This is a genomic window from Bacillus sp. MUM 13, assembly GCF_001866725.1.
Lineage (GTDB): Bacteria > Bacillota > Bacilli > Bacillales > DSM-1321 > Peribacillus.
In genome coordinates, this window is the sequence record NZ_MLYQ01000015.1 from 1 (window position 1) to 57377 (window position 57377).

Annotated in this window: 62 protein-coding genes and 1 riboswitch (1 of these 63 running past the window's edge); of the genes, 17 read left to right on the forward strand and 45 right to left on the reverse strand. The window is 41.4% G+C overall.

Annotation, left to right across the window (positions count from 1 at the left end; all coding sequences use genetic code 11):
- The first annotated feature begins 471 nt into the window (after positions 1-471).
- A complete protein-coding gene (locus BIV59_RS05055; protein ID WP_071350371.1) occupies positions 472-1350 on the forward strand; it encodes a hypothetical protein in 879 nt (292 codons plus the stop codon).
- Between the two features lie 106 nt (positions 1351-1456).
- Here BIV59_RS05055 and BIV59_RS24205 read toward each other — a convergent pair whose 3' ends face one another.
- Together BIV59_RS24205 and BIV59_RS05060 are read right to left on the reverse strand one after the other, a co-directional pair.
- Positions 1457-1582 carry a hypothetical protein gene (locus BIV59_RS24205; protein WP_276205123.1) on the reverse strand — a complete coding sequence of 42 codons (126 nt, stop codon included), beginning with the start codon at positions 1580-1582 and terminating at the stop codon, positions 1457-1459.
- 12 nt (positions 1583-1594) lie between these two features.
- Positions 1595-2818: a helix-turn-helix domain-containing protein gene (locus tag BIV59_RS05060; RefSeq protein ID WP_071350372.1), complete on the reverse strand. Its 1224-nt coding sequence runs from the start codon at positions 2816-2818 to the stop codon at positions 1595-1597.
- Between the two features lie 306 nt (positions 2819-3124).
- Here BIV59_RS05060 and BIV59_RS05065 point away from each other — a divergent pair, with 306 nt between their 5' ends.
- Both BIV59_RS05065 and BIV59_RS22685 read left to right on the forward strand, forming a co-directional pair.
- Positions 3125-3295 (forward strand): aspartyl-phosphate phosphatase Spo0E family protein, encoded by a 171-nt coding sequence (locus BIV59_RS05065; RefSeq protein ID WP_139194308.1) that lies wholly within the window; start codon positions 3125-3127, stop codon positions 3293-3295.
- A 198-nt stretch (positions 3296-3493) separates the two neighbouring features.
- Positions 3494-3787 carry a YesK family protein gene (locus tag BIV59_RS22685; RefSeq protein WP_083392052.1) on the forward strand — a complete coding sequence of 98 codons (294 nt, stop codon included), beginning with the start codon at positions 3494-3496 and terminating at the stop codon, positions 3785-3787.
- Between the two features lie 396 nt (positions 3788-4183).
- Here BIV59_RS22685 and BIV59_RS05070 read toward each other — a convergent pair whose 3' ends face one another.
- A complete protein-coding gene (locus BIV59_RS05070; RefSeq protein ID WP_071350428.1) occupies positions 4184-4711 on the reverse strand; it encodes a GNAT family N-acetyltransferase in 528 nt (175 codons plus the stop codon).
- 207 nt (positions 4712-4918) lie between these two features.
- Between BIV59_RS05070 and BIV59_RS05075 the strand changes: the two genes are divergently transcribed.
- Positions 4919-5617 carry a GDSL-type esterase/lipase family protein gene (locus BIV59_RS05075; RefSeq protein WP_071350374.1) on the forward strand — a complete coding sequence of 233 codons (699 nt, stop codon included), beginning with the start codon at positions 4919-4921 and terminating at the stop codon, positions 5615-5617.
- 117 nt (positions 5618-5734) lie between these two features.
- On the opposite strand, the gene BIV59_RS05080 is transcribed toward BIV59_RS05075, so the two are convergent.
- Positions 5735-7552: an ABC transporter ATP-binding protein gene (locus BIV59_RS05080; RefSeq protein ID WP_240501854.1), complete on the reverse strand. Its 1818-nt coding sequence runs from the start codon at positions 7550-7552 to the stop codon at positions 5735-5737.
- Between the two features lie 187 nt (positions 7553-7739).
- Here BIV59_RS05080 and BIV59_RS05085 point away from each other — a divergent pair, with 187 nt between their 5' ends.
- The 4 genes from BIV59_RS05085 to BIV59_RS05100 all read left to right on the forward strand — a co-directional run bounded on the left by BIV59_RS05085 (position 7740) and on the right by BIV59_RS05100 (position 10399).
- Complete coding sequence (locus BIV59_RS05085; protein WP_071350375.1) at positions 7740-8315, forward strand: RNA polymerase sigma factor; 576 nt, start codon at positions 7740-7742, stop codon at positions 8313-8315.
- Complete coding sequence (locus tag BIV59_RS05090; protein ID WP_170846086.1) at positions 8296-9012, forward strand: anti-sigma factor; 717 nt, start codon at positions 8296-8298, stop codon at positions 9010-9012. The genes BIV59_RS05085 and BIV59_RS05090 overlap by 20 nt, the downstream gene beginning before the upstream one ends.
- A 65-nt stretch (positions 9013-9077) precedes the next feature.
- Positions 9078-9560 (forward strand): DinB family protein, encoded by a 483-nt coding sequence (locus BIV59_RS05095; RefSeq protein ID WP_071350377.1) that lies wholly within the window; start codon positions 9078-9080, stop codon positions 9558-9560.
- A gap of 326 nt (positions 9561-9886) precedes the next feature.
- Complete coding sequence (locus BIV59_RS05100) at positions 9887-10399, forward strand: acyl-CoA thioesterase (protein WP_071350378.1); 513 nt, start codon at positions 9887-9889, stop codon at positions 10397-10399.
- Positions 10400-10477: 78 nt separating this feature from the next.
- Here BIV59_RS05100 and BIV59_RS05105 read toward each other — a convergent pair whose 3' ends face one another.
- Positions 10478-11113: a Bax inhibitor-1/YccA family protein gene (locus tag BIV59_RS05105; protein ID WP_071350379.1), complete on the reverse strand. Its 636-nt coding sequence runs from the start codon at positions 11111-11113 to the stop codon at positions 10478-10480.
- A gap of 164 nt (positions 11114-11277) precedes the next feature.
- Between BIV59_RS05105 and BIV59_RS05110 the strand changes: the two genes are divergently transcribed.
- Entirely contained in the window at positions 11278-11514 is a 237-nt protein-coding gene (locus tag BIV59_RS05110; protein ID WP_071350380.1) for a group-specific protein, read from the forward strand.
- Between the two features lie 454 nt (positions 11515-11968).
- Here BIV59_RS05110 and BIV59_RS05120 read toward each other — a convergent pair whose 3' ends face one another.
- Positions 11969-12550, reverse strand: a complete 582-nt coding sequence (locus tag BIV59_RS05120; RefSeq protein ID WP_071350382.1) for an ECF transporter S component — start codon at positions 12548-12550, stop codon at positions 11969-11971.
- A 171-nt stretch (positions 12551-12721) separates the two neighbouring features.
- A riboswitch (FMN riboswitch) is annotated at positions 12722-12854 on the reverse strand.
- A 401-nt stretch (positions 12855-13255) separates the two neighbouring features.
- Here BIV59_RS05120 and serA point away from each other — a divergent pair.
- Positions 13256-14830, forward strand: a complete 1575-nt coding sequence (gene serA, locus BIV59_RS05125) for a phosphoglycerate dehydrogenase (protein ID WP_071350430.1) — start codon at positions 13256-13258, stop codon at positions 14828-14830.
- A gap of 251 nt (positions 14831-15081) precedes the next feature.
- Here serA and BIV59_RS23525 read toward each other — a convergent pair whose 3' ends face one another.
- The 12 genes from BIV59_RS23525 to BIV59_RS05185 form a co-directional block, all read right to left on the reverse strand.
- The gene (locus tag BIV59_RS23525) at positions 15082-15246 is read right to left on the reverse strand and encodes a hypothetical protein (protein WP_170846087.1); all 165 of its coding nucleotides are present in this window, start codon (positions 15244-15246) and stop codon (positions 15082-15084) included.
- Between the two features lie 98 nt (positions 15247-15344).
- A complete protein-coding gene (locus BIV59_RS05130; protein WP_071350383.1) occupies positions 15345-16535 on the reverse strand; it encodes a hypothetical protein in 1191 nt (396 codons plus the stop codon).
- Positions 16510-17061 (reverse strand): RNA polymerase sigma factor SigX, encoded by a 552-nt coding sequence (gene sigX / locus BIV59_RS05135; protein WP_071350384.1) that lies wholly within the window; start codon positions 17059-17061, stop codon positions 16510-16512. Before sigX ends, BIV59_RS05130 begins: the two co-directional genes overlap by 26 nt.
- Before the next feature lie 162 nt (positions 17062-17223).
- Entirely contained in the window at positions 17224-19014 is a 1791-nt protein-coding gene (locus tag BIV59_RS05140; RefSeq protein WP_139194309.1) for an ATP-binding protein, read from the reverse strand.
- Positions 19011-19727, reverse strand: a complete 717-nt coding sequence (locus tag BIV59_RS05145; protein WP_071350431.1) for a response regulator transcription factor — start codon at positions 19725-19727, stop codon at positions 19011-19013. The genes BIV59_RS05140 and BIV59_RS05145 overlap by 4 nt, the downstream gene beginning before the upstream one ends.
- A 484-nt stretch (positions 19728-20211) precedes the next feature.
- Entirely contained in the window at positions 20212-21390 is a 1179-nt protein-coding gene (gene ccsB / locus BIV59_RS05150; RefSeq protein ID WP_071350386.1) for a c-type cytochrome biogenesis protein CcsB, read from the reverse strand.
- Positions 21391-21401: 11 nt separating this feature from the next.
- Complete coding sequence (resB, locus tag BIV59_RS05155) at positions 21402-23030, reverse strand: cytochrome c biogenesis protein ResB (protein WP_071350387.1); 1629 nt, start codon at positions 23028-23030, stop codon at positions 21402-21404.
- A gap of 18 nt (positions 23031-23048) precedes the next feature.
- Positions 23049-23579 carry a thiol-disulfide oxidoreductase ResA gene (resA, locus tag BIV59_RS05160; RefSeq protein WP_071350388.1) on the reverse strand — a complete coding sequence of 177 codons (531 nt, stop codon included), beginning with the start codon at positions 23577-23579 and terminating at the stop codon, positions 23049-23051.
- Positions 23580-23823: 244 nt separating this feature from the next.
- Entirely contained in the window at positions 23824-24555 is a 732-nt protein-coding gene (gene rluB / locus BIV59_RS05165; RefSeq protein ID WP_071350389.1) for a 23S rRNA pseudouridine(2605) synthase RluB, read from the reverse strand.
- Between the two features lie 889 nt (positions 24556-25444).
- Positions 25445-25981, reverse strand: coding sequence for a spore maturation protein (locus tag BIV59_RS05175; RefSeq protein WP_071350391.1), 537 nt, complete (start codon positions 25979-25981; stop codon positions 25445-25447).
- Complete coding sequence (locus BIV59_RS05180; protein ID WP_071350392.1) at positions 25982-26575, reverse strand: nucleoside recognition domain-containing protein; 594 nt, start codon at positions 26573-26575, stop codon at positions 25982-25984.
- Positions 26568-27722: a D-alanyl-D-alanine carboxypeptidase family protein gene (locus BIV59_RS05185; protein ID WP_071350393.1), complete on the reverse strand. Its 1155-nt coding sequence runs from the start codon at positions 27720-27722 to the stop codon at positions 26568-26570. Before BIV59_RS05185 ends, BIV59_RS05180 begins: the two co-directional genes overlap by 8 nt.
- 56 nt (positions 27723-27778) lie before the next feature.
- Here BIV59_RS05185 and BIV59_RS23530 point away from each other — a divergent pair, with 56 nt between their 5' ends.
- On the forward strand, positions 27779-28054 hold the full coding sequence (locus BIV59_RS23530) for a hypothetical protein (RefSeq protein ID WP_071350394.1): 276 nt from the start codon (positions 27779-27781) through the stop codon (positions 28052-28054).
- 149 nt (positions 28055-28203) lie between these two features.
- Here BIV59_RS23530 and BIV59_RS05195 read toward each other — a convergent pair whose 3' ends face one another.
- The 4 genes from BIV59_RS05195 to BIV59_RS05210 form a co-directional block, all read right to left on the reverse strand.
- Positions 28204-28692 carry a YpuI family protein gene (locus BIV59_RS05195; protein WP_071350395.1) on the reverse strand — a complete coding sequence of 163 codons (489 nt, stop codon included), beginning with the start codon at positions 28690-28692 and terminating at the stop codon, positions 28204-28206.
- Between the two features lie 46 nt (positions 28693-28738).
- Entirely contained in the window at positions 28739-29128 is a 390-nt protein-coding gene (locus BIV59_RS05200) for a hypothetical protein (RefSeq protein ID WP_071350396.1), read from the reverse strand.
- A gap of 90 nt (positions 29129-29218) precedes the next feature.
- Positions 29219-29806 (reverse strand): SMC-Scp complex subunit ScpB, encoded by a 588-nt coding sequence (gene scpB / locus BIV59_RS05205; protein ID WP_071350397.1) that lies wholly within the window; start codon positions 29804-29806, stop codon positions 29219-29221.
- Positions 29796-30557 carry a segregation/condensation protein A gene (locus tag BIV59_RS05210; RefSeq protein WP_071350398.1) on the reverse strand — a complete coding sequence of 254 codons (762 nt, stop codon included), beginning with the start codon at positions 30555-30557 and terminating at the stop codon, positions 29796-29798. The genes scpB and BIV59_RS05210 overlap by 11 nt, the downstream gene beginning before the upstream one ends.
- A gap of 587 nt (positions 30558-31144) precedes the next feature.
- Here BIV59_RS05210 and BIV59_RS05215 point away from each other — a divergent pair.
- Positions 31145-31669: a DUF309 domain-containing protein gene (locus BIV59_RS05215; RefSeq protein WP_240501855.1), complete on the forward strand. Its 525-nt coding sequence runs from the start codon at positions 31145-31147 to the stop codon at positions 31667-31669.
- 89 nt (positions 31670-31758) lie between these two features.
- Here BIV59_RS05215 and BIV59_RS05220 read toward each other — a convergent pair whose 3' ends face one another.
- A complete protein-coding gene (locus BIV59_RS05220) occupies positions 31759-32106 on the reverse strand; it encodes a GNAT family N-acetyltransferase (RefSeq protein ID WP_071350433.1) in 348 nt (115 codons plus the stop codon).
- 679 nt (positions 32107-32785) lie between these two features.
- Here BIV59_RS05220 and BIV59_RS05225 point away from each other — a divergent pair.
- A complete protein-coding gene (locus BIV59_RS05225) occupies positions 32786-33661 on the forward strand; it encodes a DUF1002 domain-containing protein (protein WP_071350399.1) in 876 nt (291 codons plus the stop codon).
- 292 nt (positions 33662-33953) lie between these two features.
- On the opposite strand, the gene BIV59_RS05230 is transcribed toward BIV59_RS05225, so the two are convergent.
- The 19 genes from BIV59_RS05230 to spoIIM form a co-directional block, all read right to left on the reverse strand.
- Complete coding sequence (locus BIV59_RS05230) at positions 33954-34361, reverse strand: GNAT family N-acetyltransferase (RefSeq protein ID WP_170846088.1); 408 nt, start codon at positions 34359-34361, stop codon at positions 33954-33956.
- Between the two features lie 204 nt (positions 34362-34565).
- Positions 34566-35087 (reverse strand): hypothetical protein, encoded by a 522-nt coding sequence (locus BIV59_RS05235; RefSeq protein WP_071350400.1) that lies wholly within the window; start codon positions 35085-35087, stop codon positions 34566-34568.
- A 701-nt stretch (positions 35088-35788) separates the two neighbouring features.
- Positions 35789-37108, reverse strand: a complete 1320-nt coding sequence (gene lysA, locus BIV59_RS05240; protein WP_071350401.1) for a diaminopimelate decarboxylase — start codon at positions 37106-37108, stop codon at positions 35789-35791.
- A gap of 300 nt (positions 37109-37408) precedes the next feature.
- Positions 37409-38824 carry a spore germination protein gene (locus tag BIV59_RS05245; protein ID WP_083392055.1) on the reverse strand — a complete coding sequence of 472 codons (1416 nt, stop codon included), beginning with the start codon at positions 38822-38824 and terminating at the stop codon, positions 37409-37411.
- 7 nt (positions 38825-38831) lie between these two features.
- A complete protein-coding gene (spoVAEA, locus tag BIV59_RS05250; protein ID WP_071350403.1) occupies positions 38832-39449 on the reverse strand; it encodes a stage V sporulation protein SpoVABEA in 618 nt (205 codons plus the stop codon).
- A gap of 62 nt (positions 39450-39511) precedes the next feature.
- A complete protein-coding gene (locus BIV59_RS05255) occupies positions 39512-39934 on the reverse strand; it encodes a stage V sporulation protein AB (protein WP_071350404.1) in 423 nt (140 codons plus the stop codon).
- Positions 39924-40541, reverse strand: a complete 618-nt coding sequence (locus BIV59_RS05260; protein ID WP_071350405.1) for a stage V sporulation protein AA — start codon at positions 40539-40541, stop codon at positions 39924-39926. Before BIV59_RS05260 ends, BIV59_RS05255 begins: the two co-directional genes overlap by 11 nt.
- Before the next feature lie 275 nt (positions 40542-40816).
- On the reverse strand, positions 40817-42109 hold the full coding sequence (locus BIV59_RS05265) for an NCS2 family permease (RefSeq protein ID WP_071350406.1): 1293 nt from the start codon (positions 42107-42109) through the stop codon (positions 40817-40819).
- Positions 42110-42409: 300 nt separating this feature from the next.
- On the reverse strand, positions 42410-43168 hold the full coding sequence (gene sigF / locus BIV59_RS05270; protein WP_071350407.1) for an RNA polymerase sporulation sigma factor SigF: 759 nt from the start codon (positions 43166-43168) through the stop codon (positions 42410-42412).
- Between the two features lie 13 nt (positions 43169-43181).
- Positions 43182-43622 carry an anti-sigma F factor gene (spoIIAB, locus tag BIV59_RS05275; protein ID WP_071350408.1) on the reverse strand — a complete coding sequence of 147 codons (441 nt, stop codon included), beginning with the start codon at positions 43620-43622 and terminating at the stop codon, positions 43182-43184.
- 1 nt (position 43623) lies between these two features.
- Positions 43624-43974, reverse strand: a complete 351-nt coding sequence (spoIIAA, locus tag BIV59_RS05280; RefSeq protein ID WP_071350409.1) for an anti-sigma F factor antagonist — start codon at positions 43972-43974, stop codon at positions 43624-43626.
- A gap of 119 nt (positions 43975-44093) precedes the next feature.
- A complete protein-coding gene (locus tag BIV59_RS05285; RefSeq protein WP_071350410.1) occupies positions 44094-45260 on the reverse strand; it encodes a D-alanyl-D-alanine carboxypeptidase family protein in 1167 nt (388 codons plus the stop codon).
- A 145-nt stretch (positions 45261-45405) separates the two neighbouring features.
- On the reverse strand, positions 45406-46710 hold the full coding sequence (locus tag BIV59_RS05290; protein WP_071350411.1) for a pyrimidine-nucleoside phosphorylase: 1305 nt from the start codon (positions 46708-46710) through the stop codon (positions 45406-45408).
- A gap of 61 nt (positions 46711-46771) precedes the next feature.
- Entirely contained in the window at positions 46772-47587 is an 816-nt protein-coding gene (locus BIV59_RS05295; protein ID WP_071350412.1) for a purine-nucleoside phosphorylase, read from the reverse strand.
- 11 nt (positions 47588-47598) lie between these two features.
- Positions 47599-48786, reverse strand: coding sequence for a phosphopentomutase (deoB, locus tag BIV59_RS05300; protein ID WP_071350413.1), 1188 nt, complete (start codon positions 48784-48786; stop codon positions 47599-47601).
- Between the two features lie 497 nt (positions 48787-49283).
- Positions 49284-50177 carry a site-specific tyrosine recombinase XerD gene (xerD, locus tag BIV59_RS05310; RefSeq protein ID WP_071350415.1) on the reverse strand — a complete coding sequence of 298 codons (894 nt, stop codon included), beginning with the start codon at positions 50175-50177 and terminating at the stop codon, positions 49284-49286.
- A 5-nt stretch (positions 50178-50182) separates the two neighbouring features.
- Positions 50183-50410, reverse strand: a complete 228-nt coding sequence (locus BIV59_RS05315; protein ID WP_071350416.1) for a YqzK family protein — start codon at positions 50408-50410, stop codon at positions 50183-50185.
- Positions 50411-51118: 708 nt separating this feature from the next.
- A complete protein-coding gene (fur, locus tag BIV59_RS05325; protein WP_071350418.1) occupies positions 51119-51589 on the reverse strand; it encodes a ferric iron uptake transcriptional regulator in 471 nt (156 codons plus the stop codon).
- 109 nt (positions 51590-51698) lie between these two features.
- Complete coding sequence (gene spoIIM / locus BIV59_RS05330) at positions 51699-52346, reverse strand: stage II sporulation protein M (RefSeq protein WP_071350419.1); 648 nt, start codon at positions 52344-52346, stop codon at positions 51699-51701.
- Between the two features lie 175 nt (positions 52347-52521).
- Here spoIIM and BIV59_RS05335 point away from each other — a divergent pair, with 175 nt between their 5' ends.
- Positions 52522-53085, forward strand: a complete 564-nt coding sequence (locus tag BIV59_RS05335; protein WP_071350420.1) for a GNAT family N-acetyltransferase — start codon at positions 52522-52524, stop codon at positions 53083-53085.
- Positions 53086-53141: 56 nt separating this feature from the next.
- Here BIV59_RS05335 and BIV59_RS05340 read toward each other — a convergent pair whose 3' ends face one another.
- Both BIV59_RS05340 and BIV59_RS05345 read right to left on the reverse strand, forming a co-directional pair.
- A complete protein-coding gene (locus BIV59_RS05340) occupies positions 53142-54314 on the reverse strand; it encodes an endonuclease Q family protein (protein WP_071350421.1) in 1173 nt (390 codons plus the stop codon).
- Complete coding sequence (locus tag BIV59_RS05345; protein ID WP_071350422.1) at positions 54311-54865, reverse strand: NUDIX hydrolase; 555 nt, start codon at positions 54863-54865, stop codon at positions 54311-54313. Before BIV59_RS05345 ends, BIV59_RS05340 begins: the two co-directional genes overlap by 4 nt.
- A gap of 73 nt (positions 54866-54938) precedes the next feature.
- Here BIV59_RS05345 and mciZ point away from each other — a divergent pair, with 73 nt between their 5' ends.
- Together mciZ and BIV59_RS05350 are read left to right on the forward strand one after the other, a co-directional pair.
- A complete protein-coding gene (mciZ, locus tag BIV59_RS22690; protein WP_083392053.1) occupies positions 54939-55103 on the forward strand; it encodes a Z-ring formation inhibitor MciZ in 165 nt (54 codons plus the stop codon).
- Positions 55104-55171: 68 nt separating this feature from the next.
- Entirely contained in the window at positions 55172-56095 is a 924-nt protein-coding gene (locus BIV59_RS05350; RefSeq protein ID WP_071350423.1) for an aldo/keto reductase, read from the forward strand.
- A 60-nt stretch (positions 56096-56155) separates the two neighbouring features.
- Here the strand turns inward: BIV59_RS05350 and BIV59_RS05355 are convergent, their stop codons facing one another.
- Positions 56156-56419 (reverse strand): YqkE family protein, encoded by a 264-nt coding sequence (locus BIV59_RS05355; protein ID WP_071350424.1) that lies wholly within the window; start codon positions 56417-56419, stop codon positions 56156-56158.
- A gap of 137 nt (positions 56420-56556) precedes the next feature.
- Here BIV59_RS05355 and BIV59_RS05360 point away from each other — a divergent pair, with 137 nt between their 5' ends.
- On the forward strand, positions 56557-57377 hold the 5' portion of the coding sequence (locus tag BIV59_RS05360) for an alpha/beta hydrolase (protein ID WP_071350425.1). The gene runs 88 nt beyond the window's last position; the window shows 821 of its 909 coding nt (coding positions 1-821); the start codon lies at positions 56557-56559; the stop codon falls past the right edge of the window.

The following is a 57377-nucleotide window of genomic DNA, read 5'->3' on the forward strand; positions in this document are numbered from 1 at the left end:
TAAGGTGCGAGACTCCTGTGGGACTAGCGCGAAAGTGAGACCCCGCAAACTTTGCTGTGAGGCTCACCGCCCGCCCCACGGAAAGCGAGCATCCTGGAGCGGAAATCACCCCCTTGTTCAGGTAGCAGCAAAGTTTACGAAAACAGCCAAACCTTATAATGATAGGTACTTCTTTATTAAATTCAGTAAAAATAGTATTTGGTTAAGGAGCTTTGCGCTGGAATCAGCAGGCAAAAAATAATTTTTTTAATAGGATTGTAATATTATCCCGCAATCATTGGTTTTTCCCAAATACATACATAGGATTTAAACGAATATATGACTGAAATACTTTGAGAAAATAGTAAAAATTAATGAATTCGCCTTAATTTTTCCCAATATTCTTTCTATTAAAAAGATAGTAAAATAGATTTAAGAAAGGAGGGCTCATTTATACTAAATGGTCGAACTTAAATAGTAGGAGGGAATGTAATGAGGAAAAAAGTTGGGAAAGTTTTTGCTGGTTCTATTTTAGGAACTGCCATTGCCACATCCTCTGTATATGCATCCACCACATTCAACATACAAAATCATGTTGAATTCACCCTGCTTAACCAACAGTTTGCCAATCAAACAGATGAATTAAATAAAGCCCGGCCATTGTACAATCAGGATTTGCACAAGTTAAGCTCTGTCAATACGCAGAATAACGGCAGTACCCAAAGTGAACCAATGGCAGAACAACATCATTCAAATTCAGTTCCGCACTTTAATGTCCCCACTTCAGGCAATCATCAGAAAAACGGAACCGATGATCCCGCAAACCGCCAAAAAGCTGTGAATCAACTCCCCGTATATGATATACATGCAGCAGGCATTCAGGAGCCTGTGATTTCTGATAAGTCAGCCTCCATCCTTGCTCATCATCCCGCCCAAAGTATTGAAAAAAAGAAGCAGACTGCAGGGAAATACAGAGAAAACACAGGAAGTATGACGGTCAATAACAGAAGCCAAATAGATGGAAAGAAGGGGAATTCCTTATTTGAAGAAGAAGAAGGCAATGGCGTATTGGGTCTCACATATCAAGCCAGCGCGTTGAAGGGATTGTTATTTTATACTGTCGGCATTTCTTTCAGTAAAGAAGCATTAAAACTGGGGGTTGAGTTATTTAATGGAGGCAGGGAAGAAATCGGAAGATATTATGCTGAAGTTCCGGTCAATGGGCTTTGGGGAAAGGTTAAGGGAGGCTTTATGAATAAGATTATAATACCGGCAAGGAACTTATTATATAAAAGCCTTATAAGAGGATTTCCCTTAGCAGCTAAATATTCCGGAATTGGCTTCAAAGAAAAAGCCAAGTATGAAAAATAAGTGCAAGCCAAAAGCATTCAGCAGTTTGTGCGTACAGAAAAAAATCAGCCGGACATGGTTTAAGCTGTCCGGCTGATTCATGGTTTCGGCACAAAAGCAGTTCATTCTATAGAGGCGGCCAAATAGGATGTGCAGATATGGAAGAAGACACTGCTTCATGTGTCAGTCCTGCTGTACCGGAAAACGATAAACTCAATACAGTAATAGCAAGGGCAAACGCTAGCTTTTTCATATTCTTTTCCTCCTATTCACTTTGAATAAAATAATAAATGGCAGGCTCATATTTCCCTGATTCATGATAATACCTGGCAAGCATTTTTGAATAATGATGGAAATCTTGCTTGTTTTCCTTAGCTTGCAGAAAGGGAAGCACTTTTTCTTCGAGATGAACATAAGCAGTATCCTTTTGCTTATGAAGCAAATACAGGTAGAAAGCAGAGAGAAGGCTGTATTCCTGATTGTTTATGCACTTAGCCAAAGCCGATGCTTTCTTGAAATATTTTAAAGCAAGTTCATTCTCCGCGGCTGAGTAAAAAGTTTCAGCCAATGAATACACACTGACCAAATAATTGGGATGCTGCTGATTTTGCAGACTTAGGCTTTTTCTGTATAGATAAATTGCTTCTTCCTGATTCCCCATTTTTTTTCTTAAATCGGCAAAGTTATGATAAATCTGCGGAACCAGTTCTTTATCGCCAAGTATTTCTGTATTTCTCAGCAAATGTTTATAGCATTCCATTGCTTCAGCGTATATATCTGACTGGGTATAGTTGATTCCCAAAACCATGTGTGTATGAAGCATTCTTCTGAGGTTAAAGTGATTCGTGTAAAGCTGAAGGGCCTTCCTCGCATAAAATATGGCCTGGCCTGGCTGATTAAGGTGGCCCTTAACCATAGCAAGATGATAATATACCTCTGCACTAAGAAAGAGTTCTCCATGCTGATTATGAATAAGGCTCATCAAAAGTGAATCAGCTTCTGATAATTTCCTTTTCACTATTAAATATATGGCGCTGTAGCAATTATATAAGTATGTTTCATGTTGGGAAAAATTTTTTTTGTGTTTTTGAAGCCATTTTTTCTGATCTTCACTTTCTTGAATTTGATAGGTAAAAAGGCAATATCTGAACTTATACAGTTCATAAAGATAGAGATAGTCTGTGTGGGGGATCAGTTCTAGGTTATCTTGAAGAGTATCATAATCAGCCTGTGCATTTTCTGTTTGGTAGAAATGGATATTCTCTATCAGCTGATCAAGAAGCTGTTTAATTTTTTGTTCGTTTTTTTCAATATCCTTCACATTCTTGCCCAATTTCTGTAAAAGCAATGCTAAGGTTTCAGCATTAGCCTCTTTTGAATTGTTTTCGATTTTACTTAAATGAGGTATTGAACAAATTCCTTCTGACAACTCGCTTTGTGTAAGGCCTTCTTTCGTCCGGTAATATTTGATAAGAGAACCAATTTGCATGATATCACTCTCTTTCACATTAATACCTTAAATATATTATAAGCGAATGTATGTTTTTTCCCAATTAACCTAAAGAAGGATTTTATAGTTAAATACCTAATTATAAAGAAGGATGTAATTAGGGTTAAGTCAGCAGTGTATTTGGTTTTTGTGGGCTATTTACCCTGATATAGTCTTAATTTCCTATTCGTTTAGTTGTATAGAGGGTGATATTGTATGAAAATCTTGATTTTGGATAATTTTGAAATTATGATAGAATGGTAAAATTACCTAAATTAATGAAAGGGAAGCAGGGGGATGATTTGTATGGAAGCTGTGGATGCACTTATTGAAAAAAAACGCCAGGAAATGATCAGGATTGCAGGTGTTTGGGGATTTACAAGTCAAGAAACCATAAAAGCCAGCCAGGAATTAGACTCCCTGCTAAACTCAGTCCTTTTAACTGATAAATATATAAAAGAAACCGTAAATGTGTAGCGTATTCATGGTCGGAGAAAAATGGCTTCATTTATACGGTAGAATCAGATGAAGAATCCTTTCACTTAAATCCTTTTAATTTGGCAGTGATGGAAGCGAAGGGACGATTAGCTTTACGCAGATTTTCGGCGGGTCTCTTAAGCCCGGAAACTGCTGATTTTATGATTTATTTTTTAAAAAATTACACGTTAAAATGGTGTGGAAAATATTATACATTGGAGGGGGTGGAGAGAAATTCAAAACCTGATCATTATAACCGTTATTTTAATAATTGTCATTGCAGCTTTAGCGTCCTATTTATTAAAGAAATATCCATCTAAGAAAACTTTTACACTGCCGGGTTTGATTTTAACAACGTTATCCTTAATCGCAGCAATAGTATCTTACTTGACTGCAGATGGCTGGACCGTCATGGGGTATAGCATTTTGTTTGCTGCTGTTGCGATAGCCTCGCTTATAGGAACAGCGGCGGCAAAAATATTCACCAAATAAAAATGGATAGAATTCACTTAAGCCGCGTTTGCCTTATCAGCGCTGCTTTTTTATTATTCAGCTAAGTTTAATGCCTCAATACCCGCTAAATAGAAGAGACAGGAAATCAGGGAGCAGCTGTGAGATTGCTCTCACTGCCCGCCCCGCGGAAAGCGAACACCCTGGGGCGGAAATAAGCCTGCCTTGTTCCATAGTTCAGTCTCCTGATGATTCAGAAGCCAGCACTTCCTTAAGCTAGGTATTTCCCAAAGAAATGGTGCGTTTATTAAATAGCTGAGATTCTCCATTCTTCACAGCTATTGTTCTTGGGATAAAATCCCTTTAACCGGAGAACACCAAGGAAATGATATATGTATGCCAAAAAAGAAAATGCTAGCTCAAAATCACTAAAGCCCGTCACATTATGTTCGTTTTGGCTGGTGCTGTTATCTTTTTTCCGAGTATTATTAAATCTCTTTCTTCATCGTCAAGTACTGCAACTCCCGGAAGATGCCCCCACTGTTCAAACCCGAATTTAGAAAATAGCTTCAGGCTAGGCAGATTGTGTCCGAAAATGAAGCCAAGCAGATTTTTGATGCCTAATTGAGGAGATATTTCTATTGCTTTTTCGAGGCAAAGCCTTCCAATGCCCATCCCCCTAAAACGGCTGTCCATATAAATGCTGAGCTCAGCTGTACTTTCATAAGCAGGCCTGCCATAAAAGGATTGAAAACTTAACCAGCCGGCTATTTCTTGGTCTGCCATAATCAAAAACAATGGCCTTTTATTCATGGAATGCTCATGGAACCAGGAAATCCTGGATTCAATGGTTATAGGTGAGGTATCTGCTGTAACCATGCGGGAAGCAATGGTCGAATTGTAAATATCAACAATTGCCGGAAGGTCTTCTAATGCAGCTTCTTTAAAAAAAATGGATTTAGTCATAATTGTTCCCGTGCCTTTCTTTATTTCGATATCTTTAAACAGGCGCTTACCCTTTTTTACTATACATGAGTTTTCCTTTTGTGTGCCAGTCAATATTTAACAGCTTGTGTTATGGTTTTTTTGGGTCTGTGAATAATCGGTGTTGTTTTTTGAGTAAAGGGTATATGAATATGAAAGCATACTAGACAAACTTAAAAGGAGATTATCATGAAAGTAATGGCTTGGGGGCTTCTGCTTCTCTCAATTTTATGTTTGATATGGCAGGTGCATTTTTTTAATAAAGGGAAAAACGAGCGGGTGCTGATGGCATTTGGCGATTCTCTTACATATGGATATGGAGACAGGGAGGAAGAAGGATATGCTGGCAGGCTTGAGGACAAGGTTAACTCCCGCAGTTCAAAAGGAAATATTCATGTATGGAATTACGGTATATATGGACAGGAAACTGATGGAGTTTTAAACCAGCTGGATGATTTACAAATCAGGACAAAATTAAAAGAAGCAGAAAGTATGATTGTTTTCATCGGGACGAACGATTTACTGAACAGCAATGGCGGGGACCTTTCTCCTTTGCATGTAAACAATATTCGCAAAGAAAAGCCAGTATACATCCAGCATTTACATAAAATACTGAGCATATTGAGGAGTGAAAATAAGCAGGCTCCAATATTGGTGCTGGGGCTTTATAACCCGTATCCCGCCAGCCATTCAATTGAAAAGCAAATTGATGACTGGAACGATTCCATTTTGGCAGAAACGAATAAACATACTAAAATGAAGTATGTACCAACAAACGATTGCTTTAAACACATAGAAAAAAGTAAATACTTTAGTGATTCTCTTCATCCGAATAAAAAGGGATACGAGTTAATAACGAGAAAAATCCTTGAAGTCCAGCGTTTTTAGGATAAATAACAAGCACATGCCAATTAGCATGTGCTTGTTTGCATGTTGGAGTTTAAATAAGTGTAAGCAGCTGGCTCCTGAAGCAATGCCGCCTTGTGACTGCAATGGGACAGGCATTTATTTTTTGTTTTCTTTTATGCCCTTGTTTGGAAATTGCAGATTATGCAATGTTTTGTATCTGCCGCCTGCTTCCAGCAATTGGCTGTGAGTCCCGGACTCTGCGACTTGCCCATCTTCAATGACAATAATTTGGTCAGCCATTTTTATCGTTGATAGCCTGTGTGCAATTACAATGCTTGTCCGGTTTATCAAAAGGTGTGACAAAGCTTCCTGGATTAAATGCTCGGACTCGGTATCAAGAGAGGCGGTCGCTTCATCTAAAATAATGATTTCCGGGCTTCTCAATAAAGCCCTGCTGATGGCAATTCTCTGTTTTTGCCCCCCAGATAGTTTCACACCCCTTTCCCCGACTTGAGAATCATAGCCTTTGGGGAATGCCATAATGAACTCATGTGCATTGGCGGCCTTTGCCGCATCCATTATTTCCTGGTCGCTTGCTGAAATGTTTCCATAGGCGATATTATCCCTGATGGTTCCATTGAATAAGAAGATATCTTGAGAGACTATCCCTATTTGGCCCCTGAGTGATTTTAAAGTAACATCTCTAAGGTCATAACCATCTATTTGAATGCATCCCTGTATGGGGTCATAAAACCTTACAAGCAAACTGGCAATTGTAGATTTTCCGGCACCTGAGGAACCAGCAAGTGCAGTGAGCTGCCCCTTTGGGATTTTAAGATTGAGGTTTTTAATAACAGGAACATTCTCCTCATAAGAAAAATGCACATTTTTGAACTCGATGCCTTCTTTAAGCGGCGGAAGTTCTATTGCCTGTTTTTTATCAAAAATGACAGGTTTGGTTTCAAGTATCTCTGTAATTCTTTCATATGCCGCAGCGGATTGCTGAACAGTGCTTATCACTCGGCTGAAATTACGCACCGGGCTTTGAAGCAGCCTTAAATAGGCCATAAAAGCCACAATGGACCCTATAGTAAAATGGCCGGTCATCACCTGCCATGCCCCAATTACAATGACGGCAATCAGTCCGATATTATTAAATAAGTCGATGATAGGGCCAAGCAAAGCCCTTAGACGAACTGACTTAAGATTTGCTGACATGTTTTCTTTGTTTTTTTCTCCAAAGCGCGCTGACTCATGTTCTTCGTTTGTAAAGGATTGAATCAGCCTCATTCCGGATATGGAATCCTGCAGCTGATTGCTGACATCTGCAACCGAATCCTGCACAGTCCGAAAAGACCTTCTGATTTTCTTTCCAAATGAACGGGTGAAATATATCATGAACGGAAATGTCAGCAATAAAACAACCGTAAGCTTCCAGTTTATAAAAAGCATATAAACGGCAATGGCGAAGAATGTAACAATATCAGTGAATACCGCAAGCATGCTTGATGATATCAGCTGCTGAAGAATATTAACGTCGTTTGTGACGCGGGACATAATGTCACCGGTTCTGTTTTTATCAAAAAATTTCATATCAAGTGTTTGTATATGGCTGTACATATTGTTGCGAAGATCTAAAATGGCATGCTGGCCAATTACAGATACCATATAGGTGTTAAAGTAGTTCAAGATACCGAGAAATATGGCTGCGCCAAGTATAGATAGCGCTATAATGATCAATTGGTGAAATTGCTTGCCTGGAATAAGTTTGTCGATCGTGTACTGAGTCATTTGCGGAATGACAAACTCCAGGCATGATATAGAAAGCATGCTAAGAGCAATGCCGATTAAATAAATCCATTTGGACTGCACCCTCCGAAACATTTGCTTGAGCATGCTCCAAATGCTTCCTTTAGAAGGAGCTGCACTCGCTGCACTGCGGCCGCTATGGCTAAAAGGAATATGGCTTGCCAACTTGTTCCCTCCTTATTCGGTAAACAATTTTAAGTGAATTTCTATTTATATGCATCTGAAATTCAATTTAAATCGTTATATTGGCTGAAGTCAAATTTTGATAGGCTATCTGTAAAACTATTACAAAAGACAGTTATACGAAAACTGTTATAATCAGGTGGGATGAATAAAGAAAAAGGAGATATATATGAGTGATGTTGAAGCACAGCTATATCAAAAAATGAAGCTCGGCGATAAGAAGGCTTTAGAAGCTATTTATGACCGATACGCCAAACTCCTGTTTTCCTTTACATACAAAATGACAGGACAAAGTGAGTTATCTGAAGAAATTGTCCAAGAGGTATTTATTAAGTTATGGGCCGGAAAAGGATATTACGATGAAGGAAAAGGGAAGTTTTCAAGCTGGCTGCTGACGGTGACCCGAAATACTTGCATTGATCAGCTAAGAAAAAAGAAGGAATCAGCAGTACTTGAAAATCAGGATACCATTCCAAGTGATAATCCGAGTGTTGAAGATCTAGCGGAGTGGAGAGAAAACGGAAGCATTCTCAGGAAAGCAATATCAGAGCTTGGGGAAGAGCAGCAGAAAATGGTGGAACTGTTTTATTTTAAAGGATTATCACAGCAGAAGATTGCAGATTCCTGTAATTTGCCGCTCGGTACGGTAAAAGGAAGGATCCGTCTTGCGCTTGCACACCTAAAAAAACATTTACATGCATTTGGATATAAAGGAGGGGAATACCTTGGAAAAAAAGACTTGTGAACCAATTTTGGATTATATGAATGGCCAACTGAGTGATATGGATAAAAAAAGATTTGAAAAGCATCTTACAGGATGTGAAGAATGCCGTAATGAATTAGACGAGTGGCAAAGACTTATGCAAGACCTGCCATTTGCATCTGAGCCGATCGAACCGCCAATTGGCATGAAGGAACGTATTCTGGGGAATGTATTTACTGAGGAACCAGCGGCAGAGCCCGCGAAAAAAGCTGCACGTGAAAATAATTGGTTAAAGCCAATGCTTGCGGCAGCCCTGTTTTTATCTCTTCTTGGGAATGTCTATGCTGTTGTGAACAGCGGCAGTCAGAAAAACACTGCAACAGAACAGGTAAATGCCATTGATAAAGTTGAAAAAGCTGTGAGTTTAAAGGCATCAGATCACATTCAGTCAAATGCAAAGGCACTTATGATCAAAAATGATACCAGTTTAGAATTGGTGGTGCATGCTGATAAGCTGGATAAAATGAAAGGAAAAGAAGTTTATCAGGTTTGGCTTTTGGAGAAAGGAAAGCCATATCGTGCCGGTTCCTTTGTGCCAAACGATTCTGGTGAAGGAGGAGTCGTATTTAAGCTGGATTCATTCCGCAGCCATAAGTGGGATACCATTGCCATCACGCTTGAACCTGATGAAAAAAGCCAGACGCCTAAGGGAAATATTTTGCTGAGCAAACCGCTATAGCATGTCAGTTTTATAGAGTTGGAAAGCTTTGTATGTAAAAAAAGAGGCAAATGGAGGAGATATAAATGAATGAAAATGATGCTATCAGAAAATCCGTTTTGGAAAGTGTTGAAAATTTACCGCAGTCAAAATTGAATGCAGTGCCAGAAGGCGGAGGATGGAGCATTATGCAGATTCTTGAGCATTTATACTTGATGGAACGGTCTATAACCAAGTCGTTTTCAGTTTCACTTGCAGGCAATGAGAAAAAGGAAGTTTCCCCTAAACCGATAGAAATGACAACAGACCGTTCAACAAAGGTTGATGCTCCTCCTTTTGTCATTCCTGGGGATTCCTATATTTCTCTGGATGAAATGAAAAAGAAGCTTGAACAATCAAGAATGGATTTTATTAAAGTAACAGGAACCGCCAGTGAAGAAGATTTGAACCAAAAATCATTCAGGCACCCGCTTTTTGGAGACTTAAGCTTAAAGCAATGGGTTCCATTTGTGGGCCTGCACGAAAAGCGGCACCTTCAGCAAATAGAAGAAACCAAATCAAGAATCTAATAAAGTGTTTATTATAGGCTATTCTCTTCAGAATTGTAGTTCTGGAGTGTAAGGTGGAAGACTCCTGCGGGCTCTCCGCCCGCCACGTGGAAAGGGTGCATTTTGGAGCGGGAATCCTCCCTCGTTTCATAGCATTTGTAATATTGCCAGGTGATTATTTGGAGCGAAAAATAAGAGTTCATAAAATATACTAAGAAAATGATTTTTAAATATTTTTTTCCAATAAGGTAAAATTAGAGTTATATTAGCCTTTATTTGGCATAGGTAAATTACTTTAGTATAATGTAAATAGAGAAAAACTTACGTTGAAAAAGGAGATTGAAAATATGGAAGAAATCAAGTATTGCCGTGATTCACTGGTGATTAAAACCAGTATGGTGCTTCCCCCCGATACGAATAACATCGGGACAATGTTCGGAGGCAAATTAATGGCTTACATAGATGATGTGGCGGCAATTTCTGCAATGCGCCATGCCAGGAATTCTGTGGTTACTGCATCTACAGACTCCGTGGATTTTATGCACCCTATTCTTGAAGGAAATGCCGTTTGTCTTGAATCTTTTGTCACTTACACCGGAAGGTCTTCTATGGAAATTGTTGTAAAGGTTGTGGCTGAAGATCTGCTTTCTGGAGAACGGAACCTTTGTGCAATGTCGTTTTTAACATTCGTTGCAATTGACAAAGACGGCAAGCCGCAGCCTGTGCCTAAAGTTGTTCCGCAGACAGAAATGGAGAAAAGCCTCTATCAGACAGCCAAATCGCGAGCTGAACTGCGAAAAAACAGAAGAAAAGATACCCAGGATATTGCAAGCACGTTTGGCGTTGACCTGCCTTGGTAAACACAAAAAAACCAGCTTCTGGGAAAGCTGGTTTTTTTGTGTTTTTTTCCTGTTTAATGTTACTCTTCAAACTGTCCCTTAATCGTCGTTTGAGAGGATCCCAAAGAAACGAAGGATATTTATGAAAAGGTTGATGAAATCCAGATACAGATTCAAAGCCATCAGCGGCACTTCTTCGGCACTTACTCCGTAGTGTTTCATTCTGTTGATATCAAATAAAACATAACCGCTGAATACTAATATTCCAATAAAAGAATAAATCAGCATGGCCATTGAGCTAAGCGGGGAAAAAATATTAAAAATGCCCAGTACCACTAAAGCAAGAAGGGCAGCAAACAAAAATCCGCCGAGAAAAGAAAGGTCACGTTTAGTGGCTGATGCATAAAGTGCCAACCCGCCAAAAACTGCAGTAGCAGTAACTCCGGCCATTAATACCACATTAGCTCCAGATTCGGCAATATAGTGGGCAATGATCGGATAGGTTGTAATGCCAGAGATAAAAGTGAACAGATAAAGGAAAGTATATCCTATGGATTGTTTCTTCCTCATGATAAAGGCGCCGATCAGCATGGCCGCTTCAAGAAGGGCAAGAGGGAGAAACAGCGCCTGCGGAATATACATCCCCGCTGCCATTCCAATAACGGAAACGGCCAGTGATAAAGCAAAAGAGCGAAGCACGGATGGCATATAATTAGGGGCAGTCTGTGTATACATGAATTCACCTCGAAAAAGAATTATATCTATTAAGCTCTGCTTAGCATAGAGCTTTAACAGTACTATTTATTAATACGAAACAAATGCAGATAAGTTTCATTTTTATCATTTTTGGTCTAATCTTATTCAGTATCGAAGGAAAATTGGTATGGAGGGAAATTAAAATGAGCGAATGCAAATTGAATCATAGTGAAGCGGATATAAAACTAAAAATTGAACAGCAGCGAAAATTTTTGCCAGAAGATGTTTTAAACGGGCTTAAGCAGTTTACTGCAATGGAATCTCGCCAGGAACAGCTAAATGAAGTATTTCATTTATTGAAAAAGTATGACCTCTCCTCCAAAGAAGAACAGGAGAAAAGAAATCAATTGTTTTTACAAATATTCAAAGAAACACTGTGATTAAAGCAGGCCCGGGATTCCGGGCCTATATTTATGCAGAACTCTTTTCCCAAAGATTGTTGCTTCCTAAAAAGTTCTCGAGGCAAATCGATTGTTATAGCAGGTTGATTGGAGCGGAAGGTGCGGAGAGTCCTGCGGGATCAGCGTGTCAGGTGAGAGCCCGCAGACGCAAGTTGAGGAGGCTCAGCGCACGCCCCGCGGAAAGCGAAGCATCCTGGAGAGGAAAACAGCCACTGGTTCAGGTAGCTGCAAAGTTTACGAAAACAGCCTAAAACATTATGCTTTAGGGATATTAGGACAGAGACAAAAAAATACCGATAAGTCTAAAGGCTGCCAACAAATCCGGCAGCCTTTTTAAGGTTATCCATTTATGTTCCCAATGAGCTCTGAGGAAAAATTCTTACTGCATACAAAAGCCGAAAGCTTGTTATGCTTTCGGCTTTTCCTGCAAAATTTAAGCATTTTTATAGCGTGCCTGTTTATTGATCCAGGGGTGAAGGCGTGTGAACAGCAGCATAAATACAATCCCCATTAATACACCCTTAATCATATTGAACGGAAGGATCGCTGTCGTTACAAGCTGTCTTGTTTGTTCGCCAGACATTGCCGCCCATCCCATGAACATCGTATACGCCGGAAGAAAGACAAAATAATTCAGCAGGCTCATCAGGATCGCCATCGAAACAGCTCCCCCGGCAAGCCCTAATGTCATTCCTTTTTTAGAGCTCGCTTTTTTATAGATATAATATGCAGGAAGAACAAAAACAACTCCTGCTACAAAATTTGCAATATGTCCAACAGGGACACCTGTAGGGCTTCCAATCACGACAAAATCCAGCAGGTTTTTAATGAATTCAACCAGAATGCCGGCCAATGGCCCAAAAATCAAGGCAGCAACCAAAGCTGGAAGATCACTGAAATCGATTTTCAGATATGGAGGCAAACCGGGAAACGGAAAATTCAGCAGCATCAAAAGATATGCCAGACTCCCGAGCATCGCCACTGTGACCATTTTTTTAACTTTACTTTCTTTCATAGTTCTCTCTCCTTCTTTTTTGTGTCTACCCCACGAAAAAGAGGATTGGTTCCTTTTTTGCCTGCAGATTCCAATAAAAAACCCTTTAATTCACATTGAAATTAAAGGGATAAATAGCGGCATCAGCAAACAAACGTTCAGCAGACATGCTGTTTTGAACGTTGCCGGAACCTCCATCTTCTCCCATCCAGACTATACTGTCGGCTTTGGAATCTCACCAAATCCTGCCCTAAGGCTCGCGGGCTTAGAAGGTTAATCCTTCATCACCGCCGGTGGGGAATCTCACCCCGCCCCGAAGATAGACCTATAAAATTATCTTACACTTTTAGATTATATACGATTTTCTTTTTCTTGAAAAGTCATTTGATTATATTCTATAAAGTGCCCCTGAGATTCGGCTTGCTGGCTTACGTTCAGGCGGGAAGTATGGCAGCCCCAAACATTCCCCGCAATCCCCCTTCAGTCAGTAATTAGTATCAGCATAAAGCTTTAACATAACTTTATTTAAAAAATATATTTTCTTTTTTTCATCAGCTCCCCTTTGGAAGCAGAATTTCTTCTGCTGACAGCCTTTCTGAGGCCCTGCCGAAATTATCTTTCCAGCATAATAATTCCGTTAAGCGTTTACATTTGTATTTACTAAATTGACAGTTTGTAAAACCTTCTGTAAAATTGACAGAAAATTCTTATAGGCAGGTGTACATGGTGTATCATATTTTAATTGCAGATGCTATTAAGCCCGAAGGACTAGGCCCTCTTCTTGAGGCGCCGGACATCCTTCTCATAAACAAAACAGTAACAGAAGCAGAAGAAGAGCTTGATCAGGTTGATGCGATTCTGGTCAGGAGCGCGACAACCGTCACAGAAGAATTAATGGATCGTATGCCGAATTTAAAAATCATTGCACGTGCAGGTGTAGGCATTGATAATATCGACGTCCCGGCAGCTACTAAGCGCGGCATCGTTGTTGTAAATGCACCAGACGGAAATACCATGTCCACTGCTGAGCATACTTTTGCCATGATGGCTTCATTAATGCGCCACATTCCACAGGCTCATTCTTCCCTTAAGAATGGAGAATGGAAACGCTCATCCTTCACTGGCACTGAACTATACGGAAAAACACTGGGAATCGTGGGCATGGGGCGAATTGGCAGTGAAATTGCCAAAAGAGCCAAAGTGTTTGGCATGACACCAGCGGTTTATGACCCCTTTTTGACAGCGGAACGCGCTAAAAAGATGGGCGTCCTCTCTTTATCTCTTGAGGAGCTGCTGAAAACAGCCGATATCATTACCGTCCATACTCCATTGACAAAAGATACTAGGAATCTATTAAACAAAGAAAATCTCAGCACATGCAAAAAAGGTGTATATCTTCTGAATTGCGCACGCGGCGGCATTATTAATGAAGATGATTTGTATACCCTGATACAGGAAGGCCACATTGCCGGTGCTGCCATAGATGTATTTGCTATAGAGCCTCCTCTTGGTCATAAGCTGCTAACGCTGGATTCTGTCATCGCTACTCCGCATCTCGGTGCTTCAACTAAAGAAGCTCAGCTCAATGTGGCAACACAGGTCGCTCAGGAGGTACTGCTGTTTTTAAATGGAAATCCTGTTTCCAATTCAATAAATCTTCCTGCTATATCAAAGGAATTATTCGAAAAAGTACAGCCGTATTATCAGCTTGTAAAGCAAATGGGCTCTATCGTTTCACAATGCATGAAGGAAGGAATTCACGAGATATCGGTTACCTACGCAGGAAGCGACCTTGATTTTGATCACTCAATATTGACAAAAAGCTTAATATCCGGCTTTTTCAAACACCGTTTAGATATTCCCGTCAATGAGGTGAATGCCCTTTTAGTGGCAAAAGAACGGGGAGTGACTATCGGGGAGAAGATTGCGGCTGAAACTTCCGGTTACTCAAATCTCATTACCGTCACTGCAAAAGGAGATACAGGGCTGCTGGGCATTAGCGGTACGCACATAGAGGGTTATCATTCAAGAATTGTCACCTTAAACGGCTTTAACATTGATTTCCATCCCGAGGGGAATTTTCTTTATATTCAGCATAGAGACCGCCCCGGTGTTATTGGAAGAGTGGGAAAAATACTCGGAGACCATGATGTGAATATTGCCACTATGCAGGTAGGCCGAAAAGAAGCGGGCGGAGAAGCCATTATGGTATTATCCTTCGATAAACGCCTTAACGAAGAAGCTTCCGGCAAACTGGGTGACTTGGATGATATCACATTCATGTCCAGAATCACACTGTGACTTTCAATTAAAGTATTGGCTTTGTTAAAGTATATGACTGCATTCTGTACTATTGGGGATGATTTGCTTCTGAGGATGGGCGCCAGAGGCGAAATCTGGCCGCAGCCCGTGTGAGGAGGGTGCTTGGCAGTCCTCTTAGTAATTGTACAAAAACATGCATGTAAACAAATTCAAAAAAGGAGAATGCATCTCATTCTCCTTTTTCCCATGCATTTACAGAAAAAAATCTCTGCTTCCCGGTGTGTCATTTATCAGCTCCAGGAATCATGCATGCATACTGACCGGCTCCAGTTGCTCCCGGAAAATGCCTGCTCCCTTTTTTCTTGAGCATGTCCGCTTTTTCCGCCAATAATTAATAACCCAACGCATAGTCCAATAATGACTGCAATCAGCAGCCTTTTTCCATAATCAAGCATCAGATACCCCCTAAGCCGTTTATACTTTTTTATGGTATGTGAAAAGTGTTCAATATAGAACGGTCTTAGAGGAATGTTTTCAGTTCTGAATTTGGCTATTATTGGTTTTTGATTGATGAAATGACATTTGGAGCTTGGGGCACTCTTATAGCTCTGTTTAATTGGAAATTGCCGATTTTTGCAAGAGGCGGATTTTTAAAATTAACCCATTCATAGCCGAAATCCTTTGCTGTAAATAAAATTGCTTCTACGGTTTGTGAACCTGCTTTTGTATCTTTCAGCTCGGAATCAGAAGAAAGAAAAATCGTTACTTTTTTTTCTTTTTTGTTTTCCAGGATTTTCGTCCATTTAAGTGCCCTCGGAATCGAAGGCTTTACTCCCTCTATGCCTGGATTTTTTTTGGCCGATGCAAGCGCATCTCCAATATAGCTATATTCCATGTACGGCACGATATAGGATGGAGATTTCGTATCGGCCTGATAAATAAGGTATGACTGCCTGGAGCTTGCCTGAAGCTTTTCTTCTCTAATCCACCCGGTTTCCGGGAAGCTTGCTCCCGCTTTCCCATTTTCCGATAGCGTGAATTTGACAACATGCTGATACTTCATTGTTTGGCGGATCGTTCTCAAAAAAAGCTGATCATCTCTAATGGCACGGCTTTTTGCCGGGATGTCTATATTTATACTGGATTCACCGGGATTTTTAGCAAAAGTCAGCTGAAGAGGATAATAATCCCCTAACCCCAAGACTTTACCTTTGAGGCCATCCATATTTTTTTTCAGCACATCCAGCCTTTTGCTTTCTGGAAATTGTTTCACTTCTAATGAAACTGGAATAATTAAATTAAATTGCCGGTCCGGTACCCCTATTGTAATAACCCTGTTTTTTGACAGCATGGCAGCTTCTGATTTCCCAGCCGGATTCTCGCCGCCAGCTCCCTGCAGTTTTCCGGAAACCATTTTTTCAGAAGCCGTCTTTTGATTGACAGAATCATCAGCTGCAAGATTGCTCCTGTCAATCTGTTTATCTGCACGTGTGCTGTTTGCCTGTTTCATATAGATTTGGCTGGAAAGATGATTTCTTTCATAAAAAAATGAAACGGAAAGCAGCAAAATAATAACCAAAGAAAAAGCTGCTGTAACGGCAGGAATCCAGCTTCTCTTTCTTTTAAATAATTTTAGAGAAAAAAGAGACTGATAGATTTCTACTTGGTTGCGTTTATCACTGATTTCAGGCATTTGATGAAGCAGTTTTTTTATTTCATCATCGCTCCATCGGGATTTTTTCATTTTGCTCCCCCTCCTCTCCTATATACTCCTCCATCATTTTTTTAACGGCCTTCAAAGCTCTGTGCTGTGTTGTTTTCACCTTGCTTAAGCTCCAGTTCAGCACCTCTGCCGCTTCAGCCGTCGAAAGCCCCTGTACAAAGCGCAGCACCAGGACAGATTTTTGGTCCATCGTGCAGCGGTCGAGGCTTTTATAAATTTGCTGAATATCTTCTTTTTGCAGTGCTATTTCCTCCGGCAGGGGTGCTGTGTCCTTTACCGTCTGCTTATTCCAATCGAAATTATGGAAAAGCCTTTCCTTAAAGCCTTTTTGCTTTCGGAAATGATCAATTGCTGCATTTCTGGCAATGGAATAAAGCCAGGTCTTTTCACTGCTTTTCCCCTGAAATTGCTCATATGACTTCAGCACCCTGATATAGACTTCCTGGACGATATCTTCTGCTGTTTCTCTGTTTCCTGTCATATAATATAAGAATTGATAAAGTTCTTTATGGTAGTTTTGATATAGCTCATGGAAAACGGAGTCCATCTTTTCCCTCCTCCGTTAAAATATTGTCATATTGCTATCAATAAGTCATACCTTCATCATAGTCCCATAACCCAAAAAAAGGAAGATATTCCGAGAAATATCTTCCTTTTTTTGCAGCGTCCGCGTTTCTTATGAAACAAGATTATCCGCCACGCTTTTATCCTATTTTTCATTTTCTTTCATTTTCCGAGGCAATATAAAGGTAAATGTCGTTCCTTTTCCAAGCAAGCTATTGACTGTAATCATGCCTTCATGAGCATCAATGATATTTTTTGCAATAGCAAGACCCAGCCCTGTACCTGATTGTCCTCGTGTCCGAGATTTGTCGGCCTTATAAAATCGCTCAAACACAAAGGCCAAATCTCCTTCAGGAATCCCGGATCCTGTATCTTTCACATCAATGATCAAGCCTCTTCTTTCATCGATCCGCTGAAGAACTTTAACTTCGCCGCCAACTGGAGTATGGCGGATGGCATTGTCAATCAGATTTGTCAGAACCTGTTCAATCCGGTCAGGATCGAAATCCCATCTGGCATCTTGGTCCTGCATATCCGTCTGGATGATAATGTCCTTTTCTTTTGCAAGTCCGGAAAATTTAGCGGCAATCCTCCCCAGATAAACATCCAGCTCTACTTCTTCATAATTTAAAACAATATGTCCTGATTCCATTCTGGCAAGATCGAGAAGATCATTCACCAGCCGGCCCATTCTGAGGGATTCATCATAAATGACCTTGGCCATTTCCATATTTTCTTCCTTGCTGCCGGCAATATCATCAATAATCGCTTCACTATATCCCTGCACCATCGAGATGGGGGTTCTGAGTTCATGTGAAACATTTGCGATAAAATCATCGCGCAGCTTATCCATTTTTCTCTCATCTGTCATATCACGAATGATAGCGACGGCCCCCCGGATGCTGTTTGATCCGTATAAAGGACTGACAATCAAAACCCAATCATGCCCCTGCAGCGTGATTTCACCAATCTGTTCTTTATCCTTTTCTTCTGATGCGTTAAAAAGATTCATCAAGACAGCCGGAACACCATCATCCGGTTCACGGTTAAATCCTTTTTCAAAATACCAGCTATGAAGAAAACGCTCTGCAGGCGGATTGGTTTCGAGGATAGCACCATCTTTATCAAAGGTAATAACACCATCTGCCATACTGCTTAAAATGCTGGCTAAATGTTCCTTCTCCTGGCTGAGTTCGTTAATATTAAAGCTTAACTGGTTTCCCATCTGGTTAAATGCAGCCGCAAGCTCCCCAATTTCATCCTGAGTGACAATCGGGACCTTAGTGTCGAACTTTCCCCGGGCGACTTCTAGGGCAGCTTCACGCATTTTCCTAAGCGGCGCATTAATCCTTGTTGAAAGAAAAAATGCAAACACTGTTGTCAGAATGATGGCGACCCCGGCAGCAAGCAAAATGAATTTAGTCGTAGAATGAATGGCTTTCTCCATGGACTCCAGTGATTGAAACAGAAAAATTTCTTCTTTCTTTCCATCGAGCTGCAGGGGCACTCCGATTACAATAGCAGAAATTCCCTGGCTGCCCGGAATATCAGAAGGAAATAACATCTCTTTCTTAACTGTCATTCTTTTTTTAAAAACATTTTCCAATTCATTATCATTTTTAAGGATACTAGGTAAATCTGCTGCATTTTTATGTTCAAATGTGCTGAAAATGACTTCTTTGTTATTCAATACAAGCATTTTTGTTTCCTTGCCGACCATATCAGAAGCAATCTGCAAAACCTGATCGGTATCCGGATTATCATGGATGACCTTCACAATTCGTTCCGCTGATTTCGTTAAATCATTTTCCACCTGGTCTATCTGGAAATTTTCAAAAAACTGCATGAGCAGCACGGTAAGAATACTCAGTACAAGTGAAACCAGCAGCAAAATCGTTATCCACAGCTTTCCAACAACACTCCGCCAGAACATCAGTCAGCTGTCACCTCAAATTTATAGCCGACACCCCAAACCGTAACAATCATCCGTGCAGCATTTTCGGAGATCCGGTTCAGTTTTTCACGAAGCCGCTTAACATGTGTATCTACCGTCCGAAGATCTCCAAAAAATTCATAATGCCAGACTTCTTTTAATAGCTGTTCCCGGTCAAACACTTTATCCGGGGACTTTGCCAGAAAGTAAAGCAGTTCATATTCCTTCGGTGTAAGTGAGACTTCCTTGCCGTCCGCAGTCACCCTGTGTGCATCATTATCGATATTCAAGTGAGGAAAAACAATCACATCGTGTGAAGCAATTTCAGGCTGGATAAAGCTTGCATGGGAGGATCTGCGCAAAAGCGCCTTCACCCTCAGCACCACTTCGCGCGGGCTGAAAGGCTTGACGATATAATCATCTGTGCCTGCTTCAAAGCCTTGCACACGATTTATTTCTTCTCCCTTTGCAGTCAGCATAATAATTGGGGTGGATTTCTTCTCCCGAAGCTCCCTGCACACCTCAATTCCATCCTTGCCGGGCATCATAATGTCTAGAAGAATGACATCATATTCATTTTCCAGTGCTTTTACAAGGGCAATATCGCCATTTTCCGCTTCATCAATGATATAATCTTCTCTTTCTAAATACATTCTGAGTAAACGGCGGATTCTTTCTTCATCATCTACCACCAATATTTTCAGTGTTTGATCCATGACAGATTTTCCTCCCCTTTCATTTTTTAGTACAGGGTACCTTTTGCTAAAGGCTTTGTTAAACTTGCATGCCCTTGGAGGGAGCCTCTCATAGCTCATTCCCGCGGGGTTTCGACTTCAGCACCAATCTCCTGAAGTCTTCAATCAGCAAAATACAATTCATTTATGGTTTTTAAAAGCTCCGGCATAAAAGCTGATTCATCTTGCAAATGAATCTATTTGTGAAAATACACGACATTATGTAAGATAAGGCCTCGGTCATATTATATCTAAAAACATCATAAAAGCGAAACACATGCTTCCTGCTGCGGAATTCTTGTATAATACGGTCCTTTTGCAAAAGCTCTGTCTATCAAGCTGGCTTAACAATGGGATCGCCTCAAAGAACACATTAAAAAACAAGAAAAGTGCCAATTAAAAAGAACAGATCTGTACCGGACACAAAAAGAATTTTGCGCCCGGTGAAATCCGTCCTTAAATGTTTTTATGCGTATGAATGCAGGCCGGCGATAACCAGATTAACAGCAATTAAATTGAACATGATAATTAAAAAGCCGATCATGGCAAGCCAGGCGGATTTCTCTCCCTGCCACCCCTTCGAAAGCCGGAGATGCAAAAATGCTGCATAAAAGAGCCAGGTGATTAATGCCCATACCTCTTTTGGATCCCATCCCCAGAACTTGGACCAGGCTGCCTGGGCCCATATCATAGCGAATATCAGTGCCCCCAAAGTGAAAATCGGGAAGCCGATCATAACAGAGCGGTAGCCGATTTCGTCGAGCAGATCCAAATTGATATTTTTTACAGCCGGCTGAATGGCGGCTGAAATCCTTTTTCTTAAAATCAGCCGGATAATAGCATAAAGAATGATTCCTCCAGCAAGCGACCATACCACTGTAGTCAGTTTCTTCGCATTAATAATGGCCGGCACTTCAATTAGCGGTTCCATTTTTCCGGCAGTCTGCAATTTCCCTTCATGCGGACCGAAAATAGCAGGCATCGTATAAGTAAGCTGCTGCTGTTTGTCATGCTTGTCTGTCCAGGTAAAATCGGCTTTATAATCCATCAGCGAGAAAGCTGAAGAAGCTGCCACAAATCCCAGAGCTGTAATCAAGATGAAAAGTGATGCTTCCAGCCAAAAAGTGCTTTTGCTCCGTTTGGACTGATCAATAGACTTCAGCAGGTAAATAAGACCTGCAGCAAAACTGATAGCCAGCACTGCTTCACCCGTTGCCGCTGTTGTCACATGAATATAAAGCCAATAGCTTTTAAGTGAAGGGATAAGGGGCGCAATTTCCCTTGGAAACATGCTTGCATAAGCAATGATGATGAGGGCGATTGGCAAAGTTATCACCCCAAGGGCAGGTGTCTTATAAATGCTGTAAATCACCATGAATGCACAAACCAGCATCATTCCGAAAAATGTTGTGAATTCGAAGAGATTGCTAACCGGTGCATGTCCGCTCACAATCCAGCGTGTTACGAAATAGCCAAGCTGTGCTGCAAGGCCAATTGCAGAAAGAGTGATGCCAAAAATCGCCCACTTATTTTGCTTTTTTTCCATTCCGCCTTTTTTATCTTTGATTGCCCCCCCAAAGAAAAAGGTAGCCACTAAGTACAAGATAAAAGCTGTAAACAATAAATTGCTGCTTAATTCAGCCAATATGAATCCCCCTATTTTGAAGATTTCTCTTCTTGAAGTTGATCTTCCGGTTCCTGTATTCCGGTTCCTTCGATAATCGTACTGATATCACGCTTCAGTCCATGCCAGTTTTTGTTTGTGTGGCCAGCCAGCAGGATTTTACCGTCTTTTCTGATGATCCAGATGCGCCTGTGATTCCAGTATGCACCCTGAACGACACCTATCATGAAAATGATGCCGCCTGCAAATATAATCCCGAGCGTCAAATCCTTCCTGATTGTCAGGGCTGTGACATTCTTGGTTTCAATACCGGCAAAAGCCATTTTATATTTATTTTCCCCCAATGGCTCCATGGTTTGTTTGATAGCTGCAAAACTGACCTCACCCTTTGGCTTATCAGGTGTGAACATTTTAAAAATAAAAGCCGGGTTGTTTGGAATCCTTGATTTGGTTGCAGGTTTGTCATTATCAAATTCAAAATCAGGAAAGTAGCTCATAAGCTGTACGGAATAGCCCTTTGAAAGCTGATAGTTTTTCTTAGGATTATATAAATCTATCGTAATGGAACCAAAAGATTGCAACGTTTGTTTATCAATCAGCTTAAACGACATTTTGTTCAGTTCGCCAAGCTTGTAATCCACCTGATAATAGGAAAAATGATCATATGTCAGCGGATAATTGACCTTAATGCTGTAATCCTTTATCTTTTTCAATTTTGCTTCTTCGCCGGGAAGGGAGCTTCCATCCTTTTTATAAAGGATGACGTCAGATTGATAGTTTTTTGCAATGGTGCCTTTTTCGTCAATGGCTTCCTTGAATTCCTTATCTTCTTTATTATTTTTATCATAGGTTTCGAGTGTGAATTTCTTGTTATGGAGAAAATACTGGCCATTTGTCCCAGGAACTTCCTTTGTCTCTCCTTCTCTCAGCCACAGCACTTTATCTACATACATGCCAGGTACTGACCGGAGCATGGCCCCAATAAGGAAAACGATCAAACCAATATGGTTAATATAGGGTCCCCAGCGTGCAAAACGGCCTTTTTCAGCCAGCAGGTTCCCGTTTTCCTCCCGGACACGGTAATGCCTTTTCTTAAGTTTTCCTTTCGCTTCCTCTATGTTTAACTCGAGACCGGCACAATCCGTCGTTCCAAAGATTCTCTGCCTTTTCAGGAAACCCTCATGTCTGGTAACCTTTTGGAGCTTCAGCGAGCGGTATAGCGGAAAAAACCGGTCTATGCTGGCAATTAATAGAGATATGCCGAGGGAACCTATTAAAATCATATACCACCAGGAGCTGTATAAATTGTTAAAGCCCAGCTGAACATACAGTTTGCCAAACCAGCCGTATTCGTCATGATAATAATCCATCGGATCCACATTAGTCGGTATGTACATTTCCTGAGGCAAAATGGTGCCCGCCGCGGATGCGACAAGGATAATGATGATAAGTGTGACTCCCACCTTTACCGAAGAAAAAAAGTTCCAAATCTTATCAATGATTGTCTTATTATAGGTTTGTGAGCGCCTGGCACTGCCTTCATAACGCATATCGGCGAGTTTTTCGCCCGATTGCTTTTCGTCCAGCAGCCTTCCGCAGGATTCGCAGAGAATGGTTCCTTCGGGATTTTTATGCCCGCACTCGCATATCACATCTGCCATTTTGAAATCTCTCCCATGTTAAGGCTTGATTCTATCCATGAATTGCTGTATGTTAGCCTCTGTTAAACTTCCGGTAAACTTATCTATCACCCTTCCATTCTTATCTATGAGAAAAGTGATAGGCAAAGGGTCAATACCATATGCTGCCTGAACTTCCCCGCCTTTATCAATAACCACCGGGAAGGTAAGCTGATGGCGGTCTATAAAATCCTGGACCGCATAATGCGATTCACTGACATTTACAGCAAGCACTTGGACTCCTTTATTCTTAAATTCTTTATATTGGCTATCTATGTATGGCATTTCATGTTCACAAGGCTTGCAGTACGTTCCCCAGAAGTTCAGGAACACGCCTTGCCCTTTATAGTCTGACAGCTTATGTTTTTGGCCTTTCATATCCTTCAGCACAAAATCGGGAGCTTTTGAGCCAACTTGGACAGAATCATTTTTATCTTTTGTTAAATTCGCATAAAGCGTAAATGCCAAAGCTCCGCCGAGCACAAGGAGGATTGCTGTTCTCAGTATCAATCTCCGCTTTTTCTTATCCACCGCACTACCCCCTGTTTGTTTCCTGATTGCTACTTCATTATAACATTTTACATATATTCCCCAATATTTTAATTATTGAAAATTATGTGACAAAAAGAACAGGATTGATGAGATACAAAATGTAAACGTTTTACCGAAATATTAAAGCGATGCTTTTACAAGAATCTTTGGTAAAAGGCGTAAAATATATATCCCATTTGTATTGAAAGATTCTTATGTAAAAAACATCGCTTACTGTTTCCTTTTATCTCTTTGATTCGTTCAAGGCAAGCGCTCTAAGCTGCTTCACTTCATGATGGGTAAGCTCCCGTGCTTCACCTGCTGAAAGGCCCTGCAGGGTCAAAAAGCCAAATCTTTCCCTTTTCAGCTTTGTTACAGGATGGCCGATCGCTTCAAACATTCTCCGGACCTGCCGGTTTCTTCCTTCATGAATGGTGATTTCGATGATTGAAGTCTGTTTCTTCTTATCCACCGAAAGGACTTTGGTGCGGGCAGGAGCCGTTTTGCCATCTTCAAGCATGATTCCCCTGTCCAATTTTTTCAGGCTTTCCCTTAGAGGAATTCCTTTCACCTTTGCTACATATACCTTGTCCACCTCGTGTTTTGGATGTGTCAGGATATTGGCGAATTCCCCGTCGTTTGTCAGAAGCAGCAGGCCTGATGTATCATAGTCAAGTCTTCCGATCGGGTAGATTCTTTCCTGAACTCCCGGAAAGAATTCTGTGACCACTTTTCTATTTTTATCATCCGCTACTGCAGAAATGACACCCCGTGGCTTATACAGCAGGAAGTAAACCGGAGCTTCTTTTTCAAGAGGCACCTCATTAACTTCTACTTTATCATTAGGGCCTACCTTAATTCCAAGTTCTTTTACCGTTTTTCCGTTCACTTTCACTCTTCCATCCAAAATCAGTTCTTCCGCTTTTCTTCTCGATGCAATTCCTGCATGAGCAATAACTTTTTGCAACCGTTCCATCTATCTTCACCTCATAAGTCATACTTGTGGCATTTATTAAAACTGCAGTTTACACGCAATCATACAATTATTGCACAATGCTCTTAAAAAACAAATGTTTTTTAGGGAATAACCGGGTTTCTTTTTTTATTCTTGCCTTTTGCCAGGGAATTTTTTCATACATTTTGACAATATGAGTGTATCACATAGCTGTCATTTCCCCACGAAAAAATTACCATGCAAAACCAGCACTGTATTTGTAATGCCATTTTCGTCAAAAAACAGAAAAAAAAAGAAGGAGATATCCAATGTCATTCAGATTATATGGCGAAGACCATAAACTTTGCTGCTCTAGAAAAAGGTGGTTGATTTCCGCTCCAGGATTGCTCGCTTTCCGCGGGGCGGCCGGTGAGCCTCCTCGGCTTCGCCTGCGGGGTCTCACCTGTTCCGCTAGTCCCGCAGGAGTCTCGCACCTTACGCTCCTATCAACCTGACTTAACAATGGGATCGGCCCACAACATATATATAAACAACAATCTTTAAGAAAAGTCTTCATAATAATTTTCCCCTCTAAACTATAAATTGCAGTCTTATTTTTTTCAGACAAACCTTTTATATAAATCAAACATTTTAACTGCAAGCCCTAAACGCTGTGCAAGGGTTACTTTACCATCTGATTACATATTGGTTTCACAAAAGCTGTAGAATGCTTAAACCGTACTGGGTGTACTTGAGTAAAAAATTTACATATATCACTTTTTCCTTCCCTCTCTATATTCAAATTCATCTTCGTTAACAGGATTATGATTTAAAAATATTGATATAATACCAAAAACGAAAGACCAAATCATATGCGATTAAAATTGATATGTTATTTCTGCTGTTTTACAATAAACTTCCTGCTTTTTCATCATTTTGTTCCGAAGACCCATGTTACTACCGCAATGGCCGCTGCAATTCCAACTAAATCTGCTAAAAGGCCCACTTTGACGGCATCGCCCATTTTCTTGATGCCGACAGCACCAAAATAAACAGTTAACACATAAAAGGTCGTGTCTGTGCTTCCCTGAATGGTGGCGGCGAGTCTCCCTATAAATGAGTCTGGCCCATACACAGAAATTAAGTCGCTCGTCATTCCGAGAGCCGCCGTTCCTGACAGAGGCCGGATAATGGCCAATGGAACAATTTCTGCCGGAACATGAATGATACTTAAAATAGGTTTCATAAACCCTACAACATAATCAAGCGCACCTGATGCCCGAAAAACTGAAATCGCCACAAGCATGCCCACTAAAAAAGGAATAATGGAAAAGGATATCTGGATCCCTTCCTTTCCTCCTTCAACGAAAGCTTCATATGTCGGGACTTTTTTGAAGGTTCCGTATAGCAGAATGCCTCCGATTAATAAGGGAATCATCCAAATCGAAATCACTGTCATCCAATGCATCTACTTCACCCCATTGCGTTTTCTCTTCCTGTAATAATACTTGTCAATCATGATCGCTCCCGCTGCTGAAATGGCTGTAGCAATGATTGTCGGAAAGACAATGTCGGTAGGAGACGCAGAGTTGAAATTCATCCTGATGGCTATTACGGTTGTAGGTATCAGCGTAATGCTCGAGGTGTTGATTGCCAAAAAGGTAATCATGGACCTGCTCGCTTCCGGCCTGCCTCCATTTAATACTTTTAGCTGTTCCATTGCTTTTATTCCAAGCGGTGTTGCCGCATTTCCAAGTCCAAAGAAATTCGCCATCATATTGGAAAGGATATACCCCATCGCAGGATGGCCTGCTGGCACTTCGGGAAACAAAAATTGCACAAAAGGCTTAAAAAGGCGCGACAATTTATTCAGCAGGCCAGAGTCCTCGGCAATCTTCATTAATCCAAGCCAAAATACCAGGATGCTCATCAAGCCAAGACTTAAGGTAACCGCTTCTTTTGCACTTTTAAATAATGCTTCATTCACCTCATCCATCGTGCCATTAATCATGGCAAACAGAATGCCGCAAACTGTGAGGCCCACCCAGATATAATTAACCATGATGGCTGATCCCAAGGAAGGACTTTAACAGGTCCAGCCATGATGCCTGAAAGGATTGCTGCTTGAATGCTTCCTGATGCTTTCCGTAAAAAATGGAACGCATCCCAATGACCTCCCCATCCAGGTAAACCACTGCTTTTCCGACGATTTCAGGTATATTCTTTTTATCCTCCCAGTTCTTTTGGGGCTTTAACATTTTCAAGTCGACCGTAATTTTATCATGTTCTTTTTTCAGCAGAGGATAGGTAAAGCTGTTTCTGTAATAGATATTACCTTTGTAAGGCTTCTCTTTCACACCGGTAATTTCCCCTTTAGAAAGAATCTCTGCAGGCTTATACGTACTGTATGAGGACTCATACATATGGATATGGTCATTCCAGTCATCAGGACCATTCAGGGTTACAGCAACAAGATGAAGCCCATTCTTTGAGGCAGTTGTCACAAGCGTCCGTTTAGCAAGCTTTGTATAGCCTGTTTTTCCTCCTGTACAATATTCATATAACTGGGTTAACAGCTTGTTTTTATTTTTCCAGACATAATCCCACGTTTCCATGGAATTGCGGGCTTTGTGGATTTTCGTTCCTGCAATTTTTTTATATGTGCTATTTTGCATGGCATATCTGGTCAGAAGAGCCATGTCATAAGCAGAAGAATAATGATCCTTTGTGTTATCAAGGCCATGCGGATTGGTAAAATGGCTGTCTTTCATTCCAATTTCTTCCGCTTTTTGATTCATCATCCAGACAAACCCGTCAAGGCTTCCGCCCACCTCTTCAGCAATGGCTACAGCAGCATCATTGCCGGAACGCAGCATCAGTCCATAAACAAGATCCCGCAATTTAATTTTTTCTCCGTATTTAAGATACAGAGAGGAGCCTTCTGTACCAACGGCATTGTCCGACACCGTCACTGTTTTATTCATTTTTCCGGATTCGACGGCTAATATGGCGGTCATAATTTTTGTAATGCTTGCGATGCGGCTCTTTTCATGTGCATTTTTTTCAAATAATACTCGTCCGCTTTCCTGGTCCATTAATATGGCACTGTGTGCCGTCACTCCTGAAGCTGCCTTTGGCTGCAGCGGATAGAATGACAGAAACAGCGCCGCAGCAAGTAAGACTGGCAGGCATCTATTAAGAAAACCCATATTTTCCCCTCGTCCCATTATGGTTTAGTACAAGTGTATGCAAAGGAAGATGGGATATGAATAAAACAAGTCATTTTAAAAGGTCACCATCTGAATATGGAGATCATGCAGGCTTCTGTCTTATCTCCATTCTAGGGAGAGCAAAAAAAAGAAAGGCTGTTTTCGTAAACTTTGTTGCTATTCAACAAGTGGTTGATTTCCGCTCCAGGATGCTCGCTTTCCGCGGGGCGGGCGGTGAGCCTCCTCAGCTACGCTTGCGGGGTCTCACCTTCCCGCTAATCCCGCAGGAGTCTCGCACCTTACGCTCCAATCAACCTGATTTAACAATATGATTGCCTCACAGAATTCATTAAAAAACAACAATCTTTAAGAAAAGAGCCTTAAATAACAACAACCTCTAAGAAAAGAGCAAAAAGAAAAGAGGATGTTTCCAAAAGGCCAATGAATTATGGCCTTTCAGGAACACCCTCTTCGTCATTTGTTATTTAGATTGAAGCATTTTTGTCCGGTAATCTGTTTCATAGAATTCCAGATCTTCACGCACAGACTGAAATTCCTTTTCCAGGTTTCTGAAGATTCCTGATATGCTATCAGGTACCCCGCTATGGAATTTAATTGAATTTTTTCCTGTATACGCTGAACGGCTGTCTTCAAACCAGCAATCGGATTTAGGAGAAAAGAATTCATCCACACATTGGTGGTAAATTTTATAAAGTGTTTTTTCAGCAGCCGCTTTATGAAAAATTTCATTTTTAAGGACGATTTGGCAGGCTTCCAGTCCATCTTCACAGTGAACAAGCAGCCTTCTTACATTGGAAATAACTCTTTTATAATACCCTTCGTCCCCGGCACTCTCCTGCTTAAGGCTTGAAAGAGTGGTTTCATTCAGAAAGTTTTCAAGCTTTGCAACAGTACCCTCCAAAAAGACACTAACATCCTCAAGCTGAGATTTTACAATTAAATTTCCCAACCGTGCACCCTCCTCATATTTTAACAGATTTTCATTCTGCATCATCTCATAGAATTTCGTATTGGCTTCCATTGGAAAGAGCGATAAATATCTTTTGCAAAATGTTAAAGTCAGCAGTTTTGAAATACCCGAAAAAATCCTCTTCTGAATTCACGTACACTCTTTTTCGCTCCTTGAATCCCCGATCAGCCATCAGGCAGACAAGTGCAGTAATATCCGAGAGACAGACATCGCGGCCGGAACATCGAAACAGCGGATTGGCCTTGTAAGGAGTATATTTTTCCATTAATCCATCAAAATAACGAAGGTACAAAACAGTAAGTGTTTTTTCAGCTCCGCCTTCTATGTATCTTACGGCCGATCTGTTAAAAAATTCCTCAGGGGAGTTGGATTTTTCCTTTTCGAGCTCATATCCCTGGCATTCCAATATATTCAAAGACTTCCCTCCTGACTGCAAGGTATCTATATGAATAGTATATTATCACAATTATCAAAAATCTGTCATGCACCATTTGCAGCCAAGAGATTAATTCTGCTCTATATTATCCTGGAATTTCCCGAAGAACAGATCGGCTTCACCCATATCATTCTCTTCACCCCCAGAATCAGCAAGCGGCGGAAGCTCCTCAAGCGATTTCAATCCGAAATAATCCAAAAATTCCTTTGTTGTGCCATACAAAAATGCCCTTCCCGGCCCATCGGCACGTCCGACTTCTTTTATCAGGACTTTTGAAACAAGGGTCTGCAGCGGACGTTCTGTCTTAACACCCCTGATTTCTTCAATCTCAGCCCTCGTCAGCGGCTGCTTATAAGCAATGATAGCCAGCGTTTCCAGTGCAGCCTGTGTAAGCCCCTGTGTCCCCGACGTTTCCACAAGTTTTTTCAGGTAATCGGCATGTTCTTTTTTAGTAGCCAGCTGAAACACTCCTCCCATCTCAGCAAGCTGTATTCCTCTCTCTTCTGAATCGTATGTTTCTCTTAAGTCTTCAATGACATTTGCAGCTTCCATCTCCGTAATATCCAGAACAGAAGAAATCTGTTTTAAGGACAAACCGTCATCTCCTGCTGCAAATAACAGGGCTTCTAAACTGCCCTTCCAATTGTTACCCTCCAACTGCTGCACCTTCCTTAGCTGCTACAAAAATTTCCGAGAAATTCCCGTCTTGCTCTACCATAATTTCATTCATTTTCATCAATTCCAGAACCGCAAGGAACGTTACAACAATATGTCCCTTTTCCCGAAAAGGAAAAAGATCAAAAAAGCTTCTTCTCCCGATAAAATTCTTCAGATCATACAGAATTTCATCCATCCTTTTTTCAATGGAAATTTCCTGTCTGGTTATTTTTGTATAAATCGGCTTTTGTATCTTTTGCCTGCGGAGCAGTTTTTGCAGGGCGCCCAGCATATCGTACAGACTTACATTCAAATCCTCCCGCTTCTGCTCCGTTTCTTTGGCCAAATCAGACAAATCTGCCGGAGGGCGTGTAAAAACCATGCCCCGTTCTTCTTCAAGTGTCTTAAATTCCTTTGCTGCCTGTTTGAACTTCCGGTATTCAAGCAGCTGTTCAACAAGTTCGTCCCGTGGATCTTCTTCAAAGGAAGCACCATCTTCATCAAATACCGCTTCGTCCTCATGCTTTGGAAGAAGCATTTTGCTTTTTATCGCCAGCAATGTTGCAGCCATTACCAGATATTCACTTGCGATATCCAGTTCAAGATCCTTCATTGCGTGAATATAGCCCACATACTGGTCTGTAATTTCAGACATCGGAATATCATAAATATCTATCTCAAGCCGGTTGATCAAATGAAGAAGCAAATCCATAGGACCTTCAAATGCATCAATTTTAATGTTGTAGCCCATAGTAAAAACCCCGCAATATCATGATTGGTTACCGCCCTGCTTAAAAGGGCTGAATGCTCCCGGTTCAAATGAGAGCCTAAAGAAGTCTAAGCGGGTAAAATTGCCCGTCGAAAACACAATTCGTTCACCTGTCCATCATAGGGAAAGCCCCCCATGACAGAAGGATATTTTCTATAAAAACCCTTATCCCGCTATCCTTTAAGTATAGTAGATTAACAGGGTTTGTCCAATAAGATTCTTTCACTGCAGCTGCTCCTCCGTATGAGAAGTTTTTTCAGATTGGGCAGCCGCCCAAACACATTCGCCTACAATTTCATACTCTGAACATGTAAAGAAGGAAAATTCCAGGGAGGTACTTTACATGGGGGGATAACGGACATTGCAGTGAAGCAGACAAATGTTTCCTGCACGGTTTTTATCCTAAGAAATTATGCTTCCTGGTTCTTCGGGCGGCAATGCTGCCACCTGTAGAAGGAGAGCTGATTGCCATGCAATCGGCTCTTTGTCTTGTTCTGCACCCTTTCAATGTTTGTACAAACACATCCTGTGCTACAATATCTCTTATGACCACGAAAAGGAGGTGCCCCGTGAGCTATCCACAAGAGTATGTTACATATCTGGTGCATTTTCACGGAGACAGAGATTATTTCGAGTGCCATGAAATCCTTGAAGAATATTGGAAAAAGACTTCTCCAGGGGATAAACAGTCCCATTGGGTAGGATTCATTCAGCTTGCAGTAGCACTTTACCATCAGCGCAGAGGAAACGGAAAAGGCGCCCTGAAGACACTTCAAAAATCTTTGAATATCTTTCAGTGCAAAAAAACTGAAACACTTAACCTCGGATTAAATTACAGCATGCTCATGCAATTATTAGCAGAGCTTCATGAATGCCTGCTTCAAGGCAAGCCGTATGAACACTTTGTTTTTCCGATTTCCGATCCGGGTCTGATAAAAGAATGTGAAGCCTTGTGCCTGAGCAAGGGCCTCACCTGGTGTTCTGACAGTCTGCTCCATGACCCGTTTTTAGTCAATAAACATTCATTAAGGGACCGTTCAGAGGTTATCGAAGAAAGAGCCAGGATCCTAAGCAGGAAAAATGCCGGCAAATAAGGACCTCATCATGTTTTTCTGACCGGCAGCCAAAAAACAGGCTTAGCATGCAAAAAGACCTTATTCCCCGAAAGGAATAAGGTCAGGCGTCATGAAGCATCACATTTTTCAAAAAACCCCGCAGTCAGTTCGTTAGGCTTTAATTCCTTATCTGCAAACATTTCTTTCAGTGCCTTCACCATTGCTTTCCCAACGCCCTGGTGCCTAAAAGCCGGGTTGACTGATATATGCTCAATTTGGATGATTCCTTCTTGGGCAAGATTAATTCCAATCAGCCCGATGATTTCTTCATCCTTCCATAAAAACAGCTGCTTATCTTCATTGCCTTCATAGTCTTTCATCGTCTGCTGCAGATTCTTAATATCTTTTTCATTCGGCATAAATGATAATAAGCCCATTGCAAACTTCTCAAAACTTTTCTTATATTTGATTAACATATGATCCCTCGTTACTAGAACGTAGTTTTTTATTAAGGCTTTGTTAATATTGCCCGCTGATTTCCGCGTGGCGCCGGCATTCCGGGCAAGCCAGAACGCTCCGCAGCTTTTTGCATGCAGCCAGCAAATCAGCTCCAATTTCAAATTGGCCAAAAATCAACTAGAGCTTTAACAGAGCTTATTTAAAAATAATTTAATGATCTTATACATCATACATAAAAATCGTGTCCGTTTCAACCCGTCCCGCACGCAAGGCCGTTAAAACGCTTTCTTTTTTTATTTTTCCGGCTTCACCGGGTTTGTTCCCGCTGCAGAATCTTATCATGCAAGTGACAGCAAGGATCGATCACTAATGGTGTTATTGCCCGGTTTTATGCTTAAATCGCTGCCCGTGCAGCATGGTAATATAACCTGAAGTTCCGGACTGTTTTTGACTGTAACACATCGTTCTTATATGCAATGAGTTTATTTACATTCAAAGCCCTCTATATTCTACTATAATACTTCACATTATGACAAATTGCCCTCATGTCCCTTTCAGCGCGTCGGATATCCGCTCCTTTTCGCTTTTTTTTTGAAACTTTATCATTTTGTGATTATACTATTCTATAGAAAAGATTTATTTCCTGTAACAGGGTTCTTTTCCATAAAGATGGTTCAGATAATTAAGGAGGAAAATATGAAAATCAGAATTTCAAAAAAATGGGCAGTTTTGACCCTTATATTATGCTTGCTGCTTCCCCTGAGAGCTTTTGCGGATGCTGCAGTCGGTGACATGACCGTTACGCTCGGTGAAAATTTAACAGAAGAGCAAAAACAGATGATCTTGTCAGAAATGAAGGCTCCGCAGGGAACGGATATCCTGACTGTCACAAACAAAGAAGAGCATGACTATCTTGGCGATTATATTCCAAGCCGCTTAATCGGGACCAAAGCAATATCGTCTTCTGCCATCACACTTGAGAAGGCTGGAACCGGACTTAAGGTACAAAGCAAAAATATTAACTGGGTTACAGAAGAAATGTACATTAACGCGCTTGCCACAGCCGGAGTAAAAGATGCATCCGTCTATGTGACCGCTCCTATCCCTGTATCGGGAACAGCCGCATTAACCGGTGTGATTAAAGCTTACGAGCTCTCTTCAAACAAAACCATTCCGGAAGATGTCAAAAAGGCGGCCAACGAAGAAATGGTGAAAACGGCACAGCTTGGCGACAAAATTGGCTCTGATAAGGCCTCTGCCCTAATGACAAAAATCAAGGAAGAAATGGCGAAGAATCCTCCAAAAACAGAGGATGACATCAAAAGCATCATTAAAAAAGCGGCAGATGATCTCGGCATCAAGCTGACAGACGAACAGCTTCAGAGTTTAACCGACCTGTTCAACAAACTAAAGGACTTGAACATAAACTGGAACTCTGTTGGAGATCAATTAACAAAAGCCAAGGAAAAACTGACAACCTTTTTAAAATCCGACGAAGGCCAGTCCTTTCTTGATAAGTTAAAAGATTTTTTCAGCAGCCTGATTGATGCAATAAAATCACTATTTTCCTGATAAAGGATCATTAAGCGGAAGGTGAAATCCCGCTTTCTAACTAAGGAGATACGGAATGTGGCCATTCCGTATCTCCTTTTTGTTTATCATGTCTATTTTCGTAATCTTTGCTGCTATGGAGTAAGGGGATGATTTCCGCTCTAGTATGCTCGCTTTCAGCGGGGCTTAAAAATGGAATTCCTTCAAAGGTTTATTAAAAAACAACCACCTTTAAGAAAAGAGTCTTTCTTAGAGATTGTTGTTTTTTTCATCATAAAAGTTTTCTATTTAATATAAAGGCTGTTTAAACTTTCTAACTTAACTTCGCAAACGCTACCAAAGAACCCTTATCACAAGACTGGAAACCATTTTTTTCATAAAAATGCCTTACATCCGATGCTTCTTCGGTTAAGAGAACCTTCTGACGGACATGTGTATACTTTTCCAGGACTTGCTGCATCAGCTGAGAAGCAATCCCTTGATTTTGAAAAGCTTTTAACACAAGGATATCTTGAATATAAATAATACTTAATCCATCACCAACAACACGGATTAATCCAACTAATTCTTCATCTTTCCAAGCAGATATTACGTCTAATGATTGTTCTATTGCTTGTTGAAGCATATCTGAATCTTGTGTGTAAGCATGCCATTGTACGTCATTATATAATCTTTCTAGGTGTTCTCTATTTAATTTCTTACTATAATTAAAGGTTATCATCCTTCATTCTTCCTCCTCAAAGTAATATTATATTGAGGAGCCAATTCGTAATTTAACCACTGTCACATGACTCCTTTCATTTATCCCCATTTTTTGTTATTTACTATTTCGATATTATTCAGCACGTCCTGCTTAATACGGCAAAAATCATTATTTGAATACAAATTTTAGTTTTAAACACAGTCATCTGCAGCGTTTCTCATTTCAATGACTCAGCTTATCAATTTGCTCAAAAATTCTAGAATAAACATCCCCGATATTTTCGTCTGTCTTTTTTTCATTATATAAACCATATCCCCAAATTTTTACTGTATCTTTGCCTTTTAATGCAAGAATACCCACAGCATAACCTATACCTGGTCTCCAGTTAAAGGATTTGTCGTATGCTAGATCTTTTTTAATAAAAGGAACATAATTATCAGTTCCTATAAAAAAGAAAGGAATAGCTGATTTTAAATAAACATCGGTATATTTACTTTCAGCCGCTTTATAAAGGTTGTTTTTCTCAATAAAAACAGCATCATATGACTTCAATTTTCCAATTGTCATTTCATCAAAAGAAATTTTTGTGAATCTCACTTGCTCCTCTATTACTTCTGGCGGCTCTCCAACCACTGCTATTCTGAGAGAATTGCCATTATACGGCTTGAAATCAGGGGTTGAAGCACAAGCCGCTAGTGCTGCTGTCAGAAATACCAAAATAAATAAATATTTTATTTTACGCATATGCCCGCTCCGCCTTAATTTCCTGCAGGTTTAAATGCAGGATAAAAATATATTTTACCGTGTTAGATTATTAGTTTAAGATACATTTTCCAGTGCTTGAACTGGAATCACTTTGGTATGTAAGCTGCCCGTTCTCTATTTTTATCATGCCGGCATTATCCTCTTGGTTCTTTTCTTAAAAAATGTTGTTTATTAATGAGATTTGTGAGGAAATCAGACAAAATGTAATAACTTCCCATATTGTTACTACTGAAATATTACATTTAATTACTTAACTTGTAAATGAAGAATCGACAATATTTTCTGGCTTTTGAACAATATATTAAAATTTTTAATAAAGTTCATTATTTTTAAATTGTATAGATGGAATATTCAGTATTATAAAGATTATGTGACCTGCAGCATAGTTGCAGGCTAATCCAGCTCATATGAAGGATTCTCAAAGATTTTTCGAATCAACTCTAAGCTCAGCCTCCTAAAAATAACACAAATGATTAATCATTTAATTTTTCTGAAAGAATCTGGTTCAACACTTTCCATTTAAATGGATAATCGATTTTAATTACACAATGATTCGGGCCAAATCCTCTTCCATTAGAGCTCCTTTTGAGCCAATTTCCAAGTAATTCGAGCGAAAAAACTCCAAAATCAAAAAGGGATTACAGAATGTTCACATCCTGTAATCCCTTTTTCGGTTTTACTTAGTTTTTCACTTTTTCATGCAGTGTAAGGTCCAAGCGGATAAGATCTTCGAAGGTTTCCCTTTTAACTACTACCCGCGCTTCGCCATTTTCCGCAAATACGACGGCAGGCCTCGGGATGCGGTTGTAGTTATTTGACATAGAATACCCGTAGGCTCCTGTGCAAAATACGGCTAATATATCTCCTCGCCCTGCTATTGGAAGAGGAAGGTCCCAAATCAGCATATCGCCGCTTTCACAGCATTTTCCTGCTATCGAAACGGTTTCCTCCACCTTATCAAGCGGCCTGTTGGCCAAAACGGCATCATACTTTGCATCATAAAGGGCAGGACGGATATTATCGCTCATGCCCCCGTCCACTGCCAGGTATTTTCTCACATTCGGCACTTCTTTTTCAGAGCCGACTTTATAAAGTGTAATTCCGGCATCCCCGACAAGCGAACGGCCAGGCTCAATCCAGATTTCAGGCATGCTGATGCCTGAGCTGCCAAGCTCGGCCTGGACTTCATTCACGATGGCCTCCACATATTGAGAAGCAGGAAGCGGTTCATCTTCATCTGTATACCGGATGCCAAATCCGCCGCCCAGATTCAATACCTCAGGATGGAAGTTCAGTGTTTTGTGCCAGATTTTCAGCTGTCCGATTATTTTTCTTGCAGCCAATATAAAACCCGTTGTTTCGAAGATTTGTGAGCCAATATGGCAATGAAGTCCAAGAACATTGATCCAGCTGCTTTTCATTGCCTGGATGAGTGCCTTTTGTGCCTGTCCATTCAGCAAATCGAAACCAAATTTAGAATCCTCCTGGCCTGTAAGAATATAATCGTGTGTATGTGCCTCAATTCCTGGAGTAACACGGAGAAGGATTTCTACCTTTTGTTTTTTCGTTCTGCAGATTTCTTCAAGCAGCTCCAATTCTGAAAAATTATCAACAACAATACAGCCAATTTTATGATCCAGTGCCATATTCAGCTCATCTTCACTTTTATTGTTTCCATGAAAATGAATTCTTTCAGCAGGAAAATCTGCTTTAATGGCTGTATATAATTCTCCGGCGGATACCACATCAAGCGACAGGCCCTCTTCTTCTGCCAGCTGTATCATCGCTATGGAAGAAAATGCTTTGCTTGCATAGGCTACCTGAGCCCTGATTCCAAGCTTCTCAAACGTCTGCTTAAAACCTCTCGCTCTTTCGCGGATCATAGCTACATCATAAACATACAGCGGTGTGCCAAATTTCTCTGCAAGTTCAATCGTATCCACTCCGCCTATTTCAAGATGTCCTCTATCATTCACACTTCCCGTTCCATTCAATTGCATGTTCCCCTCTCCCCTTCCTTACAATCAGGAGCCTCTCTTTATATGACAAACAGCAGGGGCGGGCATATTGTCAACCTTCTATGAATGGGGGTTTCATCCGCCGCTCATTTTAGTTAAACAAATCAAACTTATACAGGCAAAGCTTTCACCGGAATATAATATTGCCTCACTGCCTGCTTGCATTATGTCCGCATAACGCTATTTAGAAACGGCTCATGCTGTGTTCATGTATTTTTAGTATTTTAACGCTTTGTCTTATTAAAATAAAGTATCATAACTTTCTCACAACATCAACCAAATTCAGGATTTGGGCTGCCTGTATTTATCTCCAGGGTGAACGATGCTCGGCCGTATTGTAGAGCCAGGAACAGGTCTTCTTAATAAAATATGCGCTAAGGCTTTAGGGCGAAACGGGATAAAAGGCCATAAATAAGGAGTACTGAGCGCTTTCACTCTGACTAGAAGCAAGAGGAATATAGTAAAGCCCACTACAAATCCGGATACATGGAAAATCGCTACAAGAACCAGCATGAAAAGGCGTGAGATTTTATTAGCTACACCCAATTCCAGACTTGGGGTCAGAAACGTTCCAATTGCTGCAATTGAGACATATAATATGACTTCCGGAACAAATAAGCCCACACTGATGGCAATTTGCCCGATAAGGACTGCTGCAATCAATCCCATTGCAGTCGATAGAGGAGTCGGTGTATGAATGGCAGCCATCCTCAAGAATTCTATCCCTATATCCGCCAAAAAAATCTGGACGATAATGGGGATATGGGTATGCTTATTGGGACCTATGAAGCCAAGGTGGTCAGGAAGGAGTGAAGGCTCCTGCACATAAACGAACCACAGCGGCAAAAGAAACAGTGAGGCAATGATGCCGATAAAGCGGACCCACCTGACTAAAGTCCCTACCGCAGGAGATTGCCTGTATTCTTCAGCATGCTGCATGTGATGGAACATGGTAGTTGGGGCAATGATCACACTTGGAGACGTATCCACAATAATGATGACATGTCCCTCCAAAAGATGTGCCGCCGCTACATCCGCTCTTTCTGTATACCTTATGAGCGGATATGGATTGTACCCCTGTTTGACAATGAATTCTTCTATCGTTTTATCAGCCATGGTAATTCCGTCTATTTTTATGCTGTCGATTTCCTTCCGGATCACATCAACAAGGTCCGGATCTGCCAGTCCTTCGATATAGCCGATTGAAATATCCGTCCTGGAACGCTCGCCGACATGATGCATTTCCAGCCGGAGTCTTTCATCGCGGATTCTCCGTCTCGTCAATGCCGTATTAAGGATAATGTTTTCTACATATCCGTCACGAGAGCCGCGGATAACCTTTTCAGTATCAGGCTCCATCGGCTGTCTGCCAGGATAGCTCCTGACATCAACAACAAGACCCTTTGAGCTCCCGTCCACCAATATAACGATTAAACCGGAGAGAACCTGGAAAATCAGCTGTTCCATGTCATCAATTTCGGCTACAGACTGATTGACAATCCTGTTCTTAACGATTTCAAATACCTTAGATGTATTCCGTTCCCGGTCATTCAGCCCGACTAGGACTTCGAGTATCTCGATAATATACCGGGTATCACAAAGACCATTCACATAGTACAGCTGTATTTCTTTATTAAGTACGATAAATTTCCTAACACCAAGATCAAAGCTCTTTCCAAGTCCTACATGGTCTTTCATATATTGTTCAGCTTCCGAAACCTTCTGGGGAATCGGGATGATTTTCTTTTTCTCGGACACCAATAAAACCGCTCCTTTCCAAGATGATTTGAACTGCCAGCAGGGTAATCGGCGATCCAATGCGGTAGTCGTCTTTTTTTGCCATTTTCCCTATGTCGCCGATACCAATCACGATGGGGGCGTTCAGCTGATCAATGCAATAAACAGTATCTCCTGCAATGATTCCGGTCTCAAATTCCATTGCTCCAAATTTATCTACACCGTTTGGAGTGAGATTTCCGTCCCGGTCAATGCAAACGTCCACCCTTGTCCATTCCTCGCGTCTTGTTTTCGAAGCAACAGCAATAATTCCAAGCACTTCTATATCGGAATGGGAGGCAACATAGCGCATGCATGTTTCCCCCGGACCTTCCCCGACGAGGCCGCTGTCGTCGAACATGACAAGGACAGGATCATTCGCCGCTTTTTTTATTAGCCTGACAGCATCCGGGCCTGAAAGGTGAGACGGGTTGCCATGCGAAAGGGAAATGCAGCGCCCTCCTACTTCCATGGCAGCAAGCTCCACAGCCCTTCTGGCATATTCGTCTCCATCTGTTATTAAAATGACCTTCCTTTTGTTTGCCATTAGAATGTCCCTTTCAGTTTAAGAATCTTTCCGGATATTTTGCATGTAAGGCTGTGCAGAACTTATAAATCAACAAATACAATCCACTGAAACAATGAACCGGCCACCTTGCCAAGTACAATGGCCATCATCAGGTAAATAATCTTTTCTTGAATCCCAATTCTCTTTGCAAGGATGGGGAAAACATTTAAAACCTCTGTCAGTGCTGCAGCAAGCATTCCATTGAAAATCCCATCGGCAAGCCCAATCGGCACTAAAGTAAACCGGGTCAGCCATAAGGAATAATCATGAAGGCTCATCCATCCGCCTGCAAGCACTCCAGCCACGACAGCTGCTTCATAAAAATGTATCATCTTCATCGTTTTTGTAAGCTGAGTCAGCCTGGGGATGACCCCAAGAACCGTTAAGAAGGCCACATATCCTGCTCCGACTGAAAAACCCCCGGCAAGTCCGACAAATAGGCTGGCCACAATTTTACCTGTCATTTAGATTCCTGGTGCTTTCTTCATTTTCATTCATGATCACATATTGATCTAAATCCTGCTGATAATTAAACATTTCCACTTCAAGGGGGCTTGGCTCCTCATTGAACCTTTTTCTGAAAAAGTGGTTAAAAAACAGGATCATGCCGATTCCGAGACCGAAACTGTAAGGAATTTGAATCAGCAATGGCTTTGCTTCATTTTTTCCTGTTATCATCTTATACAGATGCTGGTGTACCGCTCTCATACTTACGTCTTCGTGAAAATTCATAATGGTAATAGCCGCTCCAATAAATAAGAGAAGCCAGACAGCAGAGAAGGCTATAATGGAAACCTCTTTTTTCTTAATGATGACTTCCACTATGGTCTGTGCTGGGCCAATACTTTGAATCTCAATGGAAGGGTCGTTTTTAGTAATGATTCCAATCATATGTACAAGATCAATAACGATGATGTTCTGATCAGCTATCTCCACCTTTTTAAGGAGAATTTGTTCCAGATTTTTCACAATATTTTCGGGCCCGATTAATTTTGCTGTGTCTTTAACCAGAATTTCCTGCCCCTGAAAAACCTGGATGCGGTTGCGCATTCTTACATACACCATATCCATTAATCTCACACCCTGTACAACATTACTTTATTTTTTAGTATGGTTAAGCAGCATGGCTATATGCATGGTAATGGCAAAGTCCATATATTGCTAAAAAGACATCTGTGAATTATCACATGCAAAAAAGCATGCCTCGGCAAAGGCATGCTTTTAACTATTTAGGTTTGATTTTTTCAGCAACTGGTCCCTCGAAGGCCCCCAGGATGGGGGTCACAAAGACGTTGCCGCAGGACGCGGCGTTCTTAGTCTTTGATTCCTCTGAACACTTGCGCTTTTTAATGTGCAGGAAAGAAGATCATCTGAATCAGGAATACTACGCCGAAAATCATGATCAGCGGGTGAACGCTTTTAATTTTCCCTGTTACAAGCTTTAATAGCGGGTATGTGATGAATCCGACAGCAATGCCCGTTGAGATGCTTGATGTCAGCGGCATGACAAGGATAATGGCAAATGCCGGAAAAGCTTCGTCAAATGTTTTCCAGTCTATTTTTGCAAGTCCCTCCATCATCAGGCAGCCGACGATAATTAATACAGGCGCTGTAATGGATGGAAGTGATGAAATGGCAGAAATAATCGGCGAGAAAAAGATAGATAATGCAAAGAGAATGGCTACGATAATAGCCGTGAAACCTGTTCTTCCGCCTGCGGCAACACCTGTGCTTGATTCAATATAGGCAGTCGAAGGACTTGTCCCGAATAGTGAACCAATCGTTGTGGCAAACGCATCACCGAGAAACGCCATTTTGGCTCTTGGTATTTGTCCGTCCTTCATTAACCCAGCCTGCTCTGTGACACCTATGAGTGTTCCAGTTGTATCGAAAATCGTTACAAGCAAAAAGGCAAATACCACTGCATATAAATTATGGGTAAATATCCCGCCAAGGTCAACATCAAAAAATACAGGAGCAGGCGGCGCGGATACTACACCATTGATATGCAGAAGATCAAAAATATACCCCAGAATAGCGGTTATCAGCATACCGAAAAACATGGCGCCCTTCACATTTCTCACTATAAGTATAAGTGTGATGAATAACCCCGCAATGGAGAGAAGCGTGATGGGATCGCTAAAGTCCCCAAGTGCAACCATTGTTGCCTTATTTGGGACAACAATCTTGCTGTCTTTTAAACCAAGAAAGGCAATAAATAAACCAATGCCGGCAGTGATTCCGTACTTAAGAGAACTTGGAATGGCAATGATGATCATTTCGCGAAGCTTCGTTACGCTTAATAAAAGAAATATAAGGCCGGCAAGAAACACCGTGCCAAAAACGGTTTGATAAGAAAGTCCATGCGAGCCTACGACACTTGCGAAGTATGCATTGAGACCCATACCGGGCGCGATGGCAATCGGATATTTAGCGAAGATCCCCATAATCAGAGTACCGATAACGGCTGAAATAACAGTAGCCATGAATACCTGTTCAAATGGAACTCCTATAGAATGAAGAATGGCCGGATTCACTATTACGATATATACCATTGTTAAAAAGGTCGTTAGCCCTGCCATTATTTCTGTACGCACTGAAGTGCCGTTTTTCTTTAAGGAGAAATATTTTTCCAGCATGTTTAGTAAAACCTCCACATCGTCAAAAAAAACGAATAAATTAAACAACATTTACTATAATATTCGTTTTTAAGCTTGATTTCAACCTATATTTTAAAAAAAGAGTAAATCACTTATCCAAAAATACAAATTTAGGTTTTTTTTAGATTTATACCGCTTCAACTGGCAGCAGTACTCAATATTTACGGATTATGGGAAGCATTGACTGCCAGGTAATTTGAGAAAATGGAGACTTCCCTGAGGATGGAAGCTGCACAATATTCCTAGTATGTCTTCAAAAACAGTAAAAAACCACATGAATCACTGATTCATGTGGTTTTTCATTTGCTGAAGGATTTTTTTTTCGAGCCTTGATACCTGCACCTGGGATATGCCAAGGCGCACAGCTACTTCAGATTGTGTCTGGTCTTTATAATAGCGTAAATACACAATGAGGCGTTCGCGCTCATCCAATTCCTGAATGGCTTCTTTCAGAGCAATCTTATCAAACCATTTGGTTCCTGAATTATCGGCAATCTGATCCAGGAGAGTGATAGGGTCTCCATCATTTTCATACACCGTTTCATGAATGGAGGAAGGACTCCTGCTTGCTTCCTGGGCCATGATAATTTCTTCAGGCGACAGCTCTAAATGCTCCGCCAATTCATTGACCGTCGGCACCCTGCCATAGGTTTTGGACAGTTCTTCTTTTGACCTGCGTATTTTGTTGGCCATCTCTTTTAGGGAACGGCTTACTTTGACAGTCCCATCATCACGGATAAAACGCTGTATTTCTCCAATGATCATGGGGACTGCATAAGTGGAAAACTTGACTTCAAATGACAGATCAAATTTATCGACGGATTTTAAAAGGCCAATACACCCGATCTGATATAGATCATCTGGTTCATAACCTCTATTCATGAAACGCTGCACCACAGACCATACTAACCTTAAATTGCTTTGGACAATTTTGTCCCTAGCTGCCTGGTCCCCATTCTGGCTGTCCCGGATTAATCTCCGCAATTCATCATCTTTTAAATGGACCTGGCTCTTTTTGTTTTTAACCTCCACATCCATATGCAAATCTCCCTCAATTGCACAATGCTTTGCTTTTAGTTAAGTGCTTTTTTAATCGAATGATGGTGCCTTCGCCTTCATGGGAAATAACGCGCATTTCATCCATGAAGTTTTCCATAATCGTAAAGCCCATTCCCGACCGTTCAAGTTCAGGCTTTGTCGTATATAGGGGCTGTATTGCTTCATCTACATTCGTTATCCCTAGACCTTCATCACGGATTGTCAGTTCTACCGTATCTCCATCAATTAAACATGAGATATAGACAATTCCCTCCGGATCATTTTCATAGCCGTGAATGATGCTATTTGTCACTGCCTCTGAAACCACCGTTTTGATTTCTGTCAATTCATCCATAGTCGGATCAAGCTGTGCAATGAATGCAGCAACCGTGACACGGGCAAATGACTCATTTTGGCTTAATGCACTAAACTTAATTTCCATATTGTTTTTCATTTTACGCAACCCCCAATCTTTGCAAAGCGTTTTCTTCGGATAGTTCAAGCTTAATTATTTTAAACAAACCTGACATATCAAACAACCGCTTTACAGAAGGAGAGATTGCGCAGACTACCATTTCGCCGCCATTATGTTTAACCTGGTTATACCGGCCCAGAATTACGCCAAGCCCTGAGCTGTCCATAAAGCTCAGTTCTTCAAGATTTAAGATGATATGCTTAATGGAATGCTTGGCAATTGCGGCCTCTGCCTGGTTCTTCAGTTTTTCTGCTGTATGATGATCTAACTCTCCTTTTAGACGAATGCATAATATATGGTTTTTTGCTTCCATGTTAATGACAAGACTCACTTATACAGCCCTCCTTATCTGTTATAAGAAGTGAAATTCTAGTTTATCCTGCCATTATCCTTCCTTAAAGCAAAACTTGCGTCCATTCGTCTAAAGTAGTTTAATTCTGACAAAACCCGCTACTTTGTTTGTGAGAACATGCCAAAGGCCCTTTTATACAGCTCCCACCAATTCGCTTTTTTCACATTTTCGCGTGCAACAATCGGTGAAGTCACAATGACTTTATTATCCTTCATAATCTTAAGGGTCCCAATTTGATCTCCGCGTTCAATCGGAGCTTTCAGCTGTTTTTTCATGGTGATTTTCTGGGTGAAATCCTTGGCCGAACTTCCTTTTTTCGTCAATACAGAAATAGGCTCACTGGTAACTCCCGTAACAGTTTTACGGCTGCCCTTTGAGATGCTCGATTCACCAAGCTTTATGTCTCTTTTATAAATAGGATGTGTGGTGTATTGTGAAAATGCGTAATCCAGCATCTTTGTAATCTGTGCATTGCGTTCTTTAGGAGATGGCGCACCAAAAATGACCGCGATCACCCGCATATTTCCTTTTTTAGCCGTTGCAGTCAAGCAATATTTCGCTTCATTGGTAAAACCTGTTTTCAATCCGTCTACACCAGGATAGAACTTTACAAGGCGGTTCGTATTAACCAGCCAGAATTTCTTATCTGTCCCTTCGCGCAGAAAAGACTCATAGGTCCCTGTGAATTTAGTGATTAAATCATACTTTAATAATTCCTTGGCCATAATCGACATATCATGAGCGGTACTATAATGATTCTTTACAGGAAGCCCTGTTGCATTTTGAAATCTCGTATTTTTCAGGCCAAGCTCTTTTGCTTTTTCGTTCATCTTTTTAACAAAGGCTTCCTCAGACCCTGCCAGCCTTTCGGCAACTGCTACGGAAGCATCATTGGCTGATCCAATTGAAATACCGCGGAGCATTTGTTCAGTAGTCATTTCTTCTCCAGGCTCAAGAAAAATCTGTGATCCTCCCATAGATGCTGCGTATTCACTTGTACGGATTTTTTCGTTAAGCTTTAATTCTCCTTTGTCTACAGCATCCATGATTAGCAGCATTGTCATGATTTTAGTCATGCTCGCCGGCGGAAGCTTTTGATCAGAATTTTTTTGATATAAAACTGCACCTGTGTCTCTTTCAATCAATATGGCTGAGCTTGCATTTTCGGCCAGCTGATTTCCTTCTTTTTTCGCCGCAAAGGCTGATGGTGATAGCAGGCTTGCTGCCAGTAATATTGTCATACTCAGAGAAAGAATTCGCTTCATCTCCAAACCCTCCAATCTTAATACCAACCATTTTTTCCAAGTGTTCCAATTTTATACAGACACGAGAAGGAAAGATGAAAATAAAGCACAAAAAAAAGCTGGCTGAAACACCTGATTGTGTTCCAGCCAGCTTTATATACTGTTGTTATTCTGTGATTTCTTTATGAATAAGTACAGGTTTCTCTACTTTTTCGCTTGAAACCGTAATATTTTCATACAATTTTTCTTTGACTGCTTCTACATCTTCAAAATTGCTGTAGATGGTCACTAAGGATTCACCTTTTTTCACTTCATCACCAATTTTCTTGCGAAGAACAAGACCGACAGCCAGATCAATAACAGATTCCTTCGTCGCACGGCCTGCACCAAGAATCATAGCTGCCGTACCGACTTCATCTGCTACGATTTCAGATACATAGCCATCTTCTTTTGCTTCAAGTTCAAAGGTATACTTCGCCTGTGGCAATCTTTCCGGGTTATCGACAACAGATGCATCTCCGCCCTGTGCTTCAAGGAAGACCTTGAAAGAATGAAGAGCAGAACCATCCTCCATTGCCTTTTGAAGCATTTTCCTTGCAGCTTCCAGAGAGTCCGCTTTTTTAGCCAGATAAACCATGTGGCTGCCAAGTGTTAATGAAAGCTCTGTTAAATCTTCAGGGCCTTCTCCTTTCAGCGTATCGATTGCTTCCTTCACTTCAAGGGCATTTCCGATTGCATATCCTAGAGGCTGGCTCATATCTGAAATAACAGCCATTGTATTTCTGCCTACGTTATTGCCGATGCTTACCATAGCCTTAGCAAGTGCTTCAGAATCCTCCAGCGTTTTCATGAAAGCTCCCGCTCCTGTTTTAACATCAAGAACGATAGCATCCGCGCCTGCTGCGATTTTTTTGCTCATGATCGAGCTTGCAATCAAGGCGATGCTGTCTACAGTTGCTGTTACATCCCTAAGTGCATACAGTTTTTTATCCGCTGGAGTCAGATTGCCGCTTTGTCCGATTACGGCAATCTTGTTTTTATTGACTAAGTCAATGAATTCTTTATTTTCGATTTCTACATGGAAGCCTTCTACAGATTCAAGCTTATCGATTGTGCCTCCCGTGTGGCCAAGTCCGCGGCCAGACATTTTTGCTACCGGCACTCCTACAGCTGCAACAAGCGGGCCAAGCACCAATGTAGTGGTATCGCCCACTCCGCCTGTTGAATGCTTGTCAACTTTGATGCCTTCGATTCCAGACAATTCAATTACATCGCCTGAGTTCACCATTGCCATTGTAAGATCTGCGCGTTCTTTTTCACTCATTCCTTTAAAATAAATAGCCATGGATAATGCGCTCATTTGATAATCAGGAATTGATCCATCCGTATATCCTGAAATGATAAAGTTGATTTCTTCCGTTGCCAGTTCCTTGCCGTCACGTTTTTTTTCTATTAAGTCTACCATTCTCATTTGAGTCACCACTTTTTGTTATTTATAGCCCTGATTTGCTTTTCATGCTATATATGTGTACTTAAATTGCTTTTACAATTTCCTTTACAAAGCTTAAAAAGCTGCTTCGTACTGCTTCAGTCGTCTCGATTACTTCTTCATGCGAAAGCGGCTGATCCAGGATGCCTGCAGCCATATTGGTGATGCAGGAAATGCCAAGTACCTTCATCTTTGCATGGCTTGCAATAATTACTTCCGGTACAGTCGACATTCCAACTGCATCTCCCCCAAGGACCCTTGCAAGCCTTACTTCTGCAGGTGTTTCATACGCAGGGCCGGTATTGCCGACATATACGCCTTCCTGAATCCGTATATTAAGTGAATCCGCGATTTCCCTTGCAAGCTTTCTTAAATCCTTGCTGTAGGCTTCAGACATATCCGGAAAACGGGGACCGAATTTTTCATCATTGCTCCCAATAAGAGGACTTGTCCCCATGTTGTTAATATGATCGGATATAATCATTAAATCTCCTGGCTTGTAGCTTTCATTCACTCCGCCGGCAGCATTTGTGACAATTAGTTTCTCCACTCCCAGCAGCTTCATCACACGTACAGGAAAAGTGACCTTTTCCATGGGATAACCTTCATAAAAATGAAATCTGCCCTGCATTGCAATGACCTTTTTCCCGCTTAGTTCACCAAGCACCAGCTGGCCAGCATGCCCGGCAACCGTCGATACAGGGAACTCCGGAATTTCTTGATAAGGAATTGCAATCGCGTTTTCAATTTCATCTGCGAGCACACCAAGGCCAGATCCAAGAATCAGGCCGACTTCAGGCGTGCCATCCCATTTGCTTTTAATAAAAGAAGCTGCTTTTTCTATTTGTTCAAACATCATCCAAACTCCCCTTATTCAATTTCGTCTAAAATACTTTTCCCGTAAACAGGCATTTTTACATCAAAGTTGGCTGCAACTGTAGCACCAATGTCAGCAAAGGTGTCCCTGACAGCGAGCTCTTTGCCGTTTGTAAATCTCTTTGAATAAACAAGCAATGGCACATATTCACGTGTATGATCTGTTCCCGGGGCAACTGGATCGTTACCGTGGTCAGCTGTGATGATCAGCAAATCATCTTCTTTCAGCTTCTCGAACACTTCAGGAAGACGGGCATCAAATTCTTCAAGCGCTTTGCCGTATCCAATCGGATCGCGGCGGTGGCCAAACAGCGCATCAAAATCTACCAGGTTCAAGAAGCTCATTCCTGTGAAGTCCATATCAAGTGTCTGCACCAATTTATCCATGCCATCCATATTTGAAACCGTTCTAAGTGACTCTGTCACTCCTTCGCCATCAAAAATGTCAGAAATTTTTCCGATAGCGATTACATCTAGGCCTGCATCCTTCAGTTCATTCATGACCGTTCTATCAAACGGTTTTAGCGCATAATCATGGCGGTTAGAAGTTCTCTTAAAATTCCCCGGCTCACCCGTGAACGGCCTTGCAATAACACGCCCGACTTTGAATTCGTCTTTTAATGTGGCCTCGCGTGCGATTTCACAGATTTTATAAAGCTCTTCAAGAGGAACAACTTCTTCATGCGCAGCAATCTGCAGCACAGAGTCAGCAGAAGTGTAAACAATCAAAGCACCTGTCTTCATATGATCTTCGCCAAGTTCATCCAGGATTTCTGTTCCGCTCGCTGGTTTATTTCCTATGATGGAGCGGCCTGTTTTTGCTTCAAGCTCATTTATAAGCAGTTCGGGAAATCCATTTGGAAACACACGGAATGGGGTGCTGATATTAAGACCCATGATTTCCCAGTGTCCTGTCATGGTATCTTTCCCGCTTGATGCTTCTTTCATCTTAGTATAATAGCCTATCGGCTGTTCGGCTTTTTGGATGCCCTGAATCTCGCGGATATTGCTCAGCCCCATTTTTCCGAGGTTGGGCATATTTAAGCCATTCATTTTCTCAGCAATATGGCCGAAGGTATCTGCTCCCTTATCGCCAAACAAGTCAGCATCGGGTGCTTCACCTATTCCCACAGAATCCATTACTACAACGAAAATCCTTTTAAATGCAGAAGCTTCTTTCATGTGAATTCCTCCTAAAATAGCAAATCTTCTTATTATGTGGATAAGCTTGATTTTTCTTCTTTTTAGCATACTATTATTCCAGGCTGGAATGGTTTTTTTCATCTCTTTTATGTTACCCGTTAAGCTTGATTATAATCTTGATTTATATGTAACCGTTTTTAATGTCAGAAGTCTGACTTCTATATTGTAAACGATTTACCTTGATAACATCAAACAAAAAATTCGCCAGGTGCTGATTTTTTTTGAAGGCTTTTTTCGTAAACTTTGCAGCTATTCAACAGGTGGTTCATTTCAGCTTCGGGATGCCCGCTTTCCGCGAGGCGGACGGTAAGCTAACTAGGAGTCTCGCACCTCACGCTCCAATCAACCTGCTTTTACAATATGATTGGTTCACAGAACTTCTTAAAAAACAATTAATAAAAAAGCCTTTTTGAAAGATAAAATAGAGCGGCTTTTTTGCCCGCCCGCTCTATCAATATCCTATTCTCTCAATATGTTTAAGCTCTCGGATGAAATTTCGAATAAACTTCTTTCAGGCGTACATTTGTCACATGTGTATAAATTTGTGTTGTGGAAATATCCGCATGGCCAAGCATCTCCTGCACAGCCCGCAAATCTGCACCATTCATGAGCAAATGTGTCGCGAAGGAATGGCGGAGAGTGTGCGGCGTAATTTCTTTTTCTATGTGTGCTTCACGCGCAAGCTTTTTTAATATTTTCCAAAACCCCTGGCGTGTCAGTGTATTTCCGTGATGGTTCAAAAATAGGGTATCAGCTCTATGCTTTTTGCCCGCAAGCTTATTTCTGCCTTTATTCATATAGGCTTCAATTGCATCCAGAGCCGTTTTCCCGATTGGAATAATTCTTTCTTTATTCCCTTTTCCGATACAGCGCACAAATCCCATTGATGCATGCACGTCATTCACTTCAAGATTAATCAGCTCACTGACCCTCATGCCTGTTGCATAAAGCAGCTCCAGCATGGCTTTATCCCGCAGGCCAAATTCATCAAGGATCTTAGGCGCTTCAAGCAATGCTTCAACTTCCTCCATGCTCAGCACTTTCGGCAGTGTCCTCTCCTGCTGGGGCGTTTCTAAATGCAGGGAAGGATCCTGATCACAAGCTTTTTCCCTGATCAGGAACTGATGGAAGGATCGAATCGAAGCAATATGCCGGGCAAGTGTCCTGCTGGATTTTCCGGAATCCTTCAAATGGGCTAAAAAATGGATAATGTGAACTCTTCGCACATCATTCCAGGACTTCATTTCCTCTACATTCACAGCATAAGCCATGTATGATCTTAAATCACGTTCATATGATACCAGCGTGTTTTTCGCCAGGCCTTTTTCAATAGTCAAAAAATGCATAAAATCTCTTATCTGATCTTCCATTTACATTACTCCCCGTTTTTATAGAACAGCAGCAGCCGATCCACCCATGTTTCCTTTTCAGGCTCCATGGCATTCGTGACCTTAATCGCTGCCCCCTTTGGTTCGTCATAACGATGATAATCCTGATATTCCTGATTTAACCATACCATTCCTATATAAAAAAGAACAGTAAAGCTGACAAAGAGAACCATAACCTTTGCTGTGTGCAGCACCAGTGATAATGACGACCTCATGCCATTCCTCCATCCCGTCCCTGCAGCACACGGAACGCTGGAAATTCACCAGCATCCGCCGCAAGGCCCTTTTCTTTCAATTTATGCCAAGACGGACAAGATTTATACATAAAAAAGCGCAAGCGCCTGTTCAGACCGCGAAGCAAATAGGGTTTTGGCCTTGGAAGGCGTTCTTTGCCTTCTGAGGCCAAAACATCTTTTGCACAGCGGGCTAGGCGCTGGAGCTAGATTACATAAAAAAGCATAAGCGCCTGTTCAGCCCCGACAAGCATAAGACGCAGCAGAATAGGAGGCGCTCTTTGCCTTCAATTCTGATGTGGCTTATGACCTCGAGGGGCTAGGCGCTGAAGCTAGATTAATAAAGGCTCTTTTCTTAAAGATTATTGTTTTTTTATTTGTTATGCAAGGCGTTACCATTGTCAAATCAGGTTGATTGGAGCGTAAGGTGCGAGACTCCTGCGGGATGAGCAGAACAGGCGAGACCCCGCAGGCGAAGCCGAGGAGGCTCACCGGCTGCCCCGCGGAAAGCGAGCATCCTGGAGCGGAAATCAACCACTTGTTTCATACCAGCAAGGTTCATGAAAACAGCCTTAATAAAAAAGCATAAGCGCCTTTTGTCCATCCTTTGGGCCTCTGTCTATTCCGGCAAAACAGGATGCACATTTCATAATAAAAAACCTTCTCCCGGAGGAAAAGGCTATGTAGTGATTATTTAGTTTCATCTTCATCTTCGTCTTCGTTTTTCGACTGGCACCTGTAGCATATGCCATGAAACGTCAATCTATGGTCTTTTATCTTAAAGTTCCAATCCCGTTCCACAATTGCTTCAACGTCTTCTAGCAAGTCATCCTGTATTTCATCCACGGCACCGCATTCAATGCATACGAGATGGTGGTGGAAATGAGCTGCGCCTTCTTGCCTTAAGTCATATCGGGATACCCCGTCGCCAAAATTAATTTTATCAACTATTTTCAGTTCAGTCAGCAATTCAAGTGTCCGATATACTGTTGCCAAGCCAATTTCAGGCGATTTCTCTTTGACCAGGAGGTAAACGTCTTCGGCGCTTAAATGATCTTCTTCATGTTCAAGTAAAACGCGGACGGTCGCTTCTCGCTGAGGCGTCAATTTATAGCTGGACGAGTGCAACTGCTTTTTTATTCTCTCAATTCTGTTCTCCATACTTTTCCCTCCCGCGCCGCTATCTATATTATTATATCAAATGAAGGAAAAGTGTCAAAATACATTTCATGTTCACAGAAAAAAATTGTTCCTTTTTACACTTTTCGGATCACTTATTTAATAAGCTTACCACATTTTTCATAAGCGGCGGTGAAAGATAGGCTTCAAGAATGCCTGCTGCAATCAGAAAGAACATCGAAAAAGCCAGTGAAAAAATATAGCGGGTAAATATTGGTTTTAGCGGATCCCTGATTTGTTTGAGGAAAATCCGCCGTATCATCTTCATAGAGATGGACACGGCCAGTGAAGCGATGATGATGAAAATCGGGACGATGAATATGTTTTGGGGCAATATCGAAACAAATGACAATAAAAATCCGTTCCACCCCATTTGATTCACTAAGAAGCCGACAGTAAAGCCCACAACCATACCCTTTAAAAATAATAGAATCAGGATGACAGGCAGTCCTATCACTGATATTCCCAATATCCAGATAACTGCTATATATTTGATATTATGTGTCAGGCTTTGAAAGAACATATCCTGGTTAGCGGCAATCTTCCCCTGAGAAACCTGGCCGAAGAATTGCGAGAGATAATAAAATAAATCATCCTTTTGGGCAGGGCTCAATGAATTTACAAGGATGGCGCCAAATATTACACCCATCAAAAACAGTACAGTGACAAATACATATAATGAGGAATGTTCAGTAATATGTTTAATTGCTGCGTTTTGTATGACAGATCTCTTCTTCATCTTTCATCCTCCCATTTATCTCTTACTAGATTCTATGTTTTTCCCTGCCATTTATGACAAGCCATGCAGCAGATATAAAAGAGAGAAGGCGTGACCTGCGAAATTTTTCCGTTTTTAAGATTCACCAAGCTTCCTGTGTTATAATTTTTTAAATATTAAGAAAGAAGTGATAAAGATGAATGCTATTTTACGGGAATTTCCTGAAAAAATAGAAACGGACAGGCTTTATATACGTCCTTGCCAGCCCGGGGATGGACAGGCTGTGCATGCGGCAATCACCGCATCCCTTAGTGAGCTTGCTCCCTGGCTTGCTTTTGCAACCAGGTTTCAGACTTTGGAGGAAACAGAGGAGAACGTCATTAAATCGTATGCTCAATTCCTTTTAAAAGAAGACATACGGCTGCATATTTACCGCAAAGAAGATCATGTTTTTATTGGTTCAACAGGTTTGCACAGGATTAACTGGCAGCTGCCGAAATTCGAAATTGGCTACTGGATTGATTCCCGCTATGGAAAAAAGGGGTATATGACAGAAGCAGCAGAAGCTCTTACAGCCTTTGCTTTCGATTACTATGGTGCAAATAGAGTAGAGATCCGCTGTGATCCCAATAATATCAGCAGCCGGCGCATTGCGGAAAAACTGGGATATCCGCTTGAGGGGATTCTCCGAAATGAGGGCCTGACGGCAGATGGGAAAAATCTGCGCGATACTTGCATATATGCCAAAACCCAAAAATAAAGAAGAGGGAAAGAGCAAATTGCTCTTCCCCTCAATTTAGTTGGTTACGCTGCAGGCTAAGAAGGAATAATCTTCCCATATTTGCCTCCGCCCCCAGCATTGAAATTCAATTTCCCTTGCCGTGCCAAATCAATATAACCGGCAACTTTCTCCGGAACCACAAGCTTCAGGCTGTCATAATCGGTACTGTGCAAAATGTTCATTTCTGTCCCAAATGCGTGAAGCAGCTTTTCCATCGTCCTTGGGCCTACTCCAGGAATAAAGTCGAGCGGCACCTGGCGGATGTACGGCGGTCTCTTTCTTTGCTTAAAGGATTCAAGGGGCTGAGAGAGTTCTTCAATCCGTTTCGAAACGCCCTTAATGATCGTCCTGCTTCCGCATACCGGACAGGTCTTGACATCCTGCTTCACACTCGTGAAACACTTTCCGCATACTGTTCCGTGATATTTGCCGAGCTCAGGGTTAAGTCCATAATTAGCGGAGACCCTTCTTCCGCTTTCTTCTCCTAGCGCAAGCTTCAATTCATGAAATGACGGACGCTCAAGCTCAAATTTTTGGTACTCTCTTGCCAGCTTCCCTAAAGAATGCGCATCCGAATTGGTAAGAAACACATACTGGCTTAACTCGGGAATGCCCTGTGCCATATCTGTATCCGAGCTGAGCCCAAGCTCTACCCCGTCAATGAGCACTTCATCAAACACTTCCCTCAAGGAGTGTTTGACACCTTTTCCATATAAGCTTTTAAATGGTGTAAAAACATGTGCCGGGATAAATAACCCCCCCATGTCTTTCACCGTTTTCTGAAGGGTTTTGCCATCCGCATATACTCTTTGCGAGCTTAAATGGATGTTCTTTAAATGCCCGCTCATCCATCCGGAAAATTGCTTCATTGCTTCCATGGAAGGAAAGTACGCCAGCACATGGATCGGGCCATGGCAATTAGCATCATAAATTTCTATCTCGGATCCTGGTATAAGGGTTGTCTTGCCGTATTGGAGACCGCCGCCTTCCACTTCTGTGAGTTCGCCATTACAGGTCATTTCCTCAATTTCCGCAATAACCTCTGGCGAATGACAGTCAATGATACCAATTAAATCCAAACCCTTTCTTTCGCTTGCCGCCTTTAAAATATTCCGTAATGTTAACGTCTTTGATCCTGTAATCTTCACCGGCCTCCCGCTGCTTGTTCTGCCGATGTGGATATGCAGATCGGCAAAATAGGAATTCAAGAGTTTGCCAGCGCCTGCTGCAATTGCAGATATTGAATGGCATAAACTGTTTTGGCATCCCGGATTTTGCCTTCTTTGATAAATACCTGTGCTTCCTCAAGCGAAACTTCAATAAGCTCGACAAATTCATCTTCATCAGCCGGCGCAGCATTTTCTTTCTTTTTCAGGTTATGGGCAAGAAATACATGAACAAGTTCGTCAGCAAAGCCTGGCGATGTATAAAAAGAATTGATGTGTTCCATTCTTTCGCATTCATACCCTGTTTCTTCTTCTAATTCTCTTTCCGCAGAGTATTTAGGATCTTCCCCTTTTTCCAGTTTTCCTGCAGGTATTTCCACAATACTTCGTTCAAGCGCTTTGCGGTATTGCTCGACAAGGATAATTTTATTATCCTCAGTTACAGCTATGACAGCGACAGCTCCCGGATGCTTGATAATTTCCCTTTTGCTTGTTTTTCCATCAGGCAACTCGACTTCATCCACTTGAAGCTTAATTACTTTTCCTTCAAAAATCTTGTCAGTTGATAGTGTTTTCTCTTCAAATTTATTCATATTCCCACTCCTTGTTCTACATCATGCATGTTTGTTCATACATTTTACCATACTAGCAGCGGAGGTTGTTTTAATGAAGATATATGTATTGGATAAGAGTGTGGTATTTGCCGGGAAAGCATGGGAAATCAGGCACAAACTGAAGGAATTGCAAAATCAGCATGTTTTAGTCACAGACTGGATTGAAAATGTCCATGCCAGGCCAGCTGAAGTAAGAATGAACCCATATCCAAATTGAATTCTTTGTGATTGTCATCCCGCTCCTTTACAATATAAACATCAAGTAATATAAAGGAGTGGAGCGCATTGAGAAAGAGAAAATTGGGGAATACCGATTTGCTTGTTTCAGAAATAGGACTCGGCTGCATGTCGCTTGGCACGGATAAAAAACAGGCGGAAACCATTATTTCGGCCGCAATTGATGAAGGCATTAATTACTTTGATACAGCGGATTTATATGATTTTGGCATAAATGAAGAAATTGCCGGACATGCACTTAAGAAAGTCCGGGATCAGGTTGTAATCGCCACAAAGGCAGGCAACCGCTGGAATGAATCCAAAGACAGCTGGCATTGGGATGCATCACCAAGTTACCTTAAATCTGCCGTGAAAGACAGCCTTAAAAGGCTCGGCACCGACTATATTGATCTTTACCAGCTGCACGGCGGCACAATGGAAGATGATATAGACGGGGTGATCGGAGCCTTTGAAGAGCTTAAAGCGGAAGGCCTTATCAGGCACTACGGAATTTCCTCCATCCGCCCGAATGTGATTAGGCAATACGCAGAGAAATCTTCTATTTCTTCTGTTATGATGCAATACAGCCTTCTTGACCGGCGGCCAGAAGAATGGATGAACCTGCTGATCGATAACGGGATCAGTATGATTGCCAGAGGCCCTGTTGCAAAAGGCCTGCTGAGTGATAAGATGCTTGACAAGGCCTCAAGCAGCGTCAAGGAGAATGGATATCTGGATTACAGCTATGAAGAATTAAAAGACATTTTGCCTGGCATTAAGGAAAAGCTTTCTCCTAGAAACCTTAATGAAACTGCCCTGCAGTATGTGCTTTCGCATAAAGCGGTGGCCTCTGTCATCCCTGGAGCCAGCACGGTTGAGCAGCTTCAGCAGAATTGCCGGGCAGCCAGAGCGCAATCTCTTACAGAAGAGGAAATTGTCCTATTGAAAGAACTGACCAAATCAAGCAAATATGAAGCACACCGGGATATGTAGCAGATCCAAACAAAATGTAAAACGGGCAATGACTTGGAAAAAGTCATTGCCCGTTTTACATTATTTAAAGTTCTTCCAGTCTGTGCTGCTTTCATTAAGCAGCTCCTCGAAGGATTTGTTTTTTTCGCGCAGTCTGCGTTCTTCCTTCTTTTTTGCTTCTTCTGCTTCTTTTTTTGCACTTTCCGCATCTGCCAGCTCTTTTTGTTTTTCACGGAGTTTTGACATAATATCACCGTTGATGAAATCACCAAGCCTTAATGAATCATTGGCCTGCTCTCTTTCCGGTTTTCTTTGATTATTTCTTCCAGAAGTTTTCTTTTTCATTCTTATGACCCCCTTACCATCTTCACAAATATTATATCATGTCTTGCCCTGCTGGTTATATCAGACATTTTTTGAGTTGGCTCTCCGCACACGCCGTGTATATAATAAGGAATAACAATGTCTCTTGGGAGGTCAATATGAAAAAGTGGTGGGCTGCAGCTGCAGGCATGGCTGTCTATACGATGGGTGCCGGCATGTATTTTTCCAATCGGATCATGTATATGAAGAAAAAAGAAGAAGATTTTATCCAAAACAGAGAAATTACAGCAAAACGGCTTGATATGAAGCACTTCGCTGAATTGCCAAAAAGTGAAATCACTATTAATTCTCCCTCTGGCTACGGCTTAAAATGCCTGTTCATAGAACCGAACAACACAGACAAATGGATCATTATTTCTCATGGAGTTACCGAAAATAAAATAAATTCCATTAAATATATGAACATCTTTCTTAAGCGGGGATTCAATGCGGTTATTTACGACCACCGGCGGCATGGTGAATCCGGGGGCAAAACGAGCAGCTACGGCCATTATGAGAAATTCGATTTGAAAGCTATTGTGGATGAACTAAAAAACCGGAAGGGACCCGACATCACAATTGGAATCCACGGAGAATCCATGGGTGCTGCCACACTGCTGCTGTATGCCGGCATGCTTGAGGATGCTTGTGACTTTTATATCGCGGATTGCCCCTTTTCTGATTTCGAGGACCAGTTGAAGCATCAGATCAAAAAAGAAGTCAAACTTCCATCCTGGACGATTCTTCCCATTGGCAGGGCTTTTATTAAAATGCGCGACGGCTACTGGACAAGCGAGGTTTCGCCTATTTCTGTTATCAAAAACATAAAAAAGCCGATCCTCTTCATCCATAGCCTGCCGGATACATTCATTCCCGCTGACATGACAAAAAAACTGTACCAGGAAAAAACAGGCCCTAAACAGCTCTACCTCGCACCATA

Excerpts from the sequence above, each read along its gene's own strand:
- BIV59_RS05095 (WP_071350377.1), top strand. The coding sequence starts at position 9,078 with ATGAATGAAAATGATGCTATCAGAAAATCCGTTTTGGAAAGTGTTGAA.
- BIV59_RS23530 (WP_071350394.1), top strand. The coding sequence starts at position 27,779 with ATGAATAAAACAAGTCATTTTAAAAGGTCACCATCTGAATATGGAGAT.
- BIV59_RS24205 (WP_276205123.1), bottom strand. The coding sequence starts at position 1,582 with ATGAAAAAGCTAGCGTTTGCCCTTGCTATTACTGTATTGAGTTTATCG.
- BIV59_RS05105 (WP_071350379.1), bottom strand. The coding sequence starts at position 11,113 with ATGTATACACAGACTGCCCCTAATTATATGCCATCCGTGCTTCGCTCT.
- BIV59_RS05180 (WP_071350392.1), bottom strand. The coding sequence starts at position 26,575 with ATGGTTAATTATATCTGGGTGGGCCTCACAGTTTGCGGCATTCTGTTT.
- BIV59_RS05185 (WP_071350393.1), bottom strand. The coding sequence starts at position 27,722 with ATGGGTTTTCTTAATAGATGCCTGCCAGTCTTACTTGCTGCGGCGCTG.
- BIV59_RS05130 (WP_071350383.1), bottom strand. The coding sequence starts at position 16,535 with ATGAAAAAATCCCGATGGAGCGATGATGAAATAAAAAAACTGCTTCAT.
- resB (WP_071350387.1), bottom strand. The coding sequence starts at position 23,030 with ATGGCAGATGTGATATGCGAGTGCGGGCATAAAAATCCCGAAGGAACC.
- mciZ (WP_083392053.1), top strand. The coding sequence starts at position 54,939 with ATGAAGATATATGTATTGGATAAGAGTGTGGTATTTGCCGGGAAAGCA.
- fur (WP_071350418.1), bottom strand. The coding sequence starts at position 51,589 with ATGGAGAACAGAATTGAGAGAATAAAAAAGCAGTTGCACTCGTCCAGC.
- BIV59_RS05055 (WP_071350371.1), top strand. The coding sequence starts at position 472 with ATGAGGAAAAAAGTTGGGAAAGTTTTTGCTGGTTCTATTTTAGGAACT.
- BIV59_RS05085 (WP_071350375.1), top strand. The coding sequence starts at position 7,740 with ATGAGTGATGTTGAAGCACAGCTATATCAAAAAATGAAGCTCGGCGAT.
- lysA (WP_071350401.1), bottom strand. The coding sequence starts at position 37,108 with ATGCAATTGAATGGAACGGGAAGTGTGAATGATAGAGGACATCTTGAA.
- BIV59_RS05065 (WP_139194308.1), top strand. The coding sequence starts at position 3,125 with ATGGAAGCTGTGGATGCACTTATTGAAAAAAAACGCCAGGAAATGATC.
- BIV59_RS05110 (WP_071350380.1), top strand. The coding sequence starts at position 11,278 with ATGAGCGAATGCAAATTGAATCATAGTGAAGCGGATATAAAACTAAAA.
- BIV59_RS05335 (WP_071350420.1), top strand. The coding sequence starts at position 52,522 with ATGAATGCTATTTTACGGGAATTTCCTGAAAAAATAGAAACGGACAGG.
- BIV59_RS05145 (WP_071350431.1), bottom strand. The coding sequence starts at position 19,727 with ATGGATCAAACACTGAAAATATTGGTGGTAGATGATGAAGAAAGAATC.
- BIV59_RS05345 (WP_071350422.1), bottom strand. The coding sequence starts at position 54,865 with ATGAATAAATTTGAAGAGAAAACACTATCAACTGACAAGATTTTTGAA.
- BIV59_RS05060 (WP_071350372.1), bottom strand. The coding sequence starts at position 2,818 with ATGCAAATTGGTTCTCTTATCAAATATTACCGGACGAAAGAAGGCCTT.
- spoIIM (WP_071350419.1), bottom strand. The coding sequence starts at position 52,346 with ATGAAGAAGAGATCTGTCATACAAAACGCAGCAATTAAACATATTACT.
- BIV59_RS05220 (WP_071350433.1), bottom strand. The coding sequence starts at position 32,106 with ATGTTAATCAAATATAAGAAAAGTTTTGAGAAGTTTGCAATGGGCTTA.
- deoB (WP_071350413.1), bottom strand. The coding sequence starts at position 48,786 with ATGAAAGAAGCTTCTGCATTTAAAAGGATTTTCGTTGTAGTAATGGAT.
- BIV59_RS05245 (WP_083392055.1), bottom strand. The coding sequence starts at position 38,824 with ATGAAAGACCATGTAGGACTTGGAAAGAGCTTTGATCTTGGTGTTAGG.
- BIV59_RS23525 (WP_170846087.1), bottom strand. The coding sequence starts at position 15,246 with ATGCTTGATTATGGAAAAAGGCTGCTGATTGCAGTCATTATTGGACTA.
- BIV59_RS05255 (WP_071350404.1), bottom strand. The coding sequence starts at position 39,934 with ATGACAGGTAAAATTGTGGCCAGCCTATTTGTCGGACTTGCCGGGGGT.
- BIV59_RS05175 (WP_071350391.1), bottom strand. The coding sequence starts at position 25,981 with ATGCATTGGATGACAGTGATTTCGATTTGGATGATTCCCTTATTAATC.
- BIV59_RS05075 (WP_071350374.1), top strand. The coding sequence starts at position 4,919 with ATGAAAGTAATGGCTTGGGGGCTTCTGCTTCTCTCAATTTTATGTTTG.
- BIV59_RS05225 (WP_071350399.1), top strand. The coding sequence starts at position 32,786 with ATGAAAATCAGAATTTCAAAAAAATGGGCAGTTTTGACCCTTATATTA.
- BIV59_RS05355 (WP_071350424.1), bottom strand. The coding sequence starts at position 56,419 with ATGAAAAAGAAAACTTCTGGAAGAAATAATCAAAGAAAACCGGAAAGA.
- BIV59_RS05260 (WP_071350405.1), bottom strand. The coding sequence starts at position 40,541 with ATGGATATGGTGTATGTAAGAATGCGCAACCGCATCCAGGTTTTTCAG.
- xerD (WP_071350415.1), bottom strand. The coding sequence starts at position 50,177 with ATGGAAGATCAGATAAGAGATTTTATGCATTTTTTGACTATTGAAAAA.
- BIV59_RS05235 (WP_071350400.1), bottom strand. The coding sequence starts at position 35,087 with ATGCGTAAAATAAAATATTTATTTATTTTGGTATTTCTGACAGCAGCA.
- BIV59_RS05265 (WP_071350406.1), bottom strand. The coding sequence starts at position 42,109 with ATGCTGGAAAAATATTTCTCCTTAAAGAAAAACGGCACTTCAGTGCGT.
- BIV59_RS05100 (WP_071350378.1), top strand. The coding sequence starts at position 9,887 with ATGGAAGAAATCAAGTATTGCCGTGATTCACTGGTGATTAAAACCAGT.
- BIV59_RS05295 (WP_071350412.1), bottom strand. The coding sequence starts at position 47,587 with ATGATGTTTGAACAAATAGAAAAAGCAGCTTCTTTTATTAAAAGCAAA.
- BIV59_RS05120 (WP_071350382.1), bottom strand. The coding sequence starts at position 12,550 with ATGAAAGAAAGTAAAGTTAAAAAAATGGTCACAGTGGCGATGCTCGGG.
- sigF (WP_071350407.1), bottom strand. The coding sequence starts at position 43,168 with ATGGATGTGGAGGTTAAAAACAAAAAGAGCCAGGTCCATTTAAAAGAT.
- spoIIAB (WP_071350408.1), bottom strand. The coding sequence starts at position 43,622 with ATGAAAAACAATATGGAAATTAAGTTTAGTGCATTAAGCCAAAATGAG.
- sigX (WP_071350384.1), bottom strand. The coding sequence starts at position 17,061 with ATGGACTCCGTTTTCCATGAGCTATATCAAAACTACCATAAAGAACTT.
- BIV59_RS05285 (WP_071350410.1), bottom strand. The coding sequence starts at position 45,260 with ATGAAGCGAATTCTTTCTCTGAGTATGACAATATTACTGGCAGCAAGC.
- spoVAEA (WP_071350403.1), bottom strand. The coding sequence starts at position 39,449 with ATGGCAAACAAAAGGAAGGTCATTTTAATAACAGATGGAGACGAATAT.
- BIV59_RS05230 (WP_170846088.1), bottom strand. The coding sequence starts at position 34,361 with ATGATAACCTTTAATTATAGTAAGAAATTAAATAGAGAACACCTAGAA.
- BIV59_RS05210 (WP_071350398.1), bottom strand. The coding sequence starts at position 30,557 with ATGGGCTACAACATTAAAATTGATGCATTTGAAGGTCCTATGGATTTG.
- BIV59_RS05290 (WP_071350411.1), bottom strand. The coding sequence starts at position 46,710 with ATGAGAATGGTAGACTTAATAGAAAAAAAACGTGACGGCAAGGAACTG.
- BIV59_RS05070 (WP_071350428.1), bottom strand. The coding sequence starts at position 4,711 with ATGACTAAATCCATTTTTTTTAAAGAAGCTGCATTAGAAGACCTTCCG.
- BIV59_RS05315 (WP_071350416.1), bottom strand. The coding sequence starts at position 50,410 with ATGAGGTCGTCATTATCACTGGTGCTGCACACAGCAAAGGTTATGGTT.
- rluB (WP_071350389.1), bottom strand. The coding sequence starts at position 24,555 with ATGGAACGGTTGCAAAAAGTTATTGCTCATGCAGGAATTGCATCGAGA.